Origin of the sequence: Corynebacterium sp. Marseille-Q2823, assembly GCF_903645345.1 — a bacterium.
Lineage (GTDB): Bacteria > Actinomycetota > Actinomycetes > Mycobacteriales > Mycobacteriaceae > Corynebacterium > Corynebacterium hiratae.
Genome location: NZ_CAHJXS010000002.1, coordinates 345,064 through 394,584, shown reverse-complemented (window position 1 = coordinate 394,584; position 49,521 = coordinate 345,064). Strand labels below are relative to the sequence as shown.

48 protein-coding genes and 3 pseudogenes (1 of these 51 only partly in view) are annotated in these 49,521 nt (G+C 62.0%); 35 read left to right on the top strand and 16 right to left on the bottom strand.

Annotated features, from left to right (window positions below):
• A pseudogene (locus tag HWX44_RS03800) lies at window positions 1-336 on the top strand (asparaginase); the annotation flags it as partial.
• On the opposite strand, the pseudogene HWX44_RS13555 reads toward HWX44_RS03800, so the two are convergent.
• Together HWX44_RS13555 and HWX44_RS13550 are read right to left on the bottom strand one after the other, a co-directional pair.
• Window positions 333-947 (bottom strand): annotated as a pseudogene (locus HWX44_RS13555) (DinB/UmuC family translesion DNA polymerase); the annotation flags it as partial. The pseudogenes HWX44_RS03800 and HWX44_RS13555 sit on opposite strands and share 4 nt — an antisense overlap.
• Window positions 948-983: 36 nt before the next feature.
• Window positions 984-1,400 (bottom strand): annotated as a pseudogene (locus HWX44_RS13550) (asparaginase domain-containing protein); the annotation flags it as partial.
• Window positions 1,401-1,506: 106 nt separating this feature from the next.
• Between HWX44_RS13550 and HWX44_RS03785 the strand changes: the two are divergent.
• Window positions 1,507-2,109 (top strand): hypothetical protein, encoded by a 603-nt coding sequence (locus HWX44_RS03785; protein ID WP_175973237.1) that lies wholly within the window; start codon window positions 1,507-1,509, stop codon window positions 2,107-2,109.
• Between the two features lie 129 nt (window positions 2,110-2,238).
• Here the strand turns inward: HWX44_RS03785 and HWX44_RS03780 are convergent, their stop codons facing one another.
• Window positions 2,239-3,186 carry a DUF6263 family protein gene (locus tag HWX44_RS03780; protein ID WP_175973235.1) on the bottom strand — a complete coding sequence of 316 codons (948 nt, stop codon included), beginning with the start codon at window positions 3,184-3,186 and terminating at the stop codon, window positions 2,239-2,241.
• A 32-nt stretch (window positions 3,187-3,218) separates the two neighbouring features.
• Between HWX44_RS03780 and lspA the strand changes: the two genes are divergently transcribed.
• From lspA to HWX44_RS03760, 4 genes are read left to right on the top strand one after another with little or no spacing between them, the layout of a single operon-like run.
• Entirely contained in the window at window positions 3,219-3,734 is a 516-nt protein-coding gene (lspA, locus tag HWX44_RS03775; RefSeq protein WP_175973233.1) for a signal peptidase II, read from the top strand.
• Window positions 3,734-4,657, top strand: coding sequence for an RluA family pseudouridine synthase (locus tag HWX44_RS03770; protein ID WP_175973231.1), 924 nt, complete (start codon window positions 3,734-3,736; stop codon window positions 4,655-4,657). Before lspA ends, HWX44_RS03770 begins: the two co-directional genes overlap by 1 nt.
• Complete coding sequence (locus HWX44_RS03765; protein WP_070515730.1) at window positions 4,654-5,253, top strand: hypothetical protein; 600 nt, start codon at window positions 4,654-4,656, stop codon at window positions 5,251-5,253. Before HWX44_RS03770 ends, HWX44_RS03765 begins: the two co-directional genes overlap by 4 nt.
• An 18-nt stretch (window positions 5,254-5,271) precedes the next feature.
• A complete protein-coding gene (locus tag HWX44_RS03760; protein WP_175973230.1) occupies window positions 5,272-5,541 on the top strand; it encodes a type II secretion system protein in 270 nt (89 codons plus the stop codon).
• On the opposite strand, the gene rarD is transcribed toward HWX44_RS03760, so the two are convergent.
• Entirely contained in the window at window positions 5,538-6,440 is a 903-nt protein-coding gene (rarD, locus tag HWX44_RS03755; protein WP_158396082.1) for an EamA family transporter RarD, read from the bottom strand. The two genes, HWX44_RS03760 and rarD, sit on opposite strands and share 4 nt — an antisense overlap.
• Before the next feature lie 65 nt (window positions 6,441-6,505).
• On the opposite strand from rarD, the gene dnaE reads away from it, so the two are divergent.
• Entirely contained in the window at window positions 6,506-10,081 is a 3,576-nt protein-coding gene (gene dnaE / locus HWX44_RS03750; protein ID WP_175973228.1) for a DNA polymerase III subunit alpha, read from the top strand.
• A 111-nt stretch (window positions 10,082-10,192) separates the two neighbouring features.
• Window positions 10,193-11,389, top strand: coding sequence for a cobalamin-independent methionine synthase II family protein (locus HWX44_RS03745; RefSeq protein ID WP_049155297.1), 1,197 nt, complete (start codon window positions 10,193-10,195; stop codon window positions 11,387-11,389).
• Window positions 11,390-11,503: 114 nt separating this feature from the next.
• Here the strand turns inward: HWX44_RS03745 and HWX44_RS03740 are convergent, their stop codons facing one another.
• Entirely contained in the window at window positions 11,504-12,118 is a 615-nt protein-coding gene (locus HWX44_RS03740) for a hypothetical protein (RefSeq protein ID WP_175973226.1), read from the bottom strand.
• A gap of 108 nt (window positions 12,119-12,226) precedes the next feature.
• Complete coding sequence (locus HWX44_RS03735) at window positions 12,227-14,188, bottom strand: choice-of-anchor I family protein (protein WP_175973224.1); 1,962 nt, start codon at window positions 14,186-14,188, stop codon at window positions 12,227-12,229.
• Window positions 14,189-14,364: 176 nt separating this feature from the next.
• Between HWX44_RS03735 and ilvA the strand changes: the two genes are divergently transcribed.
• The 4 genes from ilvA to HWX44_RS03715 are packed head-to-tail and all read left to right on the top strand — an operon-like array spanning window position 14,365 to window position 16,950.
• A complete protein-coding gene (ilvA, locus tag HWX44_RS03730) occupies window positions 14,365-15,648 on the top strand; it encodes a threonine ammonia-lyase IlvA (protein WP_175973222.1) in 1,284 nt (427 codons plus the stop codon).
• Window positions 15,648-16,295 (top strand): YigZ family protein, encoded by a 648-nt coding sequence (locus tag HWX44_RS03725; RefSeq protein ID WP_046647993.1) that lies wholly within the window; start codon window positions 15,648-15,650, stop codon window positions 16,293-16,295. The genes ilvA and HWX44_RS03725 overlap by 1 nt, the downstream gene beginning before the upstream one ends.
• Window positions 16,296-16,320: 25 nt before the next feature.
• Window positions 16,321-16,557 (top strand): hypothetical protein, encoded by a 237-nt coding sequence (locus tag HWX44_RS03720; protein ID WP_070515717.1) that lies wholly within the window; start codon window positions 16,321-16,323, stop codon window positions 16,555-16,557.
• Between the two features lie 6 nt (window positions 16,558-16,563).
• A complete protein-coding gene (locus HWX44_RS03715; RefSeq protein WP_010190494.1) occupies window positions 16,564-16,950 on the top strand; it encodes an RNA-binding S4 domain-containing protein in 387 nt (128 codons plus the stop codon).
• On the opposite strand, the gene HWX44_RS03710 is transcribed toward HWX44_RS03715, so the two are convergent.
• The 5 genes from HWX44_RS03710 to HWX44_RS03690 all read right to left on the bottom strand — a co-directional run bounded on the left by HWX44_RS03710 (window position 16,947) and on the right by HWX44_RS03690 (window position 22,989).
• Window positions 16,947-17,951 carry a GTP pyrophosphokinase gene (locus HWX44_RS03710; protein ID WP_175973220.1) on the bottom strand — a complete coding sequence of 335 codons (1,005 nt, stop codon included), beginning with the start codon at window positions 17,949-17,951 and terminating at the stop codon, window positions 16,947-16,949. The two genes, HWX44_RS03715 and HWX44_RS03710, sit on opposite strands and share 4 nt — an antisense overlap.
• Window positions 17,952-18,002: 51 nt before the next feature.
• On the bottom strand, window positions 18,003-18,611 hold the full coding sequence (locus tag HWX44_RS03705; protein WP_070512523.1) for a hypothetical protein: 609 nt from the start codon (window positions 18,609-18,611) through the stop codon (window positions 18,003-18,005).
• A gap of 145 nt (window positions 18,612-18,756) precedes the next feature.
• The gene (locus tag HWX44_RS03700) at window positions 18,757-20,142 is read right to left on the bottom strand and encodes an exonuclease domain-containing protein (RefSeq protein WP_175973217.1); all 1,386 of its coding nucleotides are present in this window, start codon (window positions 20,140-20,142) and stop codon (window positions 18,757-18,759) included.
• A 49-nt stretch (window positions 20,143-20,191) separates the two neighbouring features.
• Complete coding sequence (glgX, locus tag HWX44_RS03695) at window positions 20,192-22,402, bottom strand: glycogen debranching protein GlgX (RefSeq protein ID WP_175973215.1); 2,211 nt, start codon at window positions 22,400-22,402, stop codon at window positions 20,192-20,194.
• A 38-nt stretch (window positions 22,403-22,440) separates the two neighbouring features.
• Entirely contained in the window at window positions 22,441-22,989 is a 549-nt protein-coding gene (locus HWX44_RS03690; protein ID WP_046647998.1) for a TetR family transcriptional regulator, read from the bottom strand.
• A 177-nt stretch (window positions 22,990-23,166) separates the two neighbouring features.
• Between HWX44_RS03690 and HWX44_RS03685 the strand changes: the two genes are divergently transcribed.
• Window positions 23,167-23,922, top strand: a complete 756-nt coding sequence (locus tag HWX44_RS03685; protein ID WP_071406841.1) for a hypothetical protein — start codon at window positions 23,167-23,169, stop codon at window positions 23,920-23,922.
• A gap of 8 nt (window positions 23,923-23,930) precedes the next feature.
• Window positions 23,931-24,473: a hypothetical protein gene (locus tag HWX44_RS03680; protein WP_232745218.1), complete on the top strand. Its 543-nt coding sequence runs from the start codon at window positions 23,931-23,933 to the stop codon at window positions 24,471-24,473.
• Here the strand turns inward: HWX44_RS03680 and HWX44_RS03675 are convergent.
• Entirely contained in the window at window positions 24,470-25,393 is a 924-nt protein-coding gene (locus HWX44_RS03675) for a YbjN domain-containing protein (protein WP_070546787.1), read from the bottom strand. The genes HWX44_RS03680 and HWX44_RS03675 overlap by 4 nt on opposite strands.
• Window positions 25,394-25,559: 166 nt before the next feature.
• On the opposite strand from HWX44_RS03675, the gene hisD reads away from it, so the two are divergent.
• The 14 genes from hisD (at window position 25,560) to pyk (ending at window position 38,052) form a co-directional block, all read left to right on the top strand.
• Window positions 25,560-26,909 carry a histidinol dehydrogenase gene (gene hisD, locus HWX44_RS03670; RefSeq protein WP_175973213.1) on the top strand — a complete coding sequence of 450 codons (1,350 nt, stop codon included), beginning with the start codon at window positions 25,560-25,562 and terminating at the stop codon, window positions 26,907-26,909.
• Between the two features lie 3 nt (window positions 26,910-26,912).
• Complete coding sequence (locus tag HWX44_RS03665) at window positions 26,913-28,016, top strand: histidinol-phosphate transaminase (RefSeq protein WP_175973212.1); 1,104 nt, start codon at window positions 26,913-26,915, stop codon at window positions 28,014-28,016.
• Window positions 28,017-28,059: 43 nt separating this feature from the next.
• A complete protein-coding gene (hisB, locus tag HWX44_RS03660; RefSeq protein ID WP_049155321.1) occupies window positions 28,060-28,692 on the top strand; it encodes an imidazoleglycerol-phosphate dehydratase HisB in 633 nt (210 codons plus the stop codon).
• A 6-nt stretch (window positions 28,693-28,698) separates the two neighbouring features.
• Window positions 28,699-28,881, top strand: a complete 183-nt coding sequence (locus HWX44_RS03655; RefSeq protein ID WP_049155322.1) for a hypothetical protein — start codon at window positions 28,699-28,701, stop codon at window positions 28,879-28,881.
• 50 nt (window positions 28,882-28,931) lie between these two features.
• Window positions 28,932-30,152: an MFS transporter gene (locus HWX44_RS03650; RefSeq protein WP_049155324.1), complete on the top strand. Its 1,221-nt coding sequence runs from the start codon at window positions 28,932-28,934 to the stop codon at window positions 30,150-30,152.
• On the top strand, window positions 30,149-30,784 hold the full coding sequence (gene hisH, locus HWX44_RS03645; RefSeq protein ID WP_070512539.1) for an imidazole glycerol phosphate synthase subunit HisH: 636 nt from the start codon (window positions 30,149-30,151) through the stop codon (window positions 30,782-30,784). Before HWX44_RS03650 ends, hisH begins: the two co-directional genes overlap by 4 nt.
• A gap of 30 nt (window positions 30,785-30,814) precedes the next feature.
• Entirely contained in the window at window positions 30,815-31,597 is a 783-nt protein-coding gene (gene priA / locus HWX44_RS03640) for a bifunctional 1-(5-phosphoribosyl)-5-((5-phosphoribosylamino)methylideneamino)imidazole-4-carboxamide isomerase/phosphoribosylanthranilate isomerase PriA (protein ID WP_175973210.1), read from the top strand.
• 4 nt (window positions 31,598-31,601) lie between these two features.
• Window positions 31,602-32,405 (top strand): inositol monophosphatase family protein, encoded by an 804-nt coding sequence (locus tag HWX44_RS03635; protein WP_070512542.1) that lies wholly within the window; start codon window positions 31,602-31,604, stop codon window positions 32,403-32,405.
• 161 nt (window positions 32,406-32,566) lie between these two features.
• Window positions 32,567-33,331 (top strand): imidazole glycerol phosphate synthase subunit HisF, encoded by a 765-nt coding sequence (gene hisF / locus HWX44_RS03630; RefSeq protein WP_070512547.1) that lies wholly within the window; start codon window positions 32,567-32,569, stop codon window positions 33,329-33,331.
• Window positions 33,328-33,726, top strand: coding sequence for a phosphoribosyl-AMP cyclohydrolase (hisI, locus tag HWX44_RS03625; protein WP_070682077.1), 399 nt, complete (start codon window positions 33,328-33,330; stop codon window positions 33,724-33,726). Before hisF ends, hisI begins: the two co-directional genes overlap by 4 nt.
• Window positions 33,719-34,348 (top strand): TIGR02234 family membrane protein, encoded by a 630-nt coding sequence (locus tag HWX44_RS03620; RefSeq protein WP_102233607.1) that lies wholly within the window; start codon window positions 33,719-33,721, stop codon window positions 34,346-34,348. The genes hisI and HWX44_RS03620 overlap by 8 nt, the downstream gene beginning before the upstream one ends.
• Before the next feature lie 192 nt (window positions 34,349-34,540).
• Entirely contained in the window at window positions 34,541-35,368 is an 828-nt protein-coding gene (locus HWX44_RS03615) for an indole-3-glycerol phosphate synthase TrpC (protein ID WP_046648008.1), read from the top strand.
• Window positions 35,369-35,409: 41 nt separating this feature from the next.
• Entirely contained in the window at window positions 35,410-36,330 is a 921-nt protein-coding gene (lgt, locus tag HWX44_RS03610; RefSeq protein ID WP_175973208.1) for a prolipoprotein diacylglyceryl transferase, read from the top strand.
• A gap of 300 nt (window positions 36,331-36,630) precedes the next feature.
• Window positions 36,631-38,052: a pyruvate kinase gene (pyk, locus tag HWX44_RS03605; RefSeq protein ID WP_070512713.1), complete on the top strand. Its 1,422-nt coding sequence runs from the start codon at window positions 36,631-36,633 to the stop codon at window positions 38,050-38,052.
• Window positions 38,053-38,221: 169 nt separating this feature from the next.
• Here pyk and HWX44_RS03600 read toward each other — a convergent pair whose 3' ends face one another.
• Together HWX44_RS03600 and HWX44_RS03595 are read right to left on the bottom strand one after the other, a co-directional pair.
• Complete coding sequence (locus HWX44_RS03600; protein ID WP_175973206.1) at window positions 38,222-40,612, bottom strand: glycogen/starch/alpha-glucan phosphorylase; 2,391 nt, start codon at window positions 40,610-40,612, stop codon at window positions 38,222-38,224.
• A gap of 99 nt (window positions 40,613-40,711) precedes the next feature.
• Window positions 40,712-41,920 carry an amidohydrolase gene (locus HWX44_RS03595; RefSeq protein WP_070512564.1) on the bottom strand — a complete coding sequence of 403 codons (1,209 nt, stop codon included), beginning with the start codon at window positions 41,918-41,920 and terminating at the stop codon, window positions 40,712-40,714.
• Between the two features lie 36 nt (window positions 41,921-41,956).
• On the opposite strand from HWX44_RS03595, the gene HWX44_RS03590 reads away from it, so the two are divergent.
• Window positions 41,957-42,355 (top strand): hypothetical protein, encoded by a 399-nt coding sequence (locus HWX44_RS03590; RefSeq protein WP_046648013.1) that lies wholly within the window; start codon window positions 41,957-41,959, stop codon window positions 42,353-42,355.
• Between the two features lie 14 nt (window positions 42,356-42,369).
• Here the strand turns inward: HWX44_RS03590 and HWX44_RS03585 are convergent, their stop codons facing one another.
• Complete coding sequence (locus tag HWX44_RS03585) at window positions 42,370-43,488, bottom strand: glycerate kinase (protein ID WP_046648133.1); 1,119 nt, start codon at window positions 43,486-43,488, stop codon at window positions 42,370-42,372.
• A 171-nt stretch (window positions 43,489-43,659) separates the two neighbouring features.
• On the opposite strand from HWX44_RS03585, the gene gdhA reads away from it, so the two are divergent.
• Both gdhA and HWX44_RS03575 read left to right on the top strand, forming a co-directional pair.
• A complete protein-coding gene (gene gdhA / locus HWX44_RS03580) occupies window positions 43,660-45,006 on the top strand; it encodes an NADP-specific glutamate dehydrogenase (RefSeq protein WP_070512568.1) in 1,347 nt (448 codons plus the stop codon).
• A 115-nt stretch (window positions 45,007-45,121) separates the two neighbouring features.
• On the top strand, window positions 45,122-45,868 hold the full coding sequence (locus tag HWX44_RS03575; RefSeq protein WP_046648014.1) for a DivIVA domain-containing protein: 747 nt from the start codon (window positions 45,122-45,124) through the stop codon (window positions 45,866-45,868).
• Here HWX44_RS03575 and HWX44_RS03570 read toward each other — a convergent pair.
• Window positions 45,807-46,448, bottom strand: coding sequence for a hypothetical protein (locus HWX44_RS03570; protein WP_254868096.1), 642 nt, complete (start codon window positions 46,446-46,448; stop codon window positions 45,807-45,809). The genes HWX44_RS03575 and HWX44_RS03570 overlap by 62 nt on opposite strands.
• Window positions 46,449-46,581: 133 nt before the next feature.
• Here HWX44_RS03570 and HWX44_RS03565 point away from each other — a divergent pair, with 133 nt between their 5' ends.
• The 4 genes in view from HWX44_RS03565 to HWX44_RS03550 are tightly spaced (at most 34 nt apart) and all read left to right on the top strand, a layout consistent with a single transcriptional unit that may run on beyond the window.
• Window positions 46,582-47,121, top strand: coding sequence for a YceD family protein (locus HWX44_RS03565; RefSeq protein WP_070545716.1), 540 nt, complete (start codon window positions 46,582-46,584; stop codon window positions 47,119-47,121).
• Window positions 47,118-47,888, top strand: a complete 771-nt coding sequence (gene rnc / locus HWX44_RS03560; RefSeq protein WP_070545719.1) for a ribonuclease III — start codon at window positions 47,118-47,120, stop codon at window positions 47,886-47,888. The genes HWX44_RS03565 and rnc overlap by 4 nt, the downstream gene beginning before the upstream one ends.
• Window positions 47,889-47,902: 14 nt before the next feature.
• Window positions 47,903-48,751: a bifunctional DNA-formamidopyrimidine glycosylase/DNA-(apurinic or apyrimidinic site) lyase gene (gene mutM, locus HWX44_RS03555; protein ID WP_175973204.1), complete on the top strand. Its 849-nt coding sequence runs from the start codon at window positions 47,903-47,905 to the stop codon at window positions 48,749-48,751.
• A gap of 34 nt (window positions 48,752-48,785) precedes the next feature.
• On the top strand, window positions 48,786-49,521 hold the 5' end (the start) of the coding sequence (locus HWX44_RS03550) for an alanine/glycine:cation symporter family protein (protein ID WP_046648018.1). It continues 791 nt past the right edge of the window; the window shows 736 of its 1,527 coding nt (coding positions 1-736); its start codon is at window positions 48,786-48,788; its stop codon lies off the right edge, out of view.

Genomic DNA, 49,521 nt, shown 5'->3' with positions numbered 1-49,521 from the left:
CGGCGGAGGTGTAGAAGAGGCAGCCGGGCCTCCGGCCTCGTCAGCGAGGCGAGGGGCGCGGGCAACATGGGCGCGGAGATGGGTGCTGGGGTAACCCGCGCGCTACAGGCGGGTGTGCCCGTGGTGATTAGCACCCGCACGCCTTATGGAGTGACAAAGCTGGCCTATGGCGGTGCAGGCGGTGGAGCCACCTTGGGCGAAATGGGCGCGGTGGCTTCCGGCGGATTCCGCGCAGGCCAAGCCCGCATCATGCTCGCCGCTGCCCTCGCCACGGGTACCCCGGTGGGCGAGATGTTTAGCTCGACCCCGCCTGCCACGACCTATACCGCGGGCTAGCTGTCCTCTCGTGGTGGGGCCTCTACCGCGTCCTCGGGGTCGGCGTCTTCATCCGGCGGGATGTCCTCCCACGCCAGTGATTCCAGCGGGTCGGCGGGGCGGAGGTCTTCATCCTCAGCCGCGAAGGAGCGCACGAACCCCGGGCCCGTAGCGCGGGTTTCAAAACGCACGCTGACCACCCCGTGGCCCGCGCCCTGGATCCAGCCGTGGCCGAAGTCGGGGCGGTAGACGTCTTGGGTCGCGCGCCACCGGTGACTCAGCGATTCTTCGGAATCCGCAGCTCCACCCGCCGGGGAAACACTCTCGGGGACAGATGGCGTCCCAGGCAGATAATCACTGACCCCGGTTTCGTAGTCCGTGTCCGGCGCCCGGCGCACAATCTCACGGTCCAGTTCCGGAAAGAGCACGTCTTGGCGGGCCTCTTCCAGCCCTGAGTAGCTCACGCCCACCAGCCTGATCGGTCCGAGCTCCTCCGGGTAGCGGGCCAAGCTCAACGCTTTGGCTTCGAGCACCTTCAGGTCATCGGTGGCGTAGGGCAAGGTGGCTGAGCGTGACTCGATGTGAAAATCTGCCATCCGCAGCTTCACCGTCACCGTGCGCGCGCCGCGCCCAGGGATGGTGCGGCCGCCAAACTGCACCCACACACCCGGCTTCCCAGAACACAGAAGTTGATAGGCCTCGCGCAGGTTGCGCGGCCCATCACCATCCGGGTGATCGAAGGCGCGCTGCGCGCCCGTGAGCACGATGGGGCCCGCACCGAGGTCGAAAAGAGACAACGCTAGGGCGGTCTCTTCCAAGGAATCGGTGCCATGCGTGATGAGTACGCCGTCGATGTCCGGGCGGGCCAGCTGGTCACGTACGCACAGCAGCAGCTCATCGAGGTCTGCCAAAGTAATCGAGCTGGAGTCCAGGGCGCGGAACTCCACCACCTCGATATCGTGAGGGCTGCCTGCGGTACCCAGGGATGCGGCCAGCTGCTGGCCGCTGACGGTGGGGACGAGGGAGCCGTCACGGACCGTCGTGCAGGCGATGGTGCCACCGGTGGCGATGAGTGCAAAAGTCATGCCAGCAGGCTACTACAGGCGCACACCTGCGCGGGAAACCCAGGGTGAAGCTCGCGGGCGCTAGAGTAAAAGGGATGAACCACGATCCCCAACGTGAGGAGTATTTGTGAAATCCTTCAAGCTGAGCGCCGCCGTCCTGGCTTTGGGCGCCGCGACTGCCCTGTCCGCCTGCTCGTCTTCCGACGATGGCGCGGCCGAGAACAGCACCGCTGCTAAGCCCTCGGGCGAAACCTCCGCCTCGCAGGTTGTCTCCACCGAGATGCCCACCGTAGAGCAGCTCAACGAGATTCTGGCCAAGGCCGCCGACCCGAACCTGCCGCAGGAAGAGAAGGTGCAGCTGGTGCAGGGCAGCGAAACGGCGCCGGAGCTTTTCGACGTCATGTCGCAGTCCCAGGCCGAATCCGGTGCCACCTTCGAGGTTGTGGCTCCGGTCATCCCGGGCCTCGTGCCGGATTCCGCGCTCGCTACCGTCCACATCAATACCCCTGATGGCCAGCAGCAGACCGCCGACCAGGTGGAGTTCATCAACGAGGGTGGCACGTGGAAGCTGTCTAAGACCTGGGCGTGTGTCTTGGTCACCAACATCGTCCCGCCGGAAGAGGTCCCGGAGATGTGTGCGGACTCCGTGCCGGAAGGCGCTGGCGCCGAGGAAGGCGCTGAGGCGCCTGCCGACGCCCCCGCAGAAGGTGCTGAGGCTCCCGCCCAGTAAAACCGGGTTTTCATAACTTAAGCGCCCGCCACTCGCTGGATCTCATGCCAGCCAAGTGGTGGGCGCTGCCTTGTGCGCAAGGCTGTTTCGCGGTGCTCTCGCGCAGGAGAATGCGTGGCGCGAAGCAGGCTACTCGGTGGTGAACTCCATCTTGGTGGCGCTGGTCTGCACCACGCGAAGATCAGAGCCTTCCGCACCATAAGAAATCGCGGTGGTCACGGAGACATCGCCGGCGGTGGGAAGCGGCTTGGCCAGATCAACGGTAACGGAGCCCTCCGAGGTCGATGTGTGGTCCGTAACCTTCAGCTCCTTGCCACGTAGCTCTTCGGGGGCGTCGGCACCGTCGAAGGACAGTGCGCCCAGGGAAGGCCGCTGCTCAATCTTCACGCTGAGCTCAGCGATATCCCCGTCCAGCTTGTCCAAGGTATACGTCGTGGTTTGCAACAGCGTGGATTCGCCGGTGACGCGCGATTCCACCACCCACGTCGCACCCAGGCCGATTTCCTCATCAGGGAAGACAATGGGCAGTGAGGTCAGGCTGGTGATGGCGCGCTCGACGGTGCTGCGGGCCTGATCGGTCGCCGCCTGCGGGGCGGCCAGGCGCAGCGAGTTCATCTGGCCCGTATCCGTGCCGCGCCATCCAAACTGGAAGCCCTCAGCGGAGGAGACATCCGCGCCGTCAGCCTCCGGCTTTCCGACGGTGACGAACGCATTGCGGCTGGCTGGAAGTTGGCCTTCGACATTCTCGGTGGCCGCCTCCACCGAGGCTTGCAACGGAAGCGTGACCTTGTCCTGAGCCTCCGGTGACGGGGCCGAGCTGCCGTCCTTGCGCAGTTGCTGGTCGAAGCCCGTGGCGACCTCATACGTCAGCTCCTGCGTGGCATCGAGGTCCTTAAAAGCCAGGACCTGACCGGCGCCGTCACCCGGTTCCAGGAGGGTCACGCGCGGGGCATCGAGGGCCAGCCCCACTGGCTCCTCGACTGGCTTGGCCGGCTGGGAATAGGAACATCCGCTCAGCGCGCCGGCTACTCCCAGGACGGTGGCGGACAGGACTGCTAGGGCTCTCACACGAAACACGCATTCCAAATTACCGGATGAGCCTGTTTAGAATGGAACAGGTGAAAGCAAGGAGTTATATCGGAGTGATGGTCGCGGTGGTGCTCGGTGTGGCCGCCGTCGACCAAGCCGTGAAGGCGCTGATGCTGTCCATCCTCACTGAAGGTGAAGCGTTGCCGGTAATCGGTGACTGGTTCCGTTTCTACCTTCTGTTTAACCCCGGCGCCGCCTTCTCTATGGGCGGGGAGGGATCGACGTGGCTGTTTACCACGATCCAATTGGCCTTCATCATTGGTGTGGCCATCGCTGCCCCGCGCATTCACGATAAGTGGCAGGCGATAGGTCTGGCGATGATCGCCGGAGGCGCCCTGGGTAACTTCATCGACCGCCTCGTGCGTGAACCAGGGTTTTGGTTTGGGCACGTGGTGGATTACATCTCCGTGGGCAGCTTCGCGGTTTTCAACATTGCGGATGCAGCCATTACCTGTGGCGTCGTGGTCTTCATTGGTGCGATGTTCTGGGCTGAGATGAAAGAAAAGCCACAAGAGCAGGAAGCGGGGGAAGCTTGATGCGCGAAAGTCGTAGGTTGCCGGTGCCCGAGGGCCTCGATGGCATGCGCGCGGATGCCGCTCTGGCCAAGCTCTTGGGTATTTCGCGGGCCCGGGTGGCCCAGTTGTGCGCGGCGGGAGACGTGGAAATCGATGGCGCCGCCGTGGGCAAGTCCGAGCGCTTAAGTGCCGGCGGCTGGATCGACGTCATGATGCCAGCGCCCGAGGAGCCACTCATTCCCAAAGAAGAGCTGGTGGAGGGCATGGATGTTCTCTACGCGGACGAGGACATCATCTGCGTGTGCAAGCCCGTGGGTGTGGCTGCGCACCCCACGTTGGGTTGGGATGGGCCCACCGTCATCGGCGGGCTGCGGGCAGCAGGCTATGCGCTTGCCGACGCCGGCCCTACCGAACGCAAGGGTATTGTCCACCGTCTCGACGTGGGGACCTCAGGCGTCATGGTGGTGGCCGCCAGCGAGCGCGCCTACTCCCAACTCAAGAACGCCTTCCGCGAGCGCACCGTGCAGAAGACCTATCACGCCGTGGTGCAGGGCCTGCCGGATCCCATCGTGGGGACCATTGATGCACCCATTGGCCGTCATCCTTCTGCGGGCTGGAAATTTGGGGTCGTCGATGACGGCAAACCGGCCGTGACACATTACAAGCTGTTGGAGGCCTTCCGCGAGGCTAGCCTCCTCGAGGTTCATTTGGAGACCGGCCGAACCCACCAGATCCGTGTCCACATGTCCGCCACCGGGCATCCCTGTGTCGGCGATCCGATGTATGGCCGTGACCCGAACCTGGCCAAGCGTGTGGGGCTTAACCGCCAGTGGCTGCACGCGGTCGAACTCGGCTTTACCCACCCGGGAACCGGCAAGTGGTTCGAGTGCACTGCACCCTACCCGGACGATCTCAAGCACGCCGTGGAGGTTTTGCGCGGATGAGCCCGCAGCGACGCGCCAGCCAACGCATCTACCGGCGCCGCCGTGCCGCGGCGCTGGTGCTGTTGGCCGTGCTCGCCTTGGCAGTGGTGGTCGCCTTCGGGCTCTTCGGAACGCAGCCCAGCACGGCGGTGCAGGGAGACCAACTTGGCCCTGATGGCTCGGAGAGCGCGGCCGATTATCGGGAGCGCGCGGAGACCTCATTAGCGCACGCAACCGATCCGGCCTACGCGCTGGTGGGCTTTCGCGAGCCGCTGAGTCCGCAGGACGTGAGCGACGCCCTGCAGCCCATCGAGCGCATGGATGCCATCGTGATCGGGCTGGCCGCGCCCATCGCGGTCCCCGAGCCTGTCGCCGGCGCCACGCGCGCCGACGTTATCGATACCGTCTTGGCCCGCGTGGCCGACCATGCCCGTGACATGGCGGAGGATGCACCAGCGAAGGTCGATGCCGTCGTGGTCTATTCCGGGGGGAGTCAACTGCGCGCCCTCGCTAACGATCCGCGGGTCGATACCGTGGAGGTCGCGCCCGCTGACGCCGCATGGGGATCCTTCGGCGTGCGCCCGCCCGCCAACGTCGGACAGAATGAGAACCGCTAGAACAGCCAAGGAGAAGACATGCGCCTGTTTCCCAACACCACCGAGTGGCCGCCGAACTACCGCTTTGCCTACCTCTTGATGTGGGCGGGCGCGTTCATCGCCTCTGGGGCCGCCATCGCGCAAGGGATCTGGGGTGCGGACAAGCTCGCCCTCGGCATTCTCATCGTGGTGGCCATCTACTGCATCGCCATGGCCATCCTCATGCCGCGGTGGGCGCTTAATGCACGCGAGGAATCCGCCCGGCGCGCCGAGGCTAAGCAGGCGCGCGAGGAGCTGAAGCGCCGTTAGCCCTCTGCGGTGGGTGACGCGTCGGCGGGGTGGAGGCGGGCGCGGCGTCGAGAAGCGCGGCCCATGCGCACCAAGTCTGCAAGGTAGATGATCACCGCAACCCAGATGATGGCAAAGCCAATCCAGCGTTCGGTGGACATGTGCTCCTGGGTCACGAACAGCGCCCACAGCATCTGCATGATGGGGGTCATGTACTGCAGCATGCCGAGCGTAGACAGGCGCAGGTGCTTAGCGCCCTGGGCGAAACACAACAGCGGCAGAGCGGTGACGAGGCCGGAGGTGACCAGCAGTGCGACGTGCTCGGGGCCTTCGGTCGTGAAGGTGGATTCGCCCTGTGCCTGGAGGTAGCCCAGGTAGACCAGCGCGAAGGGGAGCATGACCAAGGTTTCCGCGGCCACTGAGCCCATCGAAGAGACCGTGATGCGTTTCTTGAGCAGGCCGTATATTCCGAAGCTGAAGGCCAAGGCCAGCGAATAATAGGGGGCCTGGCCGGTCATGAAGGTCAGCCACAACACCGCGATGAAGGCGATGCTGACCGACGCCACCTGCGCCTTCGTCAGCTTCTCCTTGAGGAAGATAATGCCGAGGGCCACGGAGACGAGCGGGTTAATGAAATAGCCCAGTGCGGCATCGGCCACGTGATCGCTGTTGATGGCGATGACATAGGTACCCCAGTTGATGGTGATGGCCACGCCGCAGGCAAACATCCACCCCCAGGTGCGCAAGCTGAACGCTTTCAGCTCGCGCCAGCCACCGGTCACCAGCAGCATTGCGGTGACGAGAACCGCAGTCCACACGATGCGGTGGGCCAAGATCTCAAACGGGCTGGCGGGGCGCAGCAGCGGGAAGAACGCTGGGAAGAAGCCCCACATGAGATAGGCGGCAATAGTGTAGAACATTTAAGAAAATGTACCTTAACGAGGACCTACGGGCGAAGTTTGACGGCCCCGCTAAGATGAGCCGCATGGCCAAAAACTCCTCCTTCGTCCATCTGCACAATCACACCGAATTCTCCATGCTGGACGGCATGGCCAAGGTGGACATGTTGGCGGATGAGGTTCTCCGCCAAGGCATGCCGGCAGTCGGCATGACCGACCACGGCAACATGTATGGATCCAATGCCTTCTATCAAAGGATGACCAGCGCCGGCATTAAACCCATCATCGGCATCGAGGCCTACCTGGCTCCTGAGTCACGTTTCAACAAGAAGCGCGTGCTGTGGGGAACCCCGGACCAGAAGCGCGATGACGTCTCCGCCTCCGGTGCTTACCTGCACCAGACCATGCTGGCGGAGAATGAAACCGGCCTGCGCAACCTGTTCAAGCTTTCCTCCTTGGCTTCTTACGAGGGCCAGTTGGGCAAGTGGCCGCGCATGGACGCGGAGCTTATTGCCGAGCACGCCGAAGGCATCATCGCGACCACCGGTTGCCCCTCGGGTGATGTGCAGACCCGCCTGCGCTTAGGCCAGTTCAACGAGGCTCTCGAGGCTGCCGCGATGTGGCAGGACATCTACGGCAAGGACAACTTCTTCCTGGAGCTTATGGACCATGGGCTGGACATCGAGAAGCGCACGCGCGACGGCCTGCTGGAGATCGGCCGCAAGCTGGACTTGCCGCCGTTGGTGACCAATGACTGCCACTACGTGCTGGAGTCCCAAGCCCCGGCGCACGAGGCCATGTTGTGCGTGCAGACCGGTAAGACGTTCATGGACCCGGATCGCTTCAAGTTCGACGGCACCGGCTACTACATCAAGTCCGCCGCGCAGATGCGTGAGCTGTGGGATCACATGGTGCCGGAGGCCTGCGATAACACCCTGTGGATTGCGGAGCGCGTGCAGGACTACGGTGCGATTTGGGAGGAGCACACCCACGATCGCATGCCGATTGCCGACGTCCCCGAGGGCCACACCCCAACCTCCTGGCTGACCCACGAGGTCATGGAGGGACTGAAGGATCGCTTCAACGGTGGGGATGTGCCGCAGGAGTACATCGACCGCGCTGAGTACGAGATCAGCGTCATCGACATGAAGGGCTACCCCTCTTACTTCCTCATCGTGGCCGAGCTCATCAAGCACGCGCGGTCCATCGGAATTCGCGTCGGTCCGGGTCGTGGTTCGGCGGCCGGTGCACTCGTGGCCTACGCGCTGACCATTACCAACATTGACCCCATCGAGCACGGACTGCTCTTCGAGCGATTCTTGAACCCGGAGCGTCCGTCTGCACCTGATATCGATATCGACTTCGATGATCGCCGCCGCGGCGAGATGATTACTTACGCCGCCGAGCGGTGGGGCGAGGACAAGGTTGCCCAGGTGATCACCTTCGGCACTGTGAAGACCAAGCAGGCCATTAAGGACTCCGCTAAGGTGCACTTTGGCCAGCCGGGCTTCCAGATGGCGGACCGCATTAACGGTGCGCTGCCGCCTGCCATCATGGCCAAGGACATCCCGCTCGCCGGCATCATGGACCCCGAGCACGAGCGCTACTCGGAGGCGACCGAGGTCCGGCAGATGATTGAGACTGACCCGGACGTCAAGAAGATTTATGAGACCGCACGCGGCCTCGAGGGCGTGGTCCGTCAGGCCGGCGTGCATGCCTGCGCGGTCATTATGGCCTCGGTCCGGCTTATGGACCACATCCCGATGTGGAAGCGCCCAGCCGACGGCGCCTACATCACCGGCTGGGACTACCCGGCCTGTGAGGCCATCGGCCTGTTGAAGATGGACTTCCTGGGTCTGCGCAACCTCACCGTGATTGGTGACTGCCTGGAAAACATCAAGAAGAACCGCGGCGAGGAAGTCCACCTAGAGGACCTCCATGCCGACGACCCGAGTGCCTCAAAGGTCTATGACCTGCTCTCGCGTGGCGATACTCTGGGCGTGTTCCAGCTCGACTCGGGCGGCATGCAGGAGCTGCTCAAGCGTATGAAGCCGACGGGCTTTAAGGATATTGTGGCGTCGCTGGCGCTCTACCGTCCGGGCCCGATGGGTGTGAACGCGCACTGGGATTACGCGGACCGCAAGAACGGCCGCAAGGAAATTACCCCAATTCACCCCGAGCTGGAGGAGCCGCTTAAGGAGATCCTCGATGAGACCTACGGTCTTATCGTGTACCAGGAGCAGATCATGCGTATCTCGCAGAAGGTGGCTAACTACACCGCCGGCGAGGCAGATGGCTTCCGTAAGGCCATGGGTAAGAAGAAGCCGGAAGTCCTGGCCCAGCAGTATGACAAGTTCTGGGGCGGCATGAAGGACAATGGCTACTCCAAGGAAGCCATGGACGCTCTGTGGGGCACCATTGAGCCCTTCGCCTCCTACGCGTTTAACAAGTCCCACGCCGCCGGTTACGGGTTGGTGTCCTTCTGGACGGCTTACCTGAAGGCCTATTACGCGCCGGAGTACATGGCCGCGCTGCTGACCTCGGTGGGTGACAAGAAGGATAAGTCCGCTATCTACCTGGCCGACTGTCGCCACCTGGGCATCCGCGTGCTCTCCCCGGACGTCAATGAGTCCCAAGAAACCTTCCAGGCCGTGGGCGAGGATATCCGCTTCGGCATGGGCGCTATCCGCAACGTCGGTGGGGAAGTGGTGGATTCCATCGTGAAGACCCGCCGGGAGAAAGGCGCTTTCACGTCCTTCTCCGATTACCTGGAGAAGATCGAGCTGGCTGCCTGTTCGAAGCGCGTGACCGAATCCCTCATCAAGGCCGGAGCCTTCGATTCCCTGGAACACCCGCGCAAGGGCCTCATGCTCATCCACGAGGATGCCGTGGATTCGGTGCAGACTACCAAAAAAGCAGCCGACAAGGGCCAATTTGACCTCTTCGCTGGCTTTGGCGGTGGTGATGAACAGGGCGACTCTGTCTCCGCCTTCGCTATCGATATCCCAGATGAGAACTGGGATCGAAAGCACGAGCTGGCCTTGGAGAGGGAGATGCTCGGCCTGTATGTGTCCGGCCACCCGCTCGATGGCTTCGAGGAAGCCCTCAACGCGCAGACCGACACCCCGATTACGAAGATCCTCAACGGTGAAGTCGGCAACGGGCAGGAGCTGGTGATCGGCGGCATTATCTCGGGCGTCGACAGGCGCTTTTCCAAGCGCGATGGCTCGCCCTGGGCCATCGTCAGCATCGAGGACCATAACGGCGCCCAGGTGGATATCCTCGTGTTCAACCAGGTGTACTCGCTGGTGGCCCCGCAGATTGCGGAAGACAATATCATCCTGGCCAAGGTTCAGGTGAAGATTCGCGATGAGCGCATGTCCTTGTTCTGCTCCGATATTCGCGTTCCCGATTTGGGGCCGGGCAACGGTGCTGGGCTGCCGCTGCGACTGACCATGCGCACGGATCAGTGCACGATGGACAACATTGCGCGGCTCAAGCAGGTCTTGGTCAACAACAAGGGTGAGTCCGACGTGTACCTCACGCTTGTCGACGGCGAAGAGTCCACCATGATGGTCCTCGGCGAACATCTGCGTGTGGAGCGCTCCAGCAACCTCATGGGTGATCTCAAGGCGACGATGGGCGCCGGCATCCTTGGGTGAGCCCACGTGTTGGGGCCACGTGCTGAATAAAAGTACAGAATGAAGCGGGCCGTGCTTCGTACGTGGGTTACGCTAGACAGCACAGTCTAGTTGAAAGGGAATGTACCTCCTATGGTCAATAAGATCCGCACCACCCACGTCGGCTCATTGCCACGCACCAAGGAGCTGCTGGAGGCTAACCTCGAGCGTTCTGCCGGCACCATCTCCGATGAGAAGTTCCACGAGATTCTTCAGCGCTCGGTTGCTGACGTGGTCAAGCGCCAGGTTGATCTCGGCATCGACATCATCAACGAGGGCGAGTACGGCCACATCACCTCCGGCGCTGTGGACTATGGAGCTTGGTGGAACTACTCCTTTACCCGCCTGGGTGGTTTGACCATGACGGACAAGGACCGCTGGGAAATCGGTGACAAGATCCGCTCCGAGCCGGGCAAGATTCGCCTTTCCTCGATGAAGGATCGCCGCGACCGCGCACTGTTCGCCGAGGCTTACAACGATCCGGATTCGGGTATCTTTACCGGCCGCAAGAAGGTAGCTAACCCGGAGTTCACCGGCCCGGTTACCTACATCGGCCAGGAGCAGGTCGAAGCAGACGTAAAGCTGCTTGCCGACGCCCTCCCCGAGGGCACCGAAGGCTTCGTCGCCGCCCTGTCCCCGGGCGCTGCGGCACGTCTGCCCAACAAGTACTACGAGGATGAAACCGACCTTGTTCGCGCCTGTGGTGAGGCGCTCAAGGTGGAGTACAAGGCCATCACCGATGCCGGCCTGACCGTGCAGTTCGACGCCCCGGACTTGGCTGAGGCTTGGGATTCGGTGGTTCCGGAGCCGACCGTAGAGGACTTCCAGGCATTCCTGCGCGAGCGCATCGACATCCTCAATGAGTCCATCAAGGACATCCCGCGCGAGCAGACCCGTCTGCACATCTGCTGGGGTTCCTGGCACGGCCCGCACGTGACGGATATTCCGTTCGCGGACATCATTGAAGAGATCCTGCAGGCCAAGGTCGGCGGCTTCTCCTTTGAGGGCGCCTCGCCGCGCCACGCGCACGAGTGGCGTGTGTGGCAGGACCACAAACTGCCGGAGGGCACTGTCATCTACCCGGGCGTGATTTCGCACTCCACGAACGCCGTGGAGCACCCGCGCCTGGTGGCGGATCGCATTATCCGTTTCGCCGAGTTGGTGGGCCCCGAGAACGTCATCGCGTCGACGGATTGCGGTCTCGGTGGACGCCTGCATCACCAGATCGCGTGGGCAAAGTTGGAGTCCCTCGTTGAAGGCGCACAGATCGCTACGGAGGAACTGTTCTAACCCGTCGCCGGGGCTGGGGCGCGCAAATGCTCTAGTGCGCGGTCCCGTCCGAGGGCGAAATAAATAGGCGCGAACCAAGTGTGGTTCGCGCCTTCGAGATCGTACGGTAGGGAATTATTCCTCAGCCGCGTCGGCCTCGTCCTTCTTTTTGGTGTTATCCCAGTAGAAACCGTGGCTCTTGAGGAAGGCACGCAGGTCGTTGAGGACAGCCGGGTTGGACTGCGCGACCGCGGCCAGCAGGTTGATGCCGACGGAGAGTAACGCAGCCGCGCCACCGATCCACGCAAAGACCTCCTCGGCCGTGTCATTGGGGCGTGCAGACTGTACCCAGTCCGGCATCTCGTCCCATTCCTTCTCCAGCTCAGCGTCCTTTTCTTCCTGGACGCAGTCTGGCTCTGCCGGCATACCGGAGGAACCATAACCGTTAAGGATGCCGAGTCCGAGCTCCTTCGGCCCCATGAAGGACGAGCCCGCAGTGTCATCGGCCACCGCGTTTTCGTGCTCCTCGCGCGCCTTGCGCACCGCATCCGCGCACTCCTCGGAGAGGCCGGAGGTGTTGGTGTGACCGATGTTCATCGAGCTTCCGCCAGTGGAGCTCTGACCGTTCTGTCCGCTCTGGCTCTGCGCGGCGGGCTGAGCGCTACCAGAAGCGTCGTCGGCTGCAGCCAGCGGAGTTACCAGGGCCATGGTCGTGGTGCACACTGCGATCAGGGAGGTTGAAAGGCGCATAATCAGAGGGTTCTCCTTGGGAAGGGATGCGAGGGGATGAGAAAAAGGGGGAGGGCTTGGTGCAAGCCCATTTCAATGTAGCAGCCCTCCCCAGGAGCGCGGTAGGGGCTAGAGGAACTTCTCCAGCTGCTCGCGCAGCGGTGTAGGGGCCAGGCTGAGAACCGTTTCACGGATACCCGGGGCACGCAGCAGGCCTACGGCAGCGGCTAGGGCGGCGATGGCACCGATGACAGAACCAGCGATGATGGTCGCGGTGGACGGGCGGGAGCTCTGGCCGTCCTTGTTCTGATCGTCCTGGTCCTGCGAGTCATCGCCAGGGTTCTCATCCGGCTTCTCGTCCGGCTTCTCCTCTTCGTCCTTGTCGCCGGCGAGGAGATCTTCAACGGAGTAGACGGTCGTGGTTCCGGATACCTCGTTGCCGACGATGAGCAGGTACTCGCCGTTGGGGGAGTCCGCCTTGTCGACGAAGGCAAAGCCCTCCGGGCCTAGGTCGCCGGCAGCAGCGGACTCGTCGGTGGAGAAGTCGCGGTTGTTGACGTAGGTAACGAAGGAAGAGTTAGCAGGGTCGGTGACGTCGTAGACAAAGATGCCGCCGACGCGCTCCGCGCCGATGAAGGCGTATGTGCGATCTCCCACGGTGCCGATGGTGAGAGCCTCGGGCTCGGGGCCCTTGTTGTCGGAGCGGTCATCAAACTCGGCGCTCTCATTATCGGCGTTGTGGTGGAACACGCCCGGCTCGTTGAGCTCGGCGGTGATCTTTTCGAACTCGGCACCGGAGTCGAAGACAACGTTGCCCTCCGCGTCGTAGATGCTAAAGGAACGGGAGCCGTAAGCATAAAGCTCGTCGAAGCAGCCCTTCTCTTCGTTCCAGCCAGAGGCGTTGCTCAGCTTCAGGTTGCCGGCTTCCTTCTTGTCGGCGAGCTTGTCCAGGTCGACGTCGCCAAGCGCGCCCTCGCACACCTTGCCATCCTCGACCACGTCCTTGAGCTCCACCTCATCGGTGTAGACGCCGGAACCGCCGTCCTTCTCCTCCACGCCCCATTCGCGGGCGTCGCCCTCGTTCGCGGTGGCGAAGTAGGTCTGGCCGCCAGCGGTGAAGGCACCGATGGAATCGGGCATGGACAGACCCTTAACCGGGATGGTGCGCAGCTCCGCCTTGTCATCCTTGTTCGAGGGGTCCAGCGGGACTGTCGAGTGATCCGCAATGTGTGCAGGCAGAATCTTTTCCACGGTGGCGGACTCGATGTCAATGACACCGATGGCGTTGGCCTCCTGCAGCGTTACAAAGGCCTTGCCGTCCTGGGAGGTGATGTACTCCGGCTCGAAGTCGATAGAGGGCTTGGAATCGTGACCGGAGGGGCCGAAGACGCGCACGCCCTCTGGCAGGGGCTGACCGTCGAAGGCTGTGAAGTCGGCGATACGGGCGTGTGCTTGGGTTGAAGCCTCAACACCCTCCGGCAGCTTAATGACGGAGACGGAACCTTCCGGGTCCGTGATGTAATCGGTGCCCTCGGCGTTGAGCTCGTTCGAGGGCTCGCCCTCATTAGCCAGGAGAGCGTAGCCACCATCGGCGGTGATGTGGACGTTATCCGGCAAAGCGCCCACCATCACGCGCCCTAATTCGGCGGTCGCTAGGTCCTCGGCCGCGGCGTTGAAGAACAGTGCTTCGCCCTCCTCGGTCTTGTCCGCTTGCTGGACGGCGGCCACAGCCAGGCCATCGGGACGCACGGCCACGGAGTTGATTTCCTTGCCCTCGCCAGCAGAAATGGAACCGATGAGCGTGAGCTTGGTCGGATCCGAAGCATCGAGGACATCAATCTGGCCCGCGTGTGCGTTGACGGTGAGAATGCGCTTGGAGGCCGGGTGGAAGGCCACGATCTCTGCGGCGGACTCTTCGTAGACCCCAGACTCATAGGTGCCAATCGGGGTGACCTTGAGGTTAGCGTCGGCAGCAGAGTGTTCGATGACATTCTCTACAATCGCAGCCGAGGAAGTCGGTACAGCCAGGCTAAGGCACGTGGCGGTCGCAGCGCACAGGGTGAGGGAGCGGCGGGAGATAGAACGAGACATGCAGAAAGACTCCTTGTTGCGAGACGAAAAGATTCCGCACCACCGTACGTTTGCCCCTAGTGCTTTTGGGGAACAGTAAGTTGCGGCCAAACGAGATCTGGGTAAACGTTCGGTGAACCGGTCGAATGCTAGGTAATGTGCGACGCGTGGAGAGCGGGGCGCTAAAATAAGCCACCATGACAACCATCCCGCAAGACTTCGAGCCTATCCACGCCTCTGATATCCAACTGGCCCAATCGCGAATTAGCTCGGAGATTGCCCCGACTCCGCTGCAGTACTGCCCGCGCCTGTCCCAAGAGACAGGTTATGAGGTGTACCTGAAGCGCGAAGATCTGCAGGATGTGCGCTCCTACAAGATCCGCGGGGCTATTTACGGCATGTCAAATCTCAGCGAAGAGCAGCGCACGCAGGGGATAGTTACCGCCTCGGCGGGAAATCACGCCCAGGGCGTCGCCTACGCCTGCCGCACCATGGGAATCCACGGCAAGATCTACGTGCCGGAACCGACCCCGAAGCAAAAACGCGACCGCATCCTGGTTCACGGTGGTGATTTCGTGGAGTTGGTGGTCACCGGCGCCAACTTCGACGAGGCGGCTGCGGCCGCGCACGCGGATGCCGCCGAGCGCGGCGCCTTCTTCATCGAGCCTTTCGACTCGCGCGATACCGTCACCGGTCAGGGAACTGTGGCCGCGGAAATCGTGTCCCAGCTGTCCTCAATGGGCAAGTCCTTGGATACCGTGGTGGTCCCCGTGGGCGGCGGCGGACTCATTTCCGGCATCACCTCTTACCTCGCCGATATGGCCCCGCGCACCGCGGTGGTGGGCATTGAGCCGGCCGGGGCGGCGTCGCTGAGCGCTGCGTTTGCGGCCGGTGAGCCGGTGACCCTGGAGACCGTCGATCCTTTCGTCGACGGTGCTGCCGTCAAGCGCATCGGTGAGCTGCCTTTCAAGATTTTGGAAGCCAACCAGGGCCGCCTGCACCATGACATCGTCTCGGAAGGCGCCGTGTGCACGGAGCAGCTCGCGCTCTACCAAAACGAGGGCATCATCGCCGACCCCGCCGGCGCGCTGAGCGTGACCGGCCTGCGCACTCTCAACCTGCAGCCGGGCTCAACGGTGGTCTGCGTGATTTCCGGCGGCAATAATGACGTGCTTCGCTATGCCGAAATCATGGAGCGCTCCCTGGTGCACCGCGGACTCAAGCACTACTTCCTGGTGAACTTCCCGCAGGAGCCCGGCCAGTTGCGCCACTTCCTCCAGGATGTTCTTGGCCCAGAAGATGACATCACGCTGTTCGAGTACCTCAAGCGCAACAACCGTGAGACCGGCGCCGCGCTGGTGGGTATCGAGTTGGGGAGTGCCGCAGGTATCGACGGACTGCTGGAGCGCATGGAGAAATCGAAGCTCAACTGCCAGCAGCTTCAGCCCGGCACGCCTGAGTACGACTTCCTCGTCGCATAATGCTGGAGAGCTATCAGCGCCCCGCCGCCGGTGAGATTGTCGAGCACGAGATTGAGATCAAGCGCTCGCGGTTTATCACCCTCATCGGCCGCGCTACGACGGAAGAGGAAGCACGCACGCTTATCGACGGCGCCCGCGACCGCTTCCCTGACGCCCGCCACCACTGCTCGGCCTACATCTACCACGTTGACGGCTCGAATCCAGTGGAGCGCTCCTCTGATGATGGCGAGCCCTCCGGCACGGCGGGCAAGCCGATGCTCGATGTTCTGAAGGGCTCCGGACTGCTCGATATTTGCGCGGTCGTGGTGCGCTACTTCGGCGGTATCAAGCTGGGCGCGGGCGGGCTCGTGCACGCCTATGGCGGCGCCGTCAGCGAGACGATGGAGCAGGTTGAGCCCGTCACGCGTGCCTTGCGCGAGCTCTATACAGTCGAAGTCTCCCATGCGGAGGCCGGGCGGCTGGAGGCGGAGTTGCGCAACCGTGGCGTGGACATGGTGGATACCGCCTACGGCCAGGCGGTGACCTTCACCGTGTCTGTGGAGCCCGGCGGCAAGGAGGAACTCGCGGCGACGCTCGCGGCGCTGACCCAGGGCGAGGCAGAACCGAAGGAAGCTGGAACTGCCTGGGTCGAGCTTTCAGGCCGCTAGCTTCTGTCCATGTAGAATAAGCCCCATGACTATGCAGCGACGCCCCAACAACCCCATTGAGCAACGCAAGCAAGCCGTGCGCACCCACGCCCGCAACGGAGCTATCTGCGTCGTGGGCGGCGTCGCCGGCGGTGTCCTCTTGGGTTGGACGCTCACCGGTTTCTGGACTTTCATGGCGATTGGCCTCATCGTTGCCGTGGTGGGTGGAGGGTACAACTGGATTAAAATCCAGAAGATCGTGAACGAGAACCACAACTTTTAAGAACCTATGGTGAATCAGCCCGACGGGCGGCCCGTGCGCATTGATGCCTGGGTCTGGTCCGTGCGCATGTTCAAGACGCGCTCGGAAGCCGCCACTGCCGTGCGCGCTGGGCACGTCAAACTCAACGGCAACGCCACCAAGCCCGCGCAGCAGGTTGTGCCCGGCGACCGCGTGCGCGTGTGGCGCAACCATCACGAGCATGACCTTGAGGTGCTTGCTACCGTGTCCAAGCGCGTCGGCGCCCCGATTGCGCGCACCTGTTACATCGACCATGCCCCGCCGCCACCGCCGAAGGAGTTCATGCCCTCCGTCCCGGTCCGCCCGCGCGGTGCCGGCCGCCCCACGAAGAAGGAGCGCCGGCAGATGGAGAAGTTCCGTGGTGGATTCCGCTAATTATTCCGGAAGTTCTTTAAGGCCTTAAGTCGAGCATTCAAACGGCGCTTGCGGTCCCTGCGGTCTCCGGCATCGGCGGTGGCCTCGATGTGCTGGGCGCCGAATTTGTTGAGCAGCAGGTCGTCGATAAGCCTGACCTGGCCCGGGCGGAAGCGGTAGCGCATGGCGTCGTGAACGTGGGCGATGTCGTCATCATCGAGTAGCTGCCTGAGCTGGCTTAGACGATTGATGCCGTTGTTTTCTAAAAGCTCCGCCAGGAAGCGGTAGTGCTCCGAGCGTGAACGCGGAAAGCGGTTACCCAGAATGATGGCGAGGACGCCGGGGAGGGTCTCTGCCGTGATTTCCACGTCATCGTCCGCCTCAGAGCTGGGAGCCTTGAGCGCGGCGATTTCATCGAATTGCTGATCCGCCAGCTCAATGAGGCCTGCGGCGAGCGTAAAGAGCCGATCGACCTGTGGGGAGGGAGGATTCGGACCCTGTTTGTAGCGGATATCGTGTTCGAACTCGGCCCACGCGTGCTGGAGTACGGTGCGAATCTGAATCTCGAAGGTCCAGCCGATATAAGGCTCAAGTTCCTCCAGCGTGGCGGCGCTATCCTCCGATACCGTCAGTACCAAGTGATGGGAGCCATAACCAAAGCCACCGGAAATTCGCGTCTCCGCTGCCTTATCCACTGAGCGAAGCACGGTAAAGGTCTCTCCTAAAACCTCCAGGGCCTCTGGGATAATCGTGGAGTGGAAGACAGTAATCCGCACGCCCAAAACATCGTGAATATCCTCCCACGGGTTCGGATACATGAGCTCGCCGTTCTCTCGACGCTTCTTCGCCTTGGCCTTGAGCGACGGCCATTGTTTTACACGGGTGGCCACGCGGTCGAAGATAATTCCGGCGTCGTTCAGCAAGTCCTCGATGGCGTCGCGGAAGTCTTGCGCCGCGGTGGGGTGCGCGCGTACCCAGGAGTGGTACTGGTTGCCCAGGCGGGACATGGATGATTCAGGCATTGTGAAGAACGTGACTCCTTTCGGCCACGGCAAGAATGACGTGAGGCGTATCTACACCTCGAGAGGGAAGCCGTTAGCCAATACTAGTGGTTGCAGGCTCAGAGGGGGACGATGGCGCGGGCGCAACTCGGCCGCGCGGCAGGCCAGTTCCGTCGCTCGCTGTGGGGAAACGTTCAGCAGCGCGTAGAGGGTGTGCGCATCAGGAACGAGGTAGGTAATACTCGTGGCTTGGCTCAAGCGTTTCAGATGATTATCCAGGATAACGAAGGCCTGCGGATGCGCCAACCACGACGATACGGTGCAGCGATGCACGCGCACCTCGAGGCTGCCTTCAGCGCCGCTGAGACTCTGCTCCGCTGGCCGGGTAAAGAAACGCAGTCCCTGCTGTGTTAACGCGCGGCGTTGAAGATTAAGCGCTGCGGTATCCCACGCTTGGCGCGTAGTCAGGCCCAGATCGTCCAACGCACGCTGGCTCACGCGCTTGGTTTCGGCACCCGTGCCGTGCACCATGGACATCGATAGCGTCCGCGAAAGCTGGATGCGCGCGGGCGAGTCGCCGAAGCCATCATCGCACAGCTTAATTCCGTTGAGCTCTTCGCTCGGGCAGAGCGAAGGGAGTAGGTGATCGACGTGAAGCGAGGTGGGCAGCGCGATGGTCATGTGTTCGTCTCCGTGAAAGGTAGGCTCGTGCAGATTCCTTGCCTTTATTGGACTGTGTCTTGCGCCCACAGGTTCCCACCGGAGAAGAGAAATTTCACCGCGCGCTAGAGCCCGGATGCCCTAGCGCGCTAGCGCCTTTTACTGCCTAGAACGGTGGGGCTTCGTCGAGCTGCAGTTCCTCTAAGAGCTTGTCGGACTGCCAGATGGCGATGTCCTGGCCGTTGCTTTGCAGCTCTTCGGCACGCTTTTCCTTCGACGTCTTGGTGGCCCACTGGCCCACGACGAGGATGGTGGTCTTCTTCGTGACGTTTTTACCTACCTGGCCGCCGCGCTCAGCGATCTTGGACCACAACAAGCCCTTGTCGAAAGGCTCAAAGTCACCGGTGAGGGTGACATTCTGGCCAAACAACGCGCCTTCCGGGGCGGCATCGGGGTTCGGATCCGGGATGGTGTCCGGGGTGGACACGGACTGCCACGGGGCCGGCCCGCGGCGCTCCTGCGAGGAGGAGCGCTTCTTCTGAGCACCCGAGGTAGCACCCGCCATGCGGGTGTTGTCGCGGAAATCTGTACCCGCGCCTAGGTCTGCTGCGGAAAGCGGTGCGGTGTTGGCGCGGAGGACAGGGATAACCGAATCCTCGCTTAAGGTTCCCAGTGCAAACTCGCGGGTAGAGAACAATTCCTCGATGGAACCGGAGTGGCCAAAACGTTGAGCCAAGGCGCTGACAATTTCCCCAGCGGCGCGGGCATCCGCCGTGGCCTCGTGGTGCTGAAAATCTTCGGCGCCAATGTAGGAGGCAACGGTGGGAAGCTTATGGTTGGCCACGTCGATAACGCCGGCGCGGGAGGCGTCGCGAGCCAGCGCTAGCGAACATGCTAGGCGCACTTCTGGGACTGGAGCCGCCGCCTTCTGGAGGCCACTGCGCAAAGCGGTGGAATCGAATTGCGCGTTGTGGGCGACCAACGTGTCGGAACCGAGGAACTCGAAGAGCTCGGCAGCGGCGTCCGCGAAGGGGGAAGCGCCGGCGACGTCGTCTGCTGTGATGCCGTGGATACTGATGTTGACATCGTCGAAGTGCTCCAGACCCGGCGGGGGAGTACACAGCCACGTGCGGGACTCAGTTTCTTCACCATCGCGGAAGCGGACCGCGCCGATTTGGCAGACCGAACCCCAGTTGTCGTTAGCGGTTTCCACATCGACAGCGGTGAAATTCAGTCCGTCGACTCGGCTGCTGGTCGCCGGCGCTTCGCCGCGGAGGGCGGCCTTGACCGCCTGAGCGAAGGCCTCCGCGTCCTGGCCTGGGGCGAAGCGGATGACCGTGTCCCCAGCATTCCCCGCAGCATCGACCGTGCCGCGCACCACGACCTGCCCGAAGCCCGTGGCCGTTGGCGCCGTGCACTCCACGCTCGTGGCATCGGCCATCGAGAGAGCCTCGTGGGCCGGTGCGCCGAGGGACGCAGCAAGCTGGGAGCGGCGGAACGTGAGGGCATCGGCGGTGACATCAATGACAGCGCCATGGGCGGTATAGGACACAGATTCCTTTCAGGACAGGGGAGCAGAGCGTAGGTGGTAAAGGAGCAGTCTAGTTCTCGTCTGCTCCGGCGGACTCATCGCTGTCATCGAAAACCGGCGGCTCGGTCTGGCGGAGGATGAGCGACGTGCGTGGTTGTACCACGATGGATCCCTCAGCCGCGATGAGCTTTTCTTCATCCGGGTAGCCGCCCGAGTCAGACGTATCCACGATGAGGCGCCAGCTAGCACCCAAGTCCTTCTTCGGCAGAGTGAACTCGATCTCCTCGTGGTGGGCGTTGAAAATCATGATGAAGGAATCATCCGTGATGCGCTCACCCCGGGCAGTCGTCTCCGTAATCGCGTTGCCGTTGAGGTAGACCATAAGCGCCTTACCGAACTCAAAGTCCCAGTCTTCAGGGGTCATCAGCTTGCCGGAGGGAACCAGCCACGCAATATCGCGGTCCTTCACCTCAGAGCCGAAGGGGCCGCCGGCCAAGAAACGCTGGCGACGGAACACCGGGTGGTTCTTGCGGATATTAATCAGGCGCTTGGTAAAGCCGTGCATGGCGATGTTCTTCTCTTGCTCCAACATCGACCAATCGATCCACGAAATCTCGTTGTCTTGGCAGTACACATTGTTATTACCGTTCTGGGTGCGGCCCAGCTCATCGCCGTGGCACAGCATCGGGGTGCCCTGGGACAGCAGAAGGGTGGTGAGGAAGTTACGCACCTGGCGGCGGCGAAGCTTCTTAATCTCTTCGTCGTCAGTGGGGCCCTCCACACCGTGGTTCCAGGAGCGGTTGTGGGATTCACCGTCGCGGTTGTCTTCCCCGTTGTCGGCATTGTGCTTTTCGTTGTAGGAGACCAAATCACGCAGCGTGAAGCCATCGTGCGCGGTGATGAAATTGATGGACGCGGTGGGGCGGCGGCCGTTGTTGGCGTAGAGGTCGGAAGATCCGGTAAGGCGCGAGGCAAACTCGCCCATCGTCGACGGCTCGCCGCGCCAAAAGTCACGGACGGTATCGCGGTACTTGCCGTTCCACTCGCTCCAAATGGGCGGGAAGTTACCAACCTGGTAGCCGTTATGGCCCACGTCCCAGGGCTCGGCGATGAGCTTGACCTTGGAAACCACCGGATCTTGCTGGACTAGATCGAAGAAGGTAGCCAGCTTGTCGACGTCATCAAGCTCGCGCGCCAGGGTGGAAGCCAGGTCGAAGCGGAAGCCGTCGACGCGCATTTCCGTTACCCAGTAGCGCAGCGAATCCATGATCAACTGGAGGGAGTGCGGGTGGCGGACATTAAGAGAGTTACCGGTGCCGGTGTAGTCCATGTAGTGCTCGGGGTTGTCATCAACCAACCGGTAATAGGCGTGGTTATCAATGCCGCGGAAAGCAATGGTCGGACCCATGTGGTTGCCCTCGGCGGTGTGGTTGTAGACAACGTCGAGGATGATTTCGATGCCGGCCTCGTGGTAGGCGCGAACCATGGCCTTGAACTCGGCGACCACCTCGCCGGGCTTCTTGGCGTAGGCATAGTCCGCATGGGGCGCGAAGAAACCGAAGGTGTTATAGCCCCAGTAGTTGCGCAGCCCCAGCTGGCGCAGGCGATCATCCTGCAGGAACTGGTGGACTGGCAGCAGCTCGACGGCTGTCACACCCAGGTCCTTGAAGTAGTTGATGATGGCCGGGTGTGCCATGCCGGCATAGGTTCCGCGCAGCTCCTCCGGAACATCCGGGTGCGTCATCGTCATGCCCTTGACGTGGGCTTCGTAGATGATGGTCTCGTTATCCGGCGTGTGGGGGCGGTTGTCGCCGTGCCACTCGAAGAAGGGATTAATCACCACCGACAGCATTGTGTGGCCTAGGGAATCATCGTCGTTGCGTCCGGTGCCGGGCTCGTCCGCGAAGATATCGTAGGAGTACAGAGAGGCATCGCCATCAAAGTCACCGTCGAAGGCGCGAGCATAAGGATCGACAAGAAGTTTTGAGGGATCGCAGCGCAGGCCATGTTCTGGTTCATAAGGGCCATGGGTGCGGTAGCCATAGCGCTGCCCCGGGCTGACGTTGGGAAGGTAGGCATGCCAGACGTGGGCGGTGATCTCGGTCAGTTCAATGCGTTCTTCGTTGCCGTTGTGATCGATGAGGCAGAGCTCGACCTTCTCGGCGATCTCGGAAAAGATAGCAAAATTAGTACCGGCCCCATCGAAGGTGGAGCCGAGTGGGGAGGGGGAACCAGGCCACACCTGGCGAGATGGCGTTATATCAGCACGGGTCTCAGTCATGAGGCTTAGTTTAGTCAATTCCGCTGCATGCGATCGGTTCACAGCGTGCGTAAACCCGCGACCATGAGTTCTGCGGCGCGCACCAAGGTGTCAACGCCTGACACAGCATTCGACGCTGAGGGAGCTGCGCTTGGCGACGCCCCACTGAGCTGTTCGCGGGATTGCTCCATGAAGGTCGCTCCCAGGACGTAATGGATGAGAGCACGGGCTGCGACACCTCTATCCTCCGGTGATGCCCCGGGGGCTTCCCGCTTTAACGCGGAGGTGAAAAGCTTCTCCAAGTCAGAACTTGCTGAGGATTCGGGGAAGGCGGCACCTGCTATGGCGACTTCGGCGCCGTCGCGCCAGCGCGTGAGTTCCCCATGAAGGGAGCTGACCAGCTCCGTTGTGGTCTCTCCTGTAACGGGGGAGAGGATCTCGGAGGTCATTGCGGCGATGAGCGATTGCTTATTGGCCACATGCCAGTACAGCGCGCCGGGAGCAACGCCGAGGTTGGTGGCAACACGGCGCATGGTGACATCGGCGAGCCCGTAGCGTGTCAAGAGCTCGAGGGCGGTGGAAACGATAGCGTCGCGAGAAAGGTGCACAACAACCCACTCTACGCGGCGCGGAAAAACACCAAGCGTGGCTCACAGGAAGCTTCAAGGTGAAGTGTAGGGTTTATACAATCATGCCTTGTTAGGGTTATGTGAAGTGCCCAAGAGCAACTGCCACGCCCAGCGTGGTTTTTACTATCGCTCTCTATAGATATTAGGAGTTATCCCTTGTCTTTTCTGACACCTGCCAAGAAGTCCCTCGTCGCTGTTGCGCTCGTCGCGCCGCTCTCCTTGGCTGCTTGCGGTTCCGATGATGAGAACGCTACCGATACCGCTTCCTCCGCGGTGAAGACCACCACCACGACGGAGTCCAAGGACAAGACCTCCGAGGAAAAGTCGGAGGAGAAGGATTCTGAAAAGAAGGAGGGGGACGAAAAGAAGGAAGGCGAAGAGAATAAGGACGGCGAGAACGCCGATCCGAAGCCGGAAGGGGAGAACCCCGAAGGCGGCGATAATCAGGCCATGGCCAACCCCTTCGAGAACGGTGTTGATCCGTTCCAGAGCATGCCGAAGGTAGAGCCGGTCCAGGGTGAGGCTGCAAGCCAGGAAGACATTGACGGCATCAATGGTCTGGTCCGTGGCATGTACGAGCAGCAGACCATGCGTTCCTTCGTGAAGTACCTCCCGGAGCACACCTGCGCTGAAGTGCGCAACGACCCGAACTCCGGCCTTGACCAGGTGGACTACAACCAGGTTCCGGATGTTCCGATGGACCAGCTCAAGGACATGATGGCGGCAGCTGGCCAGGACACCTCGCAGATGGAGGGCTTTGACTGGTCCAAGACCGGTGTTGAGTCCATCAACGATGTCGTGGTCAACGGTGACGATGCATCCGCAACCGTGAACGTCAACACCAGCAAGGGCATGGACAGCTCCACCATGCGCTTCAAGCGTGAGAACGGCAACTGGACCTTCTGCGGCTAGAACATATCGTGCCTGCACTGCGTGCACCTAGCTTTCGCATACCCCGCGCCATCGGATTTGGTGCGGGGTTGCTCGCATTAGCGCTCCTCGGGTTTTCTGTGGCCGGCGCCGCGTGGGGGCTGTGGCGTCCTGCCCTCAAGGGGCACCGGGTTGATGATGGCGGCTACGCCCTGCGCAACGTCGCTAACGTTCAGTTTGATTCCTACATTACTTTTGTACTCATTACCGGTGCCCTGGGTATGGCGTTGGGGCTTATTGCCTATCGGCGCGGCGAGCGCTACCGCGGCGTCGGGGTATTGCTGTGGGTAGCCCTGGCTTCCTTGGCTGGCGCGGCGTCGTTCTACGTCTTTGGTGGAGCTACCGCAACGAGTATCCCGGACGATCCCGGGGAAATTGTGGAGTTCGTGCCGAAATTCTCGCCCGGCATCGCCTGGCTCGTGGGGCCGTTCATGGCCATGTTTACGTACTGGTCCGCAGTATTTGTCAATCCTCCTCGTGCCGTGGACGACGAAGAAGCGGAGGCAATGGCGGCTGAGGCAGAGGCTCCTTAGGGCCAAGCGACGGGGGAGGAGCCCACAGCATCGCGTGAAATGTCATCGATGCCGTGGAGGACGTGTTTGATGCCGCGGCCTAGGGCGGTGATCAGTTGGGCGTCGGAAAGCCCAGCGCCCGTCATAACGGCGTAGTCAATGCGCACCTGCAAGCCATCGACGTTGGAGTGGCAGAAGGCAGAAGCCGAGTGGTTGGTGCGGTTCCAGTCATTGCAGATGAGGAAAATTTTGGAGAACTCGCTTCCTGGGAGGTTGGGATCCCAATGGCCTTTGATGATGAGGCTCGGCCCAGAGTCGATAGCGAAGGCAAAGAGGACATCGTTTATCCACGCGTAGACGGCCTCTTCCGCATCTGCTTGGAAACGCGTAATACCGAGGGCGGGTAAAAGCTCCCCGAGACGAGCGGTATCGACTGTGCCGACGGGGCCGTCGAGCTCTATCTGTTCTTCCGGAGCCGCCGGGCGGGGAAGCGTCAAGACGGGGAAATGATCCGCTAATTCCTCAAGGCAGGCCGCCGCGTTGTGCAGCGCAGGGATGACAGAGGCGGAGAGCTGGGCCGCCGTGGGTTTCTGGTGCACGACGAGGAAGGAATGGCCCCACACCTCGACCTCGGTCGGGGAGGAATAATTGAGCACGAGCTGCGGGGAGAGACAATCGTGGTTCCAGTCGTTGACGAACTCGCTGAGCGCGGGGATATCGCCGAAGCCCAAGACACCGTGGTGGGTGGTGCAGAAGCGCAAAATAGGCTCACCCTCGGTATCCATAAAGGCGCGGGTCTCCCCGAGCGGCGGATGGGGGAAGAGGAGTTCGTGCGCGCTGACCCGGATGCAGTGGAGGCTTTCGCGGTGCGCGAGGTGCTCCACACGGGCAAGCAGATCCGAGGTGGAGTGGCTGTCATTACCTTCGGCGCCGTTGCTCATCTCGCCGCCTCCCTTCGCCGAGTCGGGGTGCCGGAACGTGTTAGTAGTGACACATTCTATAACCTGCACCTGCCAGCTCGCTGGCTTTTTGGCACGGGTATAGTAATGGGAAGGTATAGAAACCGCTGCATATTATGCGGCTGTATTTTATGAAAAGGGCTTGAGCATGCTACGAACCATTGACCTGCGCGGAGAGACTCTCACCACCTCCCGCCTGCGCCGAGTATTGCCGCGAGGCGGAACCGATGTTTCCTCAGTCATGGACACTGTTATCCCCATGATGAACAAGGTGCGAGAAGGTGGTGTTGCAGCGGCCCTCGACTTCGGTGAGAAATTCGACGGGATCCGCCCCGCCACGGTGCGGGTCCCGCATGAGGAGCTCGAGAAGGCGGCCCAAGAACTGGCCCCTCAGGTCCGGGCAGCTATCGAAGAATCTATCGCCCGCGTGCGCGCCGTTCACGCGGACCAGAAGCCGGCCCCACACACGACAACGCTGGCGCCAGGTGCAACGGTTACCGAGGTTTTTCAACCCATCGAACGGGTAGGGCTTTACGTCCCAGGCGGCAAGGCGGTGTACCCATCCTCCGTCATTATGAATGCCGTCCCGGCCCAAGAAGCGGGCGCTGAAGCGATGGTCGTGGCTTCCCCGCCGCAGAAGGAATTCGGTGGCCTGCCGCACCCGACGGTGCTGGCCACCTGCCACATGCTCGGCGTGGACGATGTCTGGGCAGTCGGTGGTGGACAAGCCATCGCGCTTCTGGCCTACGGCGACGATGAACCCGCCACGGGGGAGGATGCTCTTGAACCCGTGGATATCATCACCGGTCCCGGCAATGTCTTTGTTGCTGCTGCTAAGCGCGCGGTGCAGGGAGTGGTGGGCATCGATGCGGAAGCCGGCCCCACCGAGATCGCTATCCTGGCCGACGAGACCGCCAACCCGGTCTACGTGGCCTATGACCTCATTTCCCAGGCGGAGCATGATCCGATGGCTGCCTCCGTGCTCATCACCGACTCGGAGGAGCTTGCTGCCGCCGTGAATGCGGAAGTAGCTCAGCGCTACACCGCCACCGCGAACGCCGAGCGCGCAGCTGAGGCTTTGCGCGGCGAACAGTCCGGCATCGTGTTGGTCGATAACCTCGAAGCGGGCATTGCTGTCGCGGACGCCTATGCCGCTGAGCACTTGGAGGTTCACACAAAGAATGCCCGGGCAGTAGCGGAGCGTATCCGCCACGCCGGTGCCATTTTCGTGGGTGATTATTCGCCGGTGCCGCTCGGTGATTACTCCGCTGGCTCCAACCACGTCTTGCCCACCTCGGGAACCGCGCGGTTTAGCGCTGGGCTGTCGACGCACACCTTCCTGCGCCCGGTCAACCTCATCGAGTATGACCGCGCAGCACTCGGGGAGGTGGCGGAGAATGTGATTGCCTTTGCCACCGCGGAGGCACTGCCTGCCCACGGTGAAGCAATTGCTGCACGATTCGCCGATGCCCCAGATACCCAGAAAGAAGAGGCTTAAGTAATGGCTGAGTTGAAGGATCTTCCCCTGCGCGAAGAATTGCGCGGTTCCAGCGCCTATGGAGCCCCGCAGTTGACGGTGACCAACCAGCTCAACACCAACGAGAACCCCTACCCGCCGTCGGAGGCGCTGGTCAAGGACATTGTGGCGGCCGTCGAAAAGCACGCCCGAGAGCTCAACCGCTATCCAGAGCGCGACGCCGTCGAACTGCGCACGGCGCTGGCGGGGTACGTCAGTGAGCAGACCGGCGTGAATGTCAGCGTGGACAACGTGTGGGCGGCCAATGGTTCCAACGAGGTGCTGCAGCAGCTGCTCCAAGCCTTCGGAGGGCCGGGGCGCAGCGCGCTGGGATTTACCCCGAGCTATTCCATGCACCCCATCCTGTGCGCGGGCACCCAAACCGAATTCATCTCCTGCCCGCGGAACGAGGATTTCCGCATTGCGGAAAAGGAAGCGCTGGAGGCCGTCGCCAAGCACCGCCCCGACGTTGTCTTCATCACCACCCCGAACAATCCCACCGGTGACGTCACCCCGATCGACCTAGTGGAGAAGATCGTGCAGGCCGCGCCGGGCATCGTCATCGTGGACGAGGCCTACATGGAGTTCTCGCCTTCACCTTCTGCCACCACGCTGCTGGCGAAATATCCGACCAAGCTCGTGGTCTCGCGCACGATGTCCAAGGCCTTCGACTTCGCCGGCGGACGCTTGGGCTACTTCGTGGCCGATCCGGCTTTCGTGGAGGCCGTCATGCTCGTCCGCCTGCCCTATCACCTCTCTGTCCTCTCCCAGATCGCGGCCACTGTGGCTCTGGCACACAAGGAGGAGACCTTGGGTACCGTGGCGAAGCTGTCGGCGGAGCGAGACCGGGTTGTCGCACGGCTCCAGGAGCTCGGGTACTACGTGGTGCTGAGCGAATCCAACTTCGTGTCCTTCGGACGCTTTGCCGATCAGCACGCGGTGTGGCAGGGGTTCCTGGACCGCGATGTTCTGATCCGAGATAACGGCGTACCGGGACTTCTGCGCGCCACGATTGGCCTGCCTGAAGAGAATGATGCCTTCCTTTCGGCCGCTGAAGACTTGGCAGATACAGTAGAGATGATTAACTGAGCCCCTCCTATGGGGCACGATTTGAAGGAGGAGCGTGGGGACGATGAGCGCTGATGAAGCTGCACGCCGCGATGGCGGCGACCGCATTGGCCGCGCCGAGCGCGTTACTGGGGAGACAAAGATCTCTGTAGAAATCAACCTCGATGGCACCGGCCAAGCGGATATTTCGACGGGGCTGCCGTTCTTTGATCACATGCTGAATGCTGTGTGCACCCACGGCTCCTTCGACCTTCGCGTCCACGCCGACGGCGATATCGACATCGATGCCCACCACACCGTCGAAGACACCGCGATTGTTCTCGGCCGTGCCTTCCTGGAAGCATTGGGGGACAAGTCCGGTATCCGCCGTTTCGGGTCCCAGCTGCTGCCCATGGATGAGGCGCTGGTGGAGGCCGTCGTCGACATTTCTGGGCGCCCCTACTTCGTGATGAATGGCGAACCGGAAAACATGGAGTGGCAGGTCATCGGCGGGCACTACGCCACGGTGATCAACCGTCACTTCTTCGAAACCTTTGCCACGCACTCGGCGACGACTCTGCATGTCAACGTGCGGTACGGCCGCGATCCGCACCACATCACGGAGGCTGAGTACAAGGCGGTGGCCCGCGCCCTGCGTCAGGCTACTGAGCGGGATCCTCGCGTGACCGGAGTTCCTTCGACGAAGGGAGCCCTCTAAGCCGTTATGAACTTGTTGGTTCTCATTCTCTTTCTGGTCACCGGTTTGCTCGTCGGCGGCGCGTGGGCGGCGTATCAGAATGGCTCGGTGCTGATGACCGTGGTCGCGGGTGCGCTCGCGGCGGTCTCCGCGATCGCGGCGCTGGCCTGGATGCTTGACATCTTCTCAGCGGGGGTGGCAGCGAAGTGACAGAAAAGACCCCTCAGAGCGTATGGAAGGTTGCTGGCTTTAAGGAAACCATGATCGCGGTGGTTTCCGCTTTTGGCGCTTGGTCGGTTTTGCTGCCCGTGGTGCCGCTGGCCGTGCTGGATTCCGGCGGTTCCGCGACATTGGCTGGTGCCACGACTGGCGTGTTCATGTTGGCCACGGTGCTTACCCAGATGGCGACGCCGATGCTGCTGCGCATCTTTGGCTATCGCCCGATCATGGCGGCCTCGGCACTGTTGCTGGGGCTGCCGGCGTTGGGGCACATGCTGGGCGACGCCGCCCCGATCGCACTGGGATTCTCCGCCCTGCGCGGCATCGGTTTCGGCGCTCTCACGGTGGCGGAGAACGCTCTCATCGCAGAAATTACGCCGCGGCGTTTGCTGGGCAAGGCCACCGGTATCTTCGGTTTGTTCATCGGTGCAGCCCAGATGGCGTTCTTGCCTTTGGGTCTCGCAGTGGCTTCAGCCTTTAACTACAACACGGTGTATCTCCTAGCCGCTGGCCTTGGCCTGCTGGGATTCTTTACCTGCATTTTGGTACCGCAAATCAAGGCAGCTCCAGTGGGGTTGCCGGACCCAACGGATACCACTCCGCGGGCACCAATGTGGAAGCTTGTGCTCGTCCCAGCGCTCGCTCTGACCAGTTTCTCCGTGAGCTACGGCGTCGCCTCCAATTTCATTTCCCCGGCGGTGCGCGAGCTGGATCCTGAGCGTGGCGCTGTCCTGGGTGGCCTCATGCTGTCCGTGATCGGTGGCGCGGCCATGATTTCACGCTATGTCGCCGGTGTCGTGGCGGACCGCGTGGGCCAGCCAGGCACGTTGATGATTCCAGCCCAGGCTTTCTCAGTCTTTGGTGTGGGTCTAATCGCCGCCGTGCTGTGGCAAGAATGGTCAGTATGGCTGCTCGTCTTCGGCACGGTCATCTATGGTGCGGGTTTCGGCATCGTCCAGAACGAGGCCTTGTTGTCGATGTTCGACCGTCTCCCTCGCGAGCGCCTGTCCGAAGGTTCTGCGGTGTGGAATATCTTCTACGACGGTGGAACTGGACTTGGTTCGACGGTTCTCGGCGCCGTCGTGGCTATGTCCGGATACGATGGCGCCTTCGCGGCTGGTGCCGCCATCATTGCGGTTGGCCTGCTCATGTCCGTGGCTGACCGCGCTTTGGGCAAGACCCGTGTGAGCGAGCTGAATGATATTCAGACTCGCCTGCGCATGATTAGAAGGCCGAGGAGGCCCGGAAAGGAGCCACGATGAGCTCATACGACGTAGTAGTCCTGGATTATGGTGCTGGCAATGTCCGGTCGGCAGTGCGCGCGCTGGAGCGGGTCGGCGCTACCGTGACGGTCACCGCGGACCCCAAGACAGCCGTGGAAGCCGATGGCCTCCTAGTCCCCGGCGTGGGCGCCTTCGCTGCCTGCATGGAGGGGCTGCGCGCCGCGCAGGGACCACGGATTATCGGCCAACGCTTGGCTGGCGGGCGCCCCGTCCTGGGAATCTGTGTGGGTATGCAGATTCTTTTTGAGTCAGGCACTGAACACGGCGTGCACACCGAAGGTTGCGGCGAGTGGCCCGGGGAGGTCACCCGCTTGCAGGCTCCCGTCCTCCCCCACATGGGATGGAACACCGTGGAGCTTCCCAGCGGTAGCTGCATGTTTGAAGGCGTGAGCGCGGATGACCGCTTCTATTTCGTGCACTCCTATGCCGCGCGCAGCTGGGAGCTCGAGACCGAGATTACTGAGCCACCGAAGGTGGCGTGGTCTGAGTATGGCGGTGACCGCTTTGTCGCCGCGGTAGAAAACGGTGCGTTGTGGGCCACGCAGTTCCATCCGGAGAAATCGGGTGATGTGGGCTCGCAGCTGCTAAAGAACTGGATTGGAACGCTTTAAAGAGCCCGCGTGAAAGGTAGACTACCCACCATGAGCTTTACACTGTTGCCCGCGGTTGACGTCGTTGATGGTCAGGCAGTACGCCTCGACCAAGGAGAAGCAGGAACCGAAAAGTCCTATGGATCGCCGCGGGAGGCCGCCCTCAAATGGCAGGCCCAAGGCGCGCAGTGGTTGCACGCGGTGGATTTGGACGCCGCCTTCGGTCGTGGCTCCAATCACGAGCTGCTCGCTGAAATTACGACGAGCGTGGACCTAGACGTGGAATTGACCGGAGGCATCCGGGACGACGATTCCTTGGCGCGCGCACTGGCCACTGGTGCCCGCCGCGTCAATATTGGAACCGCGGCGCTGGAAAACCCAGAATGGATTGCCAAGGTCCTCGCAGAGCATGGCGACCGCATTGCAGTGGACCTCGCCGTCCGGATGGTGGATGGTGAGTGGCGCACACGCGGTCACGGCTGGGTATCCGATGGCGGAGACCTCTGGGAGGTGCTCGAGCGCCTTGACGCAGCTGGCTGCACCCGTTTCGTGGTGACGGATGCGTCGAAGGATGGCACGCTCCAGGGGCCCAATATCGAGCTGCTGCGTGAGGTGGCGGCCGCCACGGACGCCAAGGTGACTGCTTCCGGCGGCATTTCCACTCTCGACGATCTGCGCGAGTTGGCTCTTTACGAGAACGAGGGGATCGATTCCGCCATCATCGGTAAAGCACTCTACGAAGAGCGCTTCACCTTGGAGGAGGCTCTTGCAGCCGTTGCGGAGGTTACCCCGCTGCCGGGAGAGGAATACATCGACCCGATCGAGGAGAAGTAGGCCTATGGCCCCGATGACAGGAACTTCAGCGTCGGATCCGCGCGAACTTGTTGCCTTTGCGGAAGCCGCGGTGGACCAGGTTGATGATCTCTTCCGCAGGGGCCTCGGCGCGGCACCCGCGCGTTTCAAAGGCGAAGGAGACTTTGCTACCGAGGTGGATCTGCTCATCGAACAGCAGTTGCGCCAGACATTGGGCCAGCTCACCGGCATTCCGGTGTTCGGTGAAGAGTCCGGTGGCAACTTGGAGGAGACGGTGTGGGTTGTGGATCCGGTAGACGGAACCGCGAACTACTCGGCTGGGAATCCGTGCTGCGGCATTCTTGTTTCGCTCCTGCACGATGCAAAGCCGGTCGTCGCCGTCGCCGACTTTCCATTGTTGAACCGCCGTGTTGTTGCGGCGCAAGGGATGCCGCTGCGTACGACCGGCGGCCCGGCGACCGGGTTCGGGGGAGGAGAGGAGGCTCTCGGATTCGACGAAGCGCGCGGACACGTGGGCTGCTCCTCGCACCTGCCCACGAGCCTATTCAACGACCTACGGGAGACCGGGTTGCGGCCCCGCATGACTGGGTCGGTGGGGCTGGACAACGCTTTTGTCGCTCAGGGCGTGTTCGACGGTGCAGTGAATTTCTCGCCGCACCCGTGGGATAACGCGGCGGGCGCGCTCATCATTAAGGCTGCCGGTGGCCGTGTGAGCGACCCCGAGGGCAATGAGTGGACTGCACACTCGAAGGGTTTCGTGGGCGGGACCCCGCAGGTGCATGCCACGATTTTGGAGGCCATTGCTCGAAATCCGCGTGGGGACCGCTAAATAGGCCCCGTCCCGGGGCTGAAACCGGTGCTCAGCACTGGCGCTGAATCCCAGACTTATTCTTTAACGTTTTACCGTTTTCCTACTATGTTCATCACCGTTCGGTGGTCCCGAGTGGACTGCTGTTTATCTCACCTTTAGCTATGAGGAGGATTGTCACCATGGCGCTTGCCGTGCGCGTGATCCCGTGTCTGGACGTTGATAATGGCCGCGTGGTCAAAGGCGTCAACTTTGAAAACCTGCGTGATGCCGGCGACCCAGTGGAGCTGGCCGCTCGCTATGGTCAGCTGGGCGCTGATGAGCTGACATTCTTGGATGTCTCCGCGTCCAAGGACGGCCGCGGCACCATGCTCGACGTCGTTCGCCGCACGGCGGATCAGGTGTTCATCCCACTAACCGTCGGCGGCGGCGTGCGGTCGGTGGAGGACGTTCGTGAGCTATTGCGGGCTGGTGCCGATAAGGTGTCCGTTAATTCTTCCGCCATTGCGCGCCCCGAGTTGTTGCGAGAGCTCGCGGATGTGTTTGGTTCTCAGTGCATCGTGTTGTCCGTCGATGCTCGCCGTGCGGCGGGCTTTCCCAGCAGATTTGAGGTCACCACGCATGGCGGCACACGCTCCGCGGGGATCGACGCTGTGGAATGGGCCAAGCGCGGCGAGGAATTGGGGGTCGGCGAGATTCTGCTGAACTCCATGGATGGTGACGGAACCAAGGCAGGCTTCGACCTCGAATTGATTGAGGCCGTGCGTGCAGCGGTTTCGGTGCCGATCATCGCCTCGGGTGGGGCCGGGAAGGCCGAGCACTTTCCACCGGCTATCGACGCTGGAGCGGATGCCGTGCTCGCGGCTAGTATCTTCCACTTCGGCGAGGTGGAGATTTCCGAGGTCAAGCAGGCATTAGCTGCTGCAGGAAAGGAGGTCCGTCAATGACAGAGGACAGCACTAACTCCGCCAGCACCACGAACGTCGGGGACTATGAGCTGAGCGACGACATTGCCCTGCAGCTCAAGCGCAATGAGGCGGGCCTAGTCCCGGCTATCGTGCAGTCGGAACGAGGTGAGGTACTCATGCTGGCGTGGATGGATGACCACGCGCTGGCTTACACGCTGGCGACGCGCCGCGGGACCTACTACTCACGCTCGCGTCAAGAGTATTGGATTAAAGGGCTGACGTCCGGCAATACCCAAGAGGTAGTGGGTGCGCGCCTAGATTGCGATGGTGACACCATTTTGCTCACCGTGCGTCAGCGCGGCGGGGCATGCCATACCGGCGACCGCACCTGTTTCGACGCTCGAAACCTCTTTGGGGAGGAAGATCATGGCTAAGCGCGGCGGACCCGTACTGATGTTGGTCGGCGCCATCTTGTTGTGGCTATCCTCCCGCATGACGTGGGTGAAGGCGGCGGTCGAAGACGATAAGGCCGGATCGAGCGTGGTGGAGCTATCCGGCTCCTTATGGTCCCTTGAGCTCATCGCGCTGAGCGTGGTGGTCCTGGCCGGTGGCGTGGCTGCCTTCGCTCTCGGGCGGACTGGCCGGCGCATCGTCTCCGTCATCACCGCCCTCGCCGCTGCGGCTGCGGGATGGCGTCCGGTGGCGCTGTTGACCGCCGGCCCCGAGGCGGAGCGTGCCCAGGAGCTTCTGCAAGGCGGGACCAACGATACCTCTGTGGATACGACGACTATTTCCGATTGGGCCGTCGTCCTCACCGCGGACGCGTCGACTGCGGGCCCAGTTCTCGCTCTCGTCGGCGCCGCCCTGGCGCTCTTTGGGGCGGTGCTGGTGGCGAGCAACCCGGGTGCCGATAAACCCCGCACAGCCAAATACGAAACCCCGGCGGTACGGCAGGAGCGCCTGCAGGAAGAACTCGAAACCTCCCAAGATTCCGGCCGCGTGATGTGGGACGCGCTGGATGCTGATATTGATCCCACAGATCCCCGCTCCTCCTAAACTCCCCGTTCCGCCTAAACACACGCGTCGCGACGGCGAGCGTAGTGACGGAGAGCCTGGTGAGAAAGGCCCTGTTGCGGGGAACGGGTGCCCCGGATTTCTAGTTAGAGGTGGGGGCGCGCTAGCCTAAATGTGATCTCGAACGCCCCTGTTTCTTTCTTTGAGTCTCCTTCGGGGAAGGGAGGTGGAATCATGCCTACCCCGATCGCCGTCGATCACCTCGTGGCCGGAGTGCTGGCTGATGTAGCCGCGCGGGAGGCCCGTGTCCCGTTCAAGGAAATTAAAGCAAGGTCCCGCGACATGGACGCTCCGCGCGATGCCGCGAAAGCTCTGCTGCGCCCGGGATGCTCTATCATCACCGAAATCAAGCGCGCCGTGCCCTATGGCGGTGAAATTGCCCACTTGGATAGCCCGAAGTCGGTGGCAGAACTGGCGCATAGCCTGGAGGAAGCAGGGGTTCATGTGATGGCCTGTCAGACAGATCGTCGCCGCTTCCACGGGTCACTCGAGGACATGCGGGTCGCCCGTGCAGCCGTCGACATACCGATGCTGTGCCGCGACACCATCGTTGATCCCTATCAGATTCATGAGGCGCGGTGCTATGGGGCAGACGCGATTCCCTTGCAGGTGGAGCTGCTCAGCCAAGCTCGCCTCGAGTCACTTCTCGATCGCGTGGAATCCCTCGGGATGACCGCCATCCTGGAAGTCCGCACCTGTGCCGAGGTGGATCGCGTTATCAAGGCAGGGGGAACTGTCGTGGCGATCAACGCGTGGTCATTGGCCTCCGATGCTATTAATCGGGAGGCCTTTTCTGCTATTTCGCCCGGTCTTCCTGAGAGCATCACTCGTATCGCGGTGGGCGGTGTTAATAGCCCGCGCAACGTGCTGTCTTATGCCTCGCAAGGTGCTGATGCCATCCTCGTTGGTGAGTCCATCATGGCTGCCCAGGACCCGATGACCTTGGCCCGTTCCTTGGTGGCCGCAGGCCAACATCCCGCGTGCCCTTCGCGCAGAAGCTAAGCGCGTTGTAGCGGCCGTCATTTTCAGGCACACTGTTTCCCGTGCAGATCTACAACCTCGCCAATATTCCTTCCCCGCCACAAGGCGTGTGGCATCTCGGCCCGGTCCCGATTCGTGCTTATGCCATGTGCATCATCGTCGGCATTCTCGTCGCGATGTGGATGACGCTGCGCCGTTATACCGCTCGCGGAGGCAACCCTGACGTGGTGTGGGATGCTGCCCTAGTGGTGATCCCGGCCGGCATCATTGGCGGGCGCCTCTATCACGTGATTACGGATTACGATAAGTACTTTTGCTCCACGTGTGATCCGATCGATGCAGTGAAAATCACCAACGGGGGGCTCGGTATATGGGGAGCGGTCGCGCTGGGCGCGGTGGCACTGTGGATCATGTTCAAGATTAAGGGTATTCCGTTGGGGCCCTTTGCTGATGCCGTCGCCCCAGGGCTTATCCTGGCCCAGGCCATCGGCCGCTTGGGCAATTGGTTTAACCAGGAACTGTATGGCCGTGAGACCACTGTCCCGTGGGCCCTCGACATCTACTACCGAGTTAATGAAAGCGGCGAGTATGCGCCCATCAGCGGCCGCTCGACTGGGGAAGTAGTGGCCTCTGTGCATCCGGCCTTTCTCTATGAGCTTGTGTGGAACGTGGCGGTATGTGTGTTCCTGCTTTGGGCGCATAAGGCGTTCAAGCTTGGCCATGGTCGTGTCTTCGCGCTGTATGTTGCGGGGTACACCGCGGGCCGCTTCGTCGTGGAAAACATGCGTGCGGACGATGCCACGCACATCTTCGGACTCCGGGTCAACGTCATCGTTTCCGTGGTCTGCTTTGTCGTGGCGCTCATCGTGTACTTCCGACTGCCGCGCGGGCAGGAGTCGCCGGAGGAAGTCGATCCCACCCGCGCCACGGAGACTGCGGTGGGCAGCGCTGCCGAGGGTAGCGCCGGTGAGTCTAAAGGGTGACGATGCGGGTAGTGCCCACCGGATATAGGCCCGGAGATTCTGTGGAGTAGCCGGGATCACACGTGGCTTTTGCGGTGCCTAACACGGCAACCTAAAGACCGGTGCGGCGGAACTGAAATGCCCGGATGCGCCCGGTTATTCCCGTTTGTAGCTGCAATACGGGTGTCGCGTTTTCCGCTTGGAATACCGGCGTTACGGGTCGAAAACCCGGCATGAGCTTCGTTCGTGGTGGCCGAGACCAGTAAACGGGGGTAGTTTAGGAACCGTTAGAAACTCCCGATGTGAATAAGGCACTCCATGTTGGATAGAAGAACCAAAATCGTTTGTACGTTGGGTCCTGCAGTCGCAAGCAAGGAAGGAATTCTTGGGCTTGTTGAAGCAGGCATGAACGTGGCGCGTCTGAACATGTCCCACGGCGAGCATGCGGACCACGAGGCGAACTACCGCTGGGTCCGCGAGGCCACCGATGAGACCGGCCACGCAGTCGGCGTCTTGGCGGACCTGCAAGGCCCGAAGATTCGCCTAGGCCGTTTCGTCAACGGTGAAGAGATGTGGAAGGACGGCGAAATCGTCCGCATCACCGTTGATGACGTCGAAGGCACACACGACCGCGTGTCCACCACCTACAAGAACCTGGCACAGGACGCGAAGCCGGGTGACCGCCTGCTGATCGACGATGGCAAGGTCGCCGTCGTGTGCAAGGAAGTCGACGGCAACGACGTTGTCTGCGAGGTTACCGAGGGCGGACCGGTCTCGAATAACAAGGGCGTGTCCCTGCCGGGAATGGACATTTCTGTTCCGGCGCTGTCGGAAAAGGACATCGCAGATCTTCGCTTCGCCTTGAAGCTCGGCGTAGACATGGTCGCCTTGTCCTTCGTGCGCTCCCCGGCTGACGTGGACAAGGTCCACGAGATCATGGATGAGGAAGGCCGCCGCGTTCCGGTCATCGCCAAGCTCGAGAAGCCGGAGGCAGTCGACGCCCTCGAGTCCATCGTCCTAGCCTTCGATGCGATCATGATCGCCCGCGGTGACCTCGGCGTCGAGGTTCCGCTGGAACAGGTTCCGCTGTTCCAGAAGCGCGCTATCCAGATCGCTCGTGAGAATGCCAAGCCGGTGATCGTGGCAACGCAGATGCTCGATTCCATGATCTCCAACCTGCGCCCGACTCGTGCGGAGGCCTCCGACGTTGCCAACGCAGTGCTCGATGGCGCCGATGCGGTCATGCTCTCCGGTGAGACCTCCGTCGGCATCGACCCCCACAATGTTGTGCGCACGATGTCCCGGATCGTGATGAATGCTGAGCAGGGCGGCCAGGTTCCTCCGCTGACGCACGTCCCGCGCACCAAGCGTGGTGTTGTGTCTTACTCCGCACGCGATATTGCTGAGCGCCTTAACGCGAAGGCTATCGTGGCCTTTACGACGTCCGGTGATACCGCTAAGCGTGTGGCTCGACTGCACTCCCCGTTGCCGCTCTTGGCCTTTACCCCGCACCCGGCGGTGCGCTCGCAGCTGGCCTTGACGTGGGGCGCGGAGACCTTCTTGAGTGACGCGGTTGAGTCCACCGATGACATGATGGCCGCCATCGATGGGGCGCTGCTGGGAATGGATAAGTACAAGGAGGGCGATATGATCATCGTCATCGCCGGTACCCCTCCTGGAATCTCCGGTAACACGAATATGATTCAGGTCCACGAACTGGGTCAGACCCTGCGCGATAAGTAATACTGTCGCAGATAAGCAGACAGCGCCGCCTCACCCCGGTTGCTTCCTTACCCACTAAGTGGGAAGGAGGAACGGTGGTGAGGCGGCGCTTTGTCTGTGAGGAAAGCCCGTCGAGGGTTAATAGGCAACAGTGCGTCTATTAACCCCTTTTTTGTCTAGACGTTTTTGTCTAGACGTTGGAAATGGGGGTCGGAGCCAGCTTCCACACCTCGTTGGCATAGTCAGCGATGGTGCGGTCGGAAGAGAAGCGGCCAGAGTAGCAGATGTTGAGCCAAGCCTTCTTGGCCCATGCCATCTCGTCAGCGTCATAGTCGGCAGCCATGCGGTCACGGGTCTCGCGGTAGTCTGCGAAATCTCCGAGGACGTAGTAGGTGTCCTGAGCGTGCTCACCAAAGCCATCGAGCAGTGAGGAGCGCAGATCCCCAAACATCCCGGCATTTTCAGAGCCCAACGTGCCATCGGTAAAGGCATCGAGGACGCGGGACAGGCCCGGAACAGTGTTGTAGAGCTCGCCCGGGTTGTACTCGGCGCGAAGCTGCGGGATCTCCTCGTTGCGGGCGCCGAAGATGTAGGCATTCTCTTCGCCCACTGCCTCGACGATCTCGACGTTGGCGCCATCCATCGTGCCCAGGGTCAGTGCACCGTTCATCATGAACTTCATGTTGGAGGTGCCGGAGGCTTCCTTGCCGGCCACGGAGATCTGCTCGGAGACATCGGCGGCAGGGATGATGTGCTCGGCAGGGGAGACGTTGTAGTTCTCCACAAAGACCACGTTGAGCACGTCCTTAGTGGCCGGGTCGTTGTTGACCAAGTCACCGATGGTGTTGATGAGCTTGATGATGGCCTTTGCGCGAACGTAGCCCGGGGCGGCCTTCGCGCCGAAAATGAAGGTGCGCTTCGGAACGGTTTCGCCGTCGACCTTGATACGGAAGTACAGGTCCAGAATGTACAGAGCGTTCATCAGCTGGCGCTTGTACTCGTGCAGGCGCTTGATCTGGACGTCGAAGATCGAATCCGGATCCACCGTGGCGCCTTGGTGTGCTTCGATCCATGCGGCAAAGTCCTGCTTGTTAGCGCGCTTGATGTTGATGAGCTGGCGCAGCACCTTCTCGTCCTCGGCCAAGGAATCCAGTTTGGCCAGCTCAGTCAGATCGGTGACCCAGGCATCGGAACCAGCCTGCTCAGTGAGCAGGTCGGACAGGCGCGGGTTGCACATGCGCAGCCAGCGGCGCGGGGTGACGCCGTTGGTCTTGTTGTTGAACTTCTCCGGCCACAGTTCGTACCACTCAGACAGCGTGTCTGCCTTGATGATCTCGGTGTGCAGCGCCGCCACGCCGTTGATGGAGTAAGCGGCGTAGCAAGCAATCCATGCCATGTGGACGTGACCGTCGGACACCGGGGCCATGTAATCGATGCGGCCCTGGTCGAGGCCACGCTGGGCCATGTCCTCGCGGAAACGGCGGTCAATCTCTTCCACGAGCTCCCAGATGCGCCAGAAGAGCTTCTGGAAGATGGAGATCTCCCAGCTTTCCAGGGCCTCTGCCAGCACCGTGTGGTTGGTGTAGGCAAAGGTCTCGGTGACGACCTTCCATGCCTCGTCCCAGCCCATTCCGTGTTCGTCGAGAAGCAGGCGGAGCAACTCTGGAATGGCCAGCACGGGGTGGGTGTCATTGAGCTGGATGCAGTTGTACTCAGCGAAGCCGGTGAGGTCCTCGCCGTGGTGCTCGATGTAGTTGTCGATCATCTGCTGCAGCGAAGCCGATACGAAGAAGTACTGCTGACGAACGCGCAGAACCTTGCCCTCGTAGGTGGTGTCGTTGGGGTAGAGCACGCGGCAGATGTCCATGACGCGCTCGCGCTCCACGATGGCCTCGGTGAAGCGCTGCGAGTTGAAGGCGTCGTAATCGAACTCATCGATGGGTTCGGACTTCCACAAGCGCAGCGTGCCCACGTTGTCGGTTCCATAGCCGGTAATCGGCATGTCATAGGGGATAGCGCGGACATCCATGTCATCGAAATGGACCAGGCGCTGCTCGGAGGTGCGGCGAATGATGAAGTCATAGCCATTCTCCATCCACGCATCCGGCTCTTCGCGCTGGAAGCCGTTGTCAAAGGACTGACGGAACAGGCCGTAGCGGTAGAGCAGACCGTAGCCGGTGACGGGGAAGTCTTGGGTGACAGCGGAGTCGAGGAAGCAGGCAGCCAGGCGGCCCAAACCGCCGTTTCCTAGCGCGGCATCGTGCTCGGCCTCGAGGACATCGACCAATTCGTGGCCGGTGGCCTGGGTGGCGGCGCGGGCCTCGTCGACGAGGCCGATGTTGGTGAGGTTGTTGAGCAGGGCTCGACCCTGCAGGAATTCAGCCGAGAAGTAGTGCTGCTGGCGGGTGGCGGCGTAGGCGCTGCGGGTGGCTTCCCAGTTGTCCGCAATCTGCTCCATTACCGAGGAGGACAGGCCGGACCAGAACTTGCGGTTGGTGGCAGCGGTGGGGGAGACGCCGGCGGCGGCGCGGACGTGTCCGGGAACTGCGGTCTGAAAATCGGAGTGCTGGGGTTGACTCATGAGAATCCTTCACCTTAGGCATAAAAAATGCGGAAAAATACCAACTCCCAAGCTTAACCAGTTCCGTACTCACTCGCAGACCGCGTTGAGTACGGAAAACTAGTGCCCAAGGAAAGACAGCACGGAGGCAGCCCCAGCGCGGGTAGCTGAGCGCATGGTGGGCTCATAGTCCGGGAGGAACGTGGACTGATGGTTGACCGGCGGGTTGCCTAGGAGGTCCTCCGGCGTGGAACCGATGAACCAGAAGTAGTACGGCACGCCCCAGGCCTGCGGGAGGTAGCAGAAATCCTCGGACACGGTGGAGGGCGTGGCAGTGACGGAGAGATCACCGAAGACCGCGTCGAAGGCCGAGCGAACGGTTTCATGTGCGGCGGCGTCGTTGTCGGTGACTTCGCCGTGGGCGAAATACTCGAAGGTAGGTTCAGCGGGGCATCCGCTTGCTTCACATTCAGCGCGCACCATGCGCTCGAGGGAGGCGTAGACTCGCTTGGCCAACTCCGGCTTGTAGTAACGGGTGTTGAGCACCAGCTCGGCGCTGCCCGGAATGATGTTGTTCTTATCGCCCGAGTGCAGCTCGCCTACCGAGATGACGAAGAAGTCATGGGGAGGTACTTCGCGGCCGACGATGGCTTGCAGGCGGGTTACCACCATGGCGGCCACGTAGGACGGATCGATGGCCTCATGCGGCATGGAGGCGTGCGCGGAGCGCCCCGTGATGCGGATGCGGAGGGAGTCGCAACCGGCCAGGATGGGGCCGGCGGTGGACTGCACTTGGCCGGCGGGGCCGGGCATGACGTGTTGTCCTAGGCAGACATCCGGGGTGGGGACTCGGTCGGTGAGTCCGTCAGCAATCATGTACTTGGCGCCCATGGATGATTCCTCCGCCGGCTGGAATAGTGCTAGGAAGGTGCCGCGCCAGGCCGCACGGTGGGCGTCGAGAATCGCGCACGCACCGAGCAGTGCGGTGGCGTGTACGTCGTGCCCGCACGCGTGCATTGCCCCGTTGGTGGCGGCGAAGGGCACGCCGGTTTCCTCGGCCACGGGGAGGGCATCAAAGTCGGCACGCATGAGGGCGGTGGGGCCGTCGCCATTGCGGAAGATAGCGACGATGCCGTGGCCGCCGATTCCGGTGACGAGCTCGCAGTCGTAGTTCTCTAGTTGTTCGAGGATGCGCCCGGCGGTGCGTTCCTCTTCGTGGGACAGCTCCGGGTGGGCATGCAGATCTTCGTAAAAGGCGCGTTGCCAGCTGAGATCAACGGCGTCCTCCGAAAGGAGTCCAGTCAGCGTGGAAAGTGTGGGATCTGCCATAGTTACCGTCCTTGAAGTTTGGGTAGGGTTACCTACATGCCAATGATTCACTTTGATGTTCTGGTGCCGGATGCCCAAGCGGAGCGTGTGGCCGAAATCTTTAGCACTGCCACCCGTAAGTTGGTGGAAAACAACTCGCTGGCCTCTGCAGAGGTTACTCGTGTGCCTGAGCCTGTATTCCCAGAGGGGTTGGAAGAACAGCTGCGCCAGACTTACCGTGAGGAACACGAAGAGCGGGACCTGGAGGGGGCAAACGTGTATCGCTACGCCATCGCCGTCGATGGCGTGACGGGGTCCGTTAACCAGCTGACGATGGTCCTCGCGCGCCTGCTGACCCCGCATGCGGTGCTACCGAAGGATCATGTGTTGCTGGAAGATGAGCTCGCCCACGAGCGCCCGGCTATCTTCCCGTGGGCGGTGCAGGTAGCCCCTTAGTCCCACAGAAAGCTCTAATTCTGCAGGAAGTTCAGCACAAGACGCTCGGCCGCGGCGCTCAGTTGCTCGGCCACGCTAGCGTGCGCGTCGCCGTCGAGCTCTTCGAGTAGCGCGCCCTGCGGTGCCGGGGCGGTAGCGGAGCCGGCGATGATGCCGAGAGTGGGCGGTCCAGTGAGCTCGGCCAGCGTGCCTACCACCTTTCCGGTGAGTGATTGTTCGTCGAAGCGGCCTTCGCCGGTCAGGACGAGGTCCGCCTCGGCGATGCGGGCGGGAAGATCGAGGGCCTCAGCTACATAGCGGCCGCCCGGCACGATGCGGCAGTGCTCCGAGGTGCCCCAGAGTGTGCGCGAAAGCCAGCTCAGGGCGATGGGGATACCGCCGGCGGCACCAAAGAACTCGGCCTCCGGATCGGTGTCCGTGACCTCGCACAATCGCAGCATCGCGCCGGCCAGGAGCGCGACCTGGTCGCCCTTGGCCCCCTTCTGCGGCCCATACATTGTTGCGGCCTGGATGGGCACGGCGCGGGTATCGGTGACCAAAGTGTAGTCCAACATGGCCGCCTTCATGTTTAGTTGCGCCGTGTCGATGTGGTCGAGGTTGACCAGCGGAGCACCCCCTTTGGGGAGGGCATAGCCGCGGGCATCGTGTGCGGCGGCGCCGAGTGCGGCGAGGATGCCGAGCCCGCCGTCGATGCTGGCGCTACCGCCGAGGCCGAGAACGATGTGCTTGGCGCCGCGCGATTCGGCATCGGCCACCAACACGCCCGTGCCATAGGAGTCCGCATGCAGCGGGTCGAGGGCATCGGAGACAGCAGGCAGCCCAGTGGCGGCGGCGACGTCGATGAAGGCTGTATCGCCGACGAGCTGATAGCTGGCCTCGGTGAGGCGTCCAACAGCATCGGTAGTTGGCAGCGTAATGGTCTGGCCCGCAGTGCCGTGGCGAGCCACGGCGGCACTAGCGAGAACCTCCGCGGTTCCCTCGCCACCATCGGCCGTGGGAAGGGCATGTACCTTCGCCGTGTCGGCATACGGGGAGGAGCTCAGCGCGCGGCGCGCGCCGAGTGCAATGGCAGCAGCGGCTTCGGCGGCGGTGGCGGTGCCTTTAAAGGAATCGGGGGCAACAAGAATGCGCATGTTCACGAGTATATGGCAGAGATGTGAGAAAAAATTTTCGCGCTCTGACCAGCCTTTAAGGCGCGCCGCAGTACGGACGTCTTGCAATTTAGGTCAATTGATAGAAAACTATCGTTTGTTCAATGGATGACGCACCGACCGCGAGGCACGGTGTCGAATGAAAGGATAGCCATGTCCATCGACCAGCAAATCTCCGACTATTACAGCAAGCTCCTCAAGCGTAATGCGGGCGAACCGGAATTCCACCAGGCGCTCGCTGAGGTGCTTGACTCCCTGAAGATCGTCCTCAACAAGGACCCGCACTATGCTGATTACGGCCTGGTCGAGCGTCTATGCGAACCCGAGCGCCAGCTCATCTTCCGCGTTCCATGGGTAGATGACAGCGGCCAGATTCAGGTTAACCGTGGCTTCCGCGTGCAGTTTAACTCCGCCCTCGGCCCCTACAAGGGCGGCCTGCGCTTCCACCCGAGTGTGAACTTGGGCATCATCAAGTTCCTCGGCTTCGAGCAGATTTTTAAGAACTCCCTGACCGGCCTGCCTATCGGTGGTGGCAAGGGCGGTTCCGACTTCGACCCGAAGGGTAAGTCCGATGCCGAGGTCATGCGCTTCTGCCAGTCCTTCATGACGGAGCTACACAACCACATCGGCGAATACCGCGATGTCCCGGCCGGCGATATCGGCGTGGGCGGCCGCGAAATCGGTTTCCTGTTCGGGCAGTACCGCCGGCTGGAAGGCAAGCATGAGTCTGGCGTTCTTACCGGCAAGGGTCTGTCCTGGGGTGGCTCCCTCGTGCGTACCGAGGCTACCGGTTACGGCCTGGTGTATCTGACCTCGGAGATGATGAAGACCCATGGTGAGTCCTTCGACGGCGCCAAGGTTATTGTCTCCGGCTCCGGCAACGTCGCCATCTACGCCGCTGAAAAGGTGCAACAGCTCGGCGGTACCGTCGTCGCGATGTCTGACTCCTCCGGCTACATCACCACCCCGAACGGTGTGGACCTGGAGCTGCTCAAGGAGATTAAAGAAGTCCGCCGCGAGCGCATTTCCACCTACGCCGGCGAAGCGGGTGCAGGCGTGGAGTACCACGAAGGCGGCAACGTATGGGAGGTGAGCGCCGACGTTGCCCTGCCGTGCGCTACCCAAAACGAACTTGACGGTGACGATGCCAAGCTTCTGGTGAAGAATCAGGTCCGCTATGTTGCCGAAGGCGCGAACATGCCCTGTACCCCGGAGGCAGCGCACTACTTTGTGGAAAGCGGCATCGCCTTCGCGCCGGGTAAGGCCGCGAATGCGGGCGGCGTGGCGACCTCCGCGCTAGAGATGCAGCAGAATGCGTCCCGTGACTCCTGGTCCTTCGAATACACCGACCAGCGCCTGCACGAGATCATGTCCAACATCTTCCGCAACATTGACAAGACTTCCAAGGAATATGGCTTGGAGGGCGACTACGTTGCCGGCGCCAACATCGCAGGCTTCAAGAAGGTGGCCGACGCCATGCTGGCACAGGGCGTTATCTAGCCCCGCTCCTGTCCTCTATTGCCAGGTTGAGCCTCCCCGCCTAGCGGGGAGGTTTTCGCCGTTTTGCCCGCGTGGGATACGTGGTGGTGCGCTCTTGCTTGGATAGTCTGGTGCCATGTACCGCGTATTTGAGTCCCTCGATGAACTTGTTCGCAACCTGGAACAGGCCTATGCCGTTCCCATGACCTCCAATTGCATGGTTCCGCGCCACGAGATGCTGGCGCTTCTCGACGATCTCCGCAACGCCCTCCCCGTTGAAATGGATGATGCCCAAGATGTTCTGGACAAGCAGGATGAGATCCTGCAGGGTGCCGAGGAACGCGCGAACCAAATCATCTCCGATGCCAACGCAGAAGCCGATGACACCGTTACCCGTGCGCGCGAGGACTCCGACGCCATGCTGGCTGACGCCCAGCACCGCGCCACCACCATGGTGGCCCAGGCAGAAGATGAGGCCACCAACCTCGTAGAAAACGCGCGCTCTGATGCCGAGCGCACCCGCGCCCAGGCAGATGAGGAGTACCAGCGCACCGTTGCTGCGGGCCAAGCTGAGCAGGACCGTTTGGTCTCTGAATCCGAAGTTGTGCGCCGCGCCGACGACGAAGCGCACCGCATCGTGGAATCCGCCCACTCCGAATCCAACCGACTGCGCACCGAGTGCGATGAATTCGTCGACGCCAAGCTGGCGGAATTCGAAACCACCTTGTCGGATCTCCTGCGCACCGTCAACAACGATCGCTCCGCCCTGCGGCGAGGCGCCGGTGTGCGCTCCCGCGGGGAGTCCCGCGGCGAGGGGCGCACTAGTGCGCGCGAACACCGCGAGCCGGGGCGCCGTGCACCCCGCGCGCCGCGCGACTACTAACGTGAACTAACACGCGTGCCTCCTCCGCGCGGCGGATACGGGCGGCTTCCTTAGCTGACATGGTGCTCAGTGCCGCGGCAAGTCCGGCGGAGATGAGGCCTGGGAGTGCATAGAGCAGCCACATGATGCCGAAATTCGTGTCTACGGCGTGGGGTTCTGAGAGAGGGCCCCAGGCGGCGTCGGCAAGCATCAGCAACACATCCACCGCCCCGACGGTGAGCATCATCAATCCAATCCCCATGCTGGCGGCCGAAAAGGACTCCCGCGCGCCCCACGCGATGAGCGCAGCAAAAAGCGAGAACAGCGCTGAAGAAATAATGACAATTGGCCCAAAGTGCAGGGGGAGAAGAGACACGGCGCCGACGATCACACCTGCGAGGGCACTGGCGAGAGCCACGCGGTGCAAGGAAAGGCCGGCATCGCCAAAGATGCTGGGGCGGTGTCGAGTGATGACGTGGCGGCATGCCACCCCGGCAACGGCCAGTGCTACGGCGGGGACAAGGCACTGCAGCGGAAAGCTGAGTGCGAGGTCGCGTGCCGTGGCGGCCAGAGGCGCCGTGCCCGTAGCGGTGTAGCTCATGGGCCTTTAGGCTAAAAGCCTGAAGCGGAAGAATCGAGGCTTTTGTGCAAGTGCTTAAGTGGCTATGACCCTGCGTTCAGGTCCTTGCCAGTCTAGGGCGCAGGGGGCAGCACAGGGTAAGCTGGTGGGCGCTATGAAATCACCATTGAAGTTCGACGTGACGGAATTGCTCCGCAGCCAAGGAACCGAGGCGCTGCCTGAGCACCGCGTGCAGACCGGACCCGCGCCAGAGCGCATCGGCGTGGAAATGATCGGCATCCCGGAAGGCGCTGAAGTCACGGTGGAAGCCACCTTGACCCCGTTGGGCTCCGGCGTGTTGGTGGACGCTGATGTCACCGGCACCCTCAGCGGCGAATGCGCACGCTGCTTGGCTGAGCTACACCCAGAGATGGATCTCCACGTGTCCCAGGTGTTTTCCGCAGACGAATCCTTCGTCGGCGGGGATGAGATCGAGGAAGAGGATCGCGGTTCGGGCGATGAGGTACCCGAGATTCAGGACGGGATTCTTGACCTCCTGCAGACCGTGATCGATGAGGCAGGGTTGTCCCTTCCGTTTGCCCCAACGTGCGAAGGCGGCTGCGAGGTGGACGTGCCCGAAGGTGTGACCACGGGGGTATCCGGGGAAGAAGAACGCGTTGATCCGCGGTGGTCCGGGCTGGAGAAATTCCTATGAGCAAGAAGAAGAAACTGACCGGTGAGCAGGCCCTTGCCGCAGCATTCGCGGAGGTAGACCACGCCCCGTTGCTGAAAGCACTCGGCGTGGAGCTCAGCGATGAGCTGCTGTGTTTGGCGCTGACACACCGCTCCTTTGCTAATGAGAACGGGCACCTTCCCAACAATGAGCGCTTGGAGTTCCTGGGGGACGCGGTCTTGGGCTTGTCCGTCGCGGCCAAGCTCTACGACAAGTACCCCTCGCGCCCCGAGTCGGATATTTCCAAGATGCGCGCGTCCATCGTGTCGCGCTACGGGTTGTCTGACGTGGCCCGTGAGATTGGCGTGGGCGACCACATCTTGTTGGGCAAAGGCGAGCAAGCCACTGGAGGACGCGACAAGGATTCCATCTTGGCCGATACCACCGAGGCCATCCTGGGCGCTATTTACCGTCAACATGGCTTCGAGGTCGCCCGCGGGGTGGTGCTGAAGCTGTTCGCCGCCAAGATCGACAACGCCGTGGTGTCCGGTCGGCACATGGACTGGAAGACGACCTTGCAGGAGCTGTGCGCTGAGTTGAAGGCCGCGATGCCGGTCTATTCAGCCACGTCGACGGGTCCTGAGCACGATCAAACCTTCAACGCCGTGGCCACCGTGGCCGGTTTGACCGTCGGCCGGGGGACGGGCCACAACAAGAAGCTCGCTGAGCAGCAGGCGGCGGAGGAAGCGTGCCAAACCTTGCGTGAGACGCCGTTGCTGGTGCAGGGCACCGCCGGCAAAGAAAGCTAAAACACGAGGACTCGATGCCAGAACTTCCCGAAGTTGAGTCCGTCCGCCGCGGGCTCGAGCCCTATGCTGTGGGGCGCTCCTTCGCAGCAGTAGAGGTTCACCACCCGCGCGCTAACCGGGGCCAGGAAGTGCCGCTGTCCGCGCTGCTGGTGGGCAGGAAGATTGCCGCGGTGGCGCGCCGCGGCAAGTTCATGTGGCTGGAGTTCGCCGACGAGGACCACACTGACCCGGCACGCGATGTGCTCTTCATCCACCTCGGTATGTCGGGGCAGGTGCGGATCGGTGAGGTAGATTCGCCGCATGTGCGTATCGCCGCCGTGCTTGACGACGCCACCCGCCTCAGCTTCGTGGACCAGCGCACCTTCGGCTATTGGCGTCTCGGGCCGTGGCTGACCATGGCGCATATCGCTCCCGATCCTCTCGAAACAGACTTCGATCTCACAGCGGCAGGGCGGCGCCTGCGCGCGAAACGCACCGCGGTCAAGGTAGCTCTGCTCGACCAAACGGTGCTCAGCGGGGTGGGCAATATCTATGCCGATGAGGCGTTGTGGGCGGCCCAGATTTCTCCGCTCAAGAAGGCTAGCGCCCTGCGGCAGCGCGATGCCGTCGCGGTGATATCCGCGGCCGGTGATGTCATGCGCGCGGCGCTTGCCGTTGGCGGAACTAGCTTTGACGCGTTGTACGTCAACGTCAACGGTGAATCCGGATATTTTGACCGTTCCTTACATGCCTATGGCAGGGGTGGCCAGCCCTGCGATCGCTGCGGTGAGGAAATCGTGAAAACCGTGCTTGGTGGGCGTGGGACCCACTACTGCCCGTCCTGTCAGCGCCGCGGAGAGGGGAGGCTGCCCGCGGCCAACTAGGACGATTCTGGTGTGAGTTATTAATGTGTAACGCATGCAAGAAATCTTCAGCACCGTGATCGGTGTCATTAACGACAGTCTGTGGTCTTATGTCCTGCCATGGCTGCTCATTGCCGCGGGCCTCTTCTTCGGCATCCGCACCGTCTTGGTGCAGATCCGTATGGTGCCGGACATGTTCAAGGCGGTCGTCGAAAAGCCCAAGGGCGTCGGCGCCGATGAGGATGCCGACTATGGCGGAATCTCCGCCTTCAAGGCATTCACCATTTCGGCAGCCTCCCGCGTGGGCACCGGCAACGTCGCGGGCGTGGCCGTGGCCATCTCCGTGGGCGGACCCGGTGCGGTGTTCTGGATGTGGCTCATCGCCATCCTTGGTGGTGCGACTGCATTCGTCGAGTCCACTTTGGCGCAGCTATGGAAGGTGCGCGAAGGGGATACCTACCGTGGTGGCCCCGCCTACTACATGTCCCGCGGCTTGGGCTGGAAGCCTCTGGCGACCATCTTCTCCGTCGCCATCGCCATTACTTTTGGCTGGTTCTACAACGCTTTCCAGACCAACGCTATCTCCGATTCCTTGGCGGCCTCCTTCGGGCAGGATTCCAGTGCTTTCAAGGCAGGCGTGGGCATCGCCGTCGTCGCAGTGTCCGGTCTCATCATCATCGGTGGCGTGCAGCGCATCGCCTCGATGACTCAGTTCATCGTGCCTTTCATGGCCGGTGCTTACCTCATCATGGGCATCATCGTGGTGGTCCTGAACTTTGACAAGGTGCCGG

What these genes read in the sequence shown, in the direction of transcription:
- lspA (WP_175973233.1), top strand. Translation starts at nt 3,219, where the DNA reads ATGGAACAGGTGAAAGCAAGGAGTTATATCGGAGTGATGGTCGCGGTG.
- HWX44_RS03770 (WP_175973231.1), top strand. Translation starts at nt 3,734, where the DNA reads ATGCGCGAAAGTCGTAGGTTGCCGGTGCCCGAGGGCCTCGATGGCATG.
- HWX44_RS03765 (WP_070515730.1), top strand. Translation starts at nt 4,654, where the DNA reads ATGAGCCCGCAGCGACGCGCCAGCCAACGCATCTACCGGCGCCGCCGT.
- HWX44_RS03760 (WP_175973230.1), top strand. Translation starts at nt 5,272, where the DNA reads ATGCGCCTGTTTCCCAACACCACCGAGTGGCCGCCGAACTACCGCTTT.
- rarD (WP_158396082.1), bottom strand. Translation starts at nt 6,440, where the DNA reads ATGTTCTACACTATTGCCGCCTATCTCATGTGGGGCTTCTTCCCAGCG.
- dnaE (WP_175973228.1), top strand. Translation starts at nt 6,506, where the DNA reads ATGGCCAAAAACTCCTCCTTCGTCCATCTGCACAATCACACCGAATTC.
- HWX44_RS03745 (WP_049155297.1), top strand. Translation starts at nt 10,193, where the DNA reads ATGGTCAATAAGATCCGCACCACCCACGTCGGCTCATTGCCACGCACC.
- HWX44_RS03740 (WP_175973226.1), bottom strand. Translation starts at nt 12,118, where the DNA reads ATGCGCCTTTCAACCTCCCTGATCGCAGTGTGCACCACGACCATGGCC.
- HWX44_RS03735 (WP_175973224.1), bottom strand. Translation starts at nt 14,188, where the DNA reads ATGTCTCGTTCTATCTCCCGCCGCTCCCTCACCCTGTGCGCTGCGACC.
- ilvA (WP_175973222.1), top strand. Translation starts at nt 14,365, where the DNA reads ATGACAACCATCCCGCAAGACTTCGAGCCTATCCACGCCTCTGATATC.
- HWX44_RS03725 (WP_046647993.1), top strand. Translation starts at nt 15,648, where the DNA reads ATGCTGGAGAGCTATCAGCGCCCCGCCGCCGGTGAGATTGTCGAGCAC.
- HWX44_RS03720 (WP_070515717.1), top strand. Translation starts at nt 16,321, where the DNA reads ATGACTATGCAGCGACGCCCCAACAACCCCATTGAGCAACGCAAGCAA.
- HWX44_RS03715 (WP_010190494.1), top strand. Translation starts at nt 16,564, where the DNA reads ATGGTGAATCAGCCCGACGGGCGGCCCGTGCGCATTGATGCCTGGGTC.
- HWX44_RS03710 (WP_175973220.1), bottom strand. Translation starts at nt 17,951, where the DNA reads ATGCCTGAATCATCCATGTCCCGCCTGGGCAACCAGTACCACTCCTGG.
- HWX44_RS03705 (WP_070512523.1), bottom strand. Translation starts at nt 18,611, where the DNA reads ATGACCATCGCGCTGCCCACCTCGCTTCACGTCGATCACCTACTCCCT.
- glgX (WP_175973215.1), bottom strand. Translation starts at nt 22,402, where the DNA reads ATGACTGAGACCCGTGCTGATATAACGCCATCTCGCCAGGTGTGGCCT.
- HWX44_RS03675 (WP_070546787.1), bottom strand. Translation starts at nt 25,393, where the DNA reads ATGAGCAACGGCGCCGAAGGTAATGACAGCCACTCCACCTCGGATCTG.
- hisD (WP_175973213.1), top strand. Translation starts at nt 25,560, where the DNA reads ATGCTACGAACCATTGACCTGCGCGGAGAGACTCTCACCACCTCCCGC.
- HWX44_RS03665 (WP_175973212.1), top strand. Translation starts at nt 26,913, where the DNA reads ATGGCTGAGTTGAAGGATCTTCCCCTGCGCGAAGAATTGCGCGGTTCC.
- hisB (WP_049155321.1), top strand. Translation starts at nt 28,060, where the DNA reads ATGAGCGCTGATGAAGCTGCACGCCGCGATGGCGGCGACCGCATTGGC.
- HWX44_RS03655 (WP_049155322.1), top strand. Translation starts at nt 28,699, where the DNA reads ATGAACTTGTTGGTTCTCATTCTCTTTCTGGTCACCGGTTTGCTCGTC.
- HWX44_RS03650 (WP_049155324.1), top strand. Translation starts at nt 28,932, where the DNA reads ATGATCGCGGTGGTTTCCGCTTTTGGCGCTTGGTCGGTTTTGCTGCCC.
- hisH (WP_070512539.1), top strand. Translation starts at nt 30,149, where the DNA reads ATGAGCTCATACGACGTAGTAGTCCTGGATTATGGTGCTGGCAATGTC.
- priA (WP_175973210.1), top strand. Translation starts at nt 30,815, where the DNA reads ATGAGCTTTACACTGTTGCCCGCGGTTGACGTCGTTGATGGTCAGGCA.
- HWX44_RS03635 (WP_070512542.1), top strand. Translation starts at nt 31,602, where the DNA reads ATGGCCCCGATGACAGGAACTTCAGCGTCGGATCCGCGCGAACTTGTT.
- hisF (WP_070512547.1), top strand. Translation starts at nt 32,567, where the DNA reads ATGGCGCTTGCCGTGCGCGTGATCCCGTGTCTGGACGTTGATAATGGC.
- hisI (WP_070682077.1), top strand. Translation starts at nt 33,328, where the DNA reads ATGACAGAGGACAGCACTAACTCCGCCAGCACCACGAACGTCGGGGAC.
- HWX44_RS03620 (WP_102233607.1), top strand. Translation starts at nt 33,719, where the DNA reads ATGGCTAAGCGCGGCGGACCCGTACTGATGTTGGTCGGCGCCATCTTG.
- HWX44_RS03615 (WP_046648008.1), top strand. Translation starts at nt 34,541, where the DNA reads ATGCCTACCCCGATCGCCGTCGATCACCTCGTGGCCGGAGTGCTGGCT.
- HWX44_RS03600 (WP_175973206.1), bottom strand. Translation starts at nt 40,612, where the DNA reads ATGAGTCAACCCCAGCACTCCGATTTTCAGACCGCAGTTCCCGGACAC.
- HWX44_RS03595 (WP_070512564.1), bottom strand. Translation starts at nt 41,920, where the DNA reads ATGGCAGATCCCACACTTTCCACGCTGACTGGACTCCTTTCGGAGGAC.
- HWX44_RS03590 (WP_046648013.1), top strand. Translation starts at nt 41,957, where the DNA reads ATGCCAATGATTCACTTTGATGTTCTGGTGCCGGATGCCCAAGCGGAG.
- HWX44_RS03585 (WP_046648133.1), bottom strand. Translation starts at nt 43,488, where the DNA reads ATGCGCATTCTTGTTGCCCCCGATTCCTTTAAAGGCACCGCCACCGCC.
- gdhA (WP_070512568.1), top strand. Translation starts at nt 43,660, where the DNA reads ATGTCCATCGACCAGCAAATCTCCGACTATTACAGCAAGCTCCTCAAG.
- HWX44_RS03575 (WP_046648014.1), top strand. Translation starts at nt 45,122, where the DNA reads ATGTACCGCGTATTTGAGTCCCTCGATGAACTTGTTCGCAACCTGGAA.
- HWX44_RS03570 (WP_254868096.1), bottom strand. Translation starts at nt 46,448, where the DNA reads ATGAGCTACACCGCTACGGGCACGGCGCCTCTGGCCGCCACGGCACGC.
- HWX44_RS03565 (WP_070545716.1), top strand. Translation starts at nt 46,582, where the DNA reads ATGAAATCACCATTGAAGTTCGACGTGACGGAATTGCTCCGCAGCCAA.
- rnc (WP_070545719.1), top strand. Translation starts at nt 47,118, where the DNA reads ATGAGCAAGAAGAAGAAACTGACCGGTGAGCAGGCCCTTGCCGCAGCA.
- mutM (WP_175973204.1), top strand. Translation starts at nt 47,903, where the DNA reads ATGCCAGAACTTCCCGAAGTTGAGTCCGTCCGCCGCGGGCTCGAGCCC.